Annotated in this window: 55 protein-coding genes (2 of these 55 only partly in view); 24 read left to right on the top strand and 31 right to left on the bottom strand. The window is 65.2% G+C overall.

Annotated features, from left to right (window positions below):
- The 3 genes from hrpB to L610_RS20015 all read left to right on the top strand — a co-directional run.
- Positions 1-1,654: the 3' portion of an ATP-dependent helicase HrpB gene (gene hrpB / locus L610_RS20025; protein ID WP_144707070.1), read on the top strand. 1,007 nt of this gene lie to the left of the window's left edge; 1,654 of the gene's 2,661 nt are visible here — the last part of the coding sequence; the start codon falls outside the window, past its left edge; its stop codon occupies positions 1,652-1,654.
- Positions 1,655-1,701: 47 nt separating this feature from the next.
- Positions 1,702-3,018: an ActS/PrrB/RegB family redox-sensitive histidine kinase gene (locus L610_RS20020; RefSeq protein ID WP_024846424.1), complete on the top strand. Its 1,317-nt coding sequence runs from the start codon at positions 1,702-1,704 to the stop codon at positions 3,016-3,018.
- 63 nt (positions 3,019-3,081) lie between these two features.
- The gene (locus L610_RS20015) at positions 3,082-3,648 is read left to right on the top strand and encodes an ActR/PrrA/RegA family redox response regulator transcription factor (RefSeq protein WP_024846425.1); all 567 of its coding nucleotides are present in this window, start codon (positions 3,082-3,084) and stop codon (positions 3,646-3,648) included.
- Between the two features lie 3 nt (positions 3,649-3,651).
- Here the strand turns inward: L610_RS20015 and L610_RS20010 are convergent, their stop codons facing one another.
- Complete coding sequence (locus tag L610_RS20010; RefSeq protein ID WP_024846426.1) at positions 3,652-4,149, bottom strand: MmcB family DNA repair protein; 498 nt, start codon at positions 4,147-4,149, stop codon at positions 3,652-3,654.
- Between the two features lie 290 nt (positions 4,150-4,439).
- On the opposite strand from L610_RS20010, the gene L610_RS20005 reads away from it, so the two are divergent.
- Entirely contained in the window at positions 4,440-5,057 is a 618-nt protein-coding gene (locus L610_RS20005) for a L,D-transpeptidase (RefSeq protein ID WP_024846427.1), read from the top strand.
- Between the two features lie 534 nt (positions 5,058-5,591).
- Positions 5,592-5,906 (top strand): hypothetical protein, encoded by a 315-nt coding sequence (locus tag L610_RS20000; protein ID WP_144707068.1) that lies wholly within the window; start codon positions 5,592-5,594, stop codon positions 5,904-5,906.
- A 38-nt stretch (positions 5,907-5,944) separates the two neighbouring features.
- On the opposite strand, the gene L610_RS19995 is transcribed toward L610_RS20000, so the two are convergent.
- The 4 genes from L610_RS19995 to L610_RS19980 form a co-directional block, all read right to left on the bottom strand.
- Positions 5,945-6,388 (bottom strand): DUF2214 family protein, encoded by a 444-nt coding sequence (locus L610_RS19995; protein ID WP_034329075.1) that lies wholly within the window; start codon positions 6,386-6,388, stop codon positions 5,945-5,947.
- A gap of 74 nt (positions 6,389-6,462) precedes the next feature.
- Entirely contained in the window at positions 6,463-6,885 is a 423-nt protein-coding gene (locus L610_RS19990) for a VOC family protein (RefSeq protein ID WP_024846430.1), read from the bottom strand.
- A 166-nt stretch (positions 6,886-7,051) separates the two neighbouring features.
- Positions 7,052-7,774 carry a sulfate transporter family protein gene (locus tag L610_RS19985; protein WP_024846431.1) on the bottom strand — a complete coding sequence of 241 codons (723 nt, stop codon included), beginning with the start codon at positions 7,772-7,774 and terminating at the stop codon, positions 7,052-7,054.
- 65 nt (positions 7,775-7,839) lie between these two features.
- Positions 7,840-8,325 carry a hypothetical protein gene (locus tag L610_RS19980; RefSeq protein WP_024846432.1) on the bottom strand — a complete coding sequence of 162 codons (486 nt, stop codon included), beginning with the start codon at positions 8,323-8,325 and terminating at the stop codon, positions 7,840-7,842.
- 583 nt (positions 8,326-8,908) lie between these two features.
- Between L610_RS19980 and L610_RS19975 the strand changes: the two genes are divergently transcribed.
- Positions 8,909-9,901: an adenosine kinase gene (locus tag L610_RS19975; RefSeq protein ID WP_024846434.1), complete on the top strand. Its 993-nt coding sequence runs from the start codon at positions 8,909-8,911 to the stop codon at positions 9,899-9,901.
- A gap of 654 nt (positions 9,902-10,555) precedes the next feature.
- Here the strand turns inward: L610_RS19975 and L610_RS19970 are convergent.
- Together L610_RS19970 and grpE are read right to left on the bottom strand one after the other, a co-directional pair.
- A complete protein-coding gene (locus L610_RS19970; protein WP_024846435.1) occupies positions 10,556-11,188 on the bottom strand; it encodes a trimeric intracellular cation channel family protein in 633 nt (210 codons plus the stop codon).
- A 48-nt stretch (positions 11,189-11,236) separates the two neighbouring features.
- Positions 11,237-11,920 carry a nucleotide exchange factor GrpE gene (gene grpE / locus L610_RS19965; RefSeq protein ID WP_024846436.1) on the bottom strand — a complete coding sequence of 228 codons (684 nt, stop codon included), beginning with the start codon at positions 11,918-11,920 and terminating at the stop codon, positions 11,237-11,239.
- A gap of 179 nt (positions 11,921-12,099) precedes the next feature.
- Between grpE and L610_RS20700 the strand changes: the two genes are divergently transcribed.
- Positions 12,100-12,675, top strand: a complete 576-nt coding sequence (locus tag L610_RS20700; RefSeq protein ID WP_024846437.1) for a thermonuclease family protein — start codon at positions 12,100-12,102, stop codon at positions 12,673-12,675.
- Between the two features lie 214 nt (positions 12,676-12,889).
- Here L610_RS20700 and L610_RS19955 read toward each other — a convergent pair whose 3' ends face one another.
- The 3 genes from L610_RS19955 to L610_RS19945 all read right to left on the bottom strand — a co-directional run bounded on the left by L610_RS19955 (position 12,890) and on the right by L610_RS19945 (position 15,277).
- Positions 12,890-13,783, bottom strand: a complete 894-nt coding sequence (locus L610_RS19955) for a ribokinase (RefSeq protein ID WP_024846438.1) — start codon at positions 13,781-13,783, stop codon at positions 12,890-12,892.
- Between the two features lie 52 nt (positions 13,784-13,835).
- Complete coding sequence (locus L610_RS19950) at positions 13,836-14,723, bottom strand: bifunctional helix-turn-helix domain-containing protein/methylated-DNA--[protein]-cysteine S-methyltransferase (RefSeq protein WP_144707066.1); 888 nt, start codon at positions 14,721-14,723, stop codon at positions 13,836-13,838.
- A gap of 71 nt (positions 14,724-14,794) precedes the next feature.
- Complete coding sequence (locus L610_RS19945) at positions 14,795-15,277, bottom strand: DUF2244 domain-containing protein (RefSeq protein WP_024846440.1); 483 nt, start codon at positions 15,275-15,277, stop codon at positions 14,795-14,797.
- Between the two features lie 21 nt (positions 15,278-15,298).
- Here L610_RS19945 and nth point away from each other — a divergent pair, with 21 nt between their 5' ends.
- Complete coding sequence (gene nth / locus L610_RS19940) at positions 15,299-16,099, top strand: endonuclease III (protein ID WP_024846441.1); 801 nt, start codon at positions 15,299-15,301, stop codon at positions 16,097-16,099.
- Between the two features lie 270 nt (positions 16,100-16,369).
- On the opposite strand, the gene L610_RS19935 is transcribed toward nth, so the two are convergent.
- From L610_RS19935 to rph, 12 genes are all read right to left on the bottom strand, one after another.
- Entirely contained in the window at positions 16,370-16,951 is a 582-nt protein-coding gene (locus L610_RS19935; RefSeq protein ID WP_024846442.1) for a NifU family protein, read from the bottom strand.
- Between the two features lie 145 nt (positions 16,952-17,096).
- Positions 17,097-17,588, bottom strand: a complete 492-nt coding sequence (locus L610_RS19930; protein WP_024846443.1) for a universal stress protein — start codon at positions 17,586-17,588, stop codon at positions 17,097-17,099.
- 96 nt (positions 17,589-17,684) lie between these two features.
- Positions 17,685-18,752, bottom strand: a complete 1,068-nt coding sequence (gene trpS / locus L610_RS19925; RefSeq protein ID WP_024846444.1) for a tryptophan--tRNA ligase — start codon at positions 18,750-18,752, stop codon at positions 17,685-17,687.
- 75 nt (positions 18,753-18,827) lie between these two features.
- The gene (gene murJ / locus L610_RS19920; protein ID WP_024846445.1) at positions 18,828-20,432 is read right to left on the bottom strand and encodes a murein biosynthesis integral membrane protein MurJ; all 1,605 of its coding nucleotides are present in this window, start codon (positions 20,430-20,432) and stop codon (positions 18,828-18,830) included.
- Positions 20,433-20,465: 33 nt separating this feature from the next.
- Positions 20,466-23,264, bottom strand: coding sequence for a [protein-PII] uridylyltransferase (locus tag L610_RS19915; protein WP_144707064.1), 2,799 nt, complete (start codon positions 23,262-23,264; stop codon positions 20,466-20,468).
- 128 nt (positions 23,265-23,392) lie between these two features.
- The gene (locus L610_RS19910) at positions 23,393-24,220 is read right to left on the bottom strand and encodes a cyclase family protein (protein WP_024846447.1); all 828 of its coding nucleotides are present in this window, start codon (positions 24,218-24,220) and stop codon (positions 23,393-23,395) included.
- A gap of 91 nt (positions 24,221-24,311) precedes the next feature.
- Positions 24,312-24,686: a YraN family protein gene (locus tag L610_RS19905; RefSeq protein ID WP_024846448.1), complete on the bottom strand. Its 375-nt coding sequence runs from the start codon at positions 24,684-24,686 to the stop codon at positions 24,312-24,314.
- Positions 24,676-25,572: a 16S rRNA (cytidine(1402)-2'-O)-methyltransferase gene (rsmI, locus tag L610_RS19900; RefSeq protein WP_024846449.1), complete on the bottom strand. Its 897-nt coding sequence runs from the start codon at positions 25,570-25,572 to the stop codon at positions 24,676-24,678. Before rsmI ends, L610_RS19905 begins: the two co-directional genes overlap by 11 nt.
- 3 nt (positions 25,573-25,575) lie before the next feature.
- Positions 25,576-26,724: a radical SAM family heme chaperone HemW gene (gene hemW, locus L610_RS19895; protein ID WP_024846450.1), complete on the bottom strand. Its 1,149-nt coding sequence runs from the start codon at positions 26,722-26,724 to the stop codon at positions 25,576-25,578.
- A 446-nt stretch (positions 26,725-27,170) separates the two neighbouring features.
- Complete coding sequence (locus L610_RS19890; protein WP_024846451.1) at positions 27,171-27,818, bottom strand: non-canonical purine NTP pyrophosphatase; 648 nt, start codon at positions 27,816-27,818, stop codon at positions 27,171-27,173.
- Complete coding sequence (locus L610_RS19885) at positions 27,818-28,228, bottom strand: VOC family protein (protein WP_024846452.1); 411 nt, start codon at positions 28,226-28,228, stop codon at positions 27,818-27,820. The genes L610_RS19890 and L610_RS19885 overlap by 1 nt, the downstream gene beginning before the upstream one ends.
- Before the next feature lie 2 nt (positions 28,229-28,230).
- A complete protein-coding gene (gene rph / locus L610_RS19880; RefSeq protein ID WP_024846453.1) occupies positions 28,231-28,947 on the bottom strand; it encodes a ribonuclease PH in 717 nt (238 codons plus the stop codon).
- 134 nt (positions 28,948-29,081) lie between these two features.
- Between rph and hrcA the strand changes: the two genes are divergently transcribed.
- A complete protein-coding gene (gene hrcA / locus L610_RS19875) occupies positions 29,082-30,152 on the top strand; it encodes a heat-inducible transcriptional repressor HrcA (RefSeq protein WP_024846454.1) in 1,071 nt (356 codons plus the stop codon).
- Between the two features lie 592 nt (positions 30,153-30,744).
- Here the strand turns inward: hrcA and L610_RS19870 are convergent.
- Entirely contained in the window at positions 30,745-31,686 is a 942-nt protein-coding gene (locus L610_RS19870) for a nucleoside hydrolase (protein WP_024846455.1), read from the bottom strand.
- A 112-nt stretch (positions 31,687-31,798) separates the two neighbouring features.
- Here L610_RS19870 and L610_RS19865 point away from each other — a divergent pair, with 112 nt between their 5' ends.
- Positions 31,799-32,224 (top strand): Hsp20 family protein, encoded by a 426-nt coding sequence (locus tag L610_RS19865; RefSeq protein WP_024846456.1) that lies wholly within the window; start codon positions 31,799-31,801, stop codon positions 32,222-32,224.
- A gap of 75 nt (positions 32,225-32,299) precedes the next feature.
- A complete protein-coding gene (locus tag L610_RS19860; RefSeq protein WP_024846457.1) occupies positions 32,300-32,554 on the top strand; it encodes a DUF1150 family protein in 255 nt (84 codons plus the stop codon).
- A 64-nt stretch (positions 32,555-32,618) separates the two neighbouring features.
- Here the strand turns inward: L610_RS19860 and ptsN are convergent, their stop codons facing one another.
- The 6 genes from ptsN to lptC form a co-directional block, all read right to left on the bottom strand.
- Entirely contained in the window at positions 32,619-33,083 is a 465-nt protein-coding gene (gene ptsN / locus L610_RS19855; RefSeq protein WP_024846458.1) for a PTS IIA-like nitrogen regulatory protein PtsN, read from the bottom strand.
- A gap of 81 nt (positions 33,084-33,164) precedes the next feature.
- Complete coding sequence (hpf, locus tag L610_RS19850; protein WP_024846459.1) at positions 33,165-33,749, bottom strand: ribosome hibernation-promoting factor, HPF/YfiA family; 585 nt, start codon at positions 33,747-33,749, stop codon at positions 33,165-33,167.
- 226 nt (positions 33,750-33,975) lie between these two features.
- Positions 33,976-35,487, bottom strand: a complete 1,512-nt coding sequence (rpoN, locus tag L610_RS19845) for an RNA polymerase factor sigma-54 (RefSeq protein WP_144707062.1) — start codon at positions 35,485-35,487, stop codon at positions 33,976-33,978.
- A gap of 141 nt (positions 35,488-35,628) precedes the next feature.
- Positions 35,629-36,432, bottom strand: coding sequence for an LPS export ABC transporter ATP-binding protein (gene lptB, locus L610_RS19840; RefSeq protein ID WP_024846461.1), 804 nt, complete (start codon positions 36,430-36,432; stop codon positions 35,629-35,631).
- Positions 36,433-36,435: 3 nt separating this feature from the next.
- Entirely contained in the window at positions 36,436-36,984 is a 549-nt protein-coding gene (locus tag L610_RS19835; protein ID WP_024846462.1) for an LptA/OstA family protein, read from the bottom strand.
- Positions 36,974-37,705: an LPS export ABC transporter periplasmic protein LptC gene (gene lptC, locus L610_RS19830; protein WP_144707060.1), complete on the bottom strand. Its 732-nt coding sequence runs from the start codon at positions 37,703-37,705 to the stop codon at positions 36,974-36,976. The genes L610_RS19835 and lptC overlap by 11 nt, the downstream gene beginning before the upstream one ends.
- Before the next feature lie 246 nt (positions 37,706-37,951).
- Here lptC and sppA point away from each other — a divergent pair, with 246 nt between their 5' ends.
- The 10 genes from sppA to L610_RS19780 all read left to right on the top strand — a co-directional run bounded on the left by sppA (position 37,952) and on the right by L610_RS19780 (position 47,958).
- Positions 37,952-38,920 carry a signal peptide peptidase SppA gene (sppA, locus tag L610_RS19825; protein ID WP_144707058.1) on the top strand — a complete coding sequence of 323 codons (969 nt, stop codon included), beginning with the start codon at positions 37,952-37,954 and terminating at the stop codon, positions 38,918-38,920.
- A 58-nt stretch (positions 38,921-38,978) separates the two neighbouring features.
- On the top strand, positions 38,979-39,272 hold the full coding sequence (locus tag L610_RS19820; RefSeq protein ID WP_144707056.1) for an integration host factor subunit beta: 294 nt from the start codon (positions 38,979-38,981) through the stop codon (positions 39,270-39,272).
- A 30-nt stretch (positions 39,273-39,302) separates the two neighbouring features.
- Positions 39,303-39,635 carry a LapA family protein gene (locus L610_RS19815; RefSeq protein WP_144707054.1) on the top strand — a complete coding sequence of 111 codons (333 nt, stop codon included), beginning with the start codon at positions 39,303-39,305 and terminating at the stop codon, positions 39,633-39,635.
- A gap of 9 nt (positions 39,636-39,644) precedes the next feature.
- Positions 39,645-40,607 carry an ornithine cyclodeaminase family protein gene (locus L610_RS19810; protein ID WP_144707052.1) on the top strand — a complete coding sequence of 321 codons (963 nt, stop codon included), beginning with the start codon at positions 39,645-39,647 and terminating at the stop codon, positions 40,605-40,607.
- 63 nt (positions 40,608-40,670) lie between these two features.
- Entirely contained in the window at positions 40,671-41,645 is a 975-nt protein-coding gene (locus L610_RS19805; RefSeq protein WP_246659065.1) for a class I SAM-dependent rRNA methyltransferase, read from the top strand.
- A 523-nt stretch (positions 41,646-42,168) separates the two neighbouring features.
- Entirely contained in the window at positions 42,169-43,014 is an 846-nt protein-coding gene (locus L610_RS19800; protein ID WP_144707048.1) for an RNA methyltransferase, read from the top strand.
- A gap of 7 nt (positions 43,015-43,021) precedes the next feature.
- The gene (gene lspA / locus L610_RS19795; protein WP_024846470.1) at positions 43,022-43,510 is read left to right on the top strand and encodes a signal peptidase II; all 489 of its coding nucleotides are present in this window, start codon (positions 43,022-43,024) and stop codon (positions 43,508-43,510) included.
- A gap of 54 nt (positions 43,511-43,564) precedes the next feature.
- On the top strand, positions 43,565-44,560 hold the full coding sequence (locus tag L610_RS19790; protein WP_144707046.1) for an MDR family oxidoreductase: 996 nt from the start codon (positions 43,565-43,567) through the stop codon (positions 44,558-44,560).
- Between the two features lie 69 nt (positions 44,561-44,629).
- A complete protein-coding gene (locus L610_RS19785) occupies positions 44,630-46,918 on the top strand; it encodes a PAS domain-containing hybrid sensor histidine kinase/response regulator (RefSeq protein WP_144707044.1) in 2,289 nt (762 codons plus the stop codon).
- Between the two features lie 158 nt (positions 46,919-47,076).
- On the top strand, positions 47,077-47,958 hold the full coding sequence (locus L610_RS19780) for a GNAT family N-acetyltransferase (RefSeq protein ID WP_024846473.1): 882 nt from the start codon (positions 47,077-47,079) through the stop codon (positions 47,956-47,958).
- 57 nt (positions 47,959-48,015) lie between these two features.
- Here the strand turns inward: L610_RS19780 and L610_RS19775 are convergent, their stop codons facing one another.
- A complete protein-coding gene (locus L610_RS19775) occupies positions 48,016-50,301 on the bottom strand; it encodes an NADP-dependent malic enzyme (RefSeq protein WP_024846474.1) in 2,286 nt (761 codons plus the stop codon).
- Between the two features lie 194 nt (positions 50,302-50,495).
- Here L610_RS19775 and mutS point away from each other — a divergent pair, with 194 nt between their 5' ends.
- Positions 50,496-53,147 (top strand): DNA mismatch repair protein MutS, encoded by a 2,652-nt coding sequence (gene mutS / locus L610_RS19770; protein ID WP_144707082.1) that lies wholly within the window; start codon positions 50,496-50,498, stop codon positions 53,145-53,147.
- Between the two features lie 583 nt (positions 53,148-53,730).
- Here the strand turns inward: mutS and L610_RS19765 are convergent.
- Positions 53,731-55,101 (bottom strand): cytochrome P450, encoded by a 1,371-nt coding sequence (locus L610_RS19765; protein WP_024846476.1) that lies wholly within the window; start codon positions 55,099-55,101, stop codon positions 53,731-53,733.
- Between the two features lie 354 nt (positions 55,102-55,455).
- Between L610_RS19765 and L610_RS19760 the strand changes: the two genes are divergently transcribed.
- Both L610_RS19760 and L610_RS19755 read left to right on the top strand, forming a co-directional pair.
- Complete coding sequence (locus L610_RS19760; protein WP_024846477.1) at positions 55,456-56,211, top strand: ABC transporter ATP-binding protein; 756 nt, start codon at positions 55,456-55,458, stop codon at positions 56,209-56,211.
- Positions 56,204-56,486: the 5' portion of an ABC transporter ATP-binding protein gene (locus L610_RS19755; protein WP_024846478.1), read on the top strand. The gene runs 464 nt beyond the window's last position; only the first 283 of its 747 coding nucleotides appear in the window; it begins with the start codon at positions 56,204-56,206; its stop codon lies beyond the right edge, outside the window. Before L610_RS19760 ends, L610_RS19755 begins: the two co-directional genes overlap by 8 nt.

Raw genomic sequence — 56,486 nt, 5'->3', positions numbered from 1 at the left:
GGCGCTCAGGCTCTGGCGTGCGGAGCAGACGGCCGCACTGCCTGCCTTCAGCCCGCCGGAGATTCTCGAGGCTGATCTGTCGGGGCTGGTGCTGGACGCGGCAGCGTTCGGCGTCAGCGATCCGGCGACGCTTTCCTTCCTCGACAAGCCGCCGGCGCCGGCTCTTGCCGAAGCGCGCAGCCTGCTTGGCGAACTCGGCGCGCTCGACGAAAACGGGCGCATCACGCCGACCGGCGAAGCAATGCGCAAGCTCGCCCTGCCCGCCCGTCTCGCGCACATGGTGACGGAAGCGCCCGACGGGAGGCTTGCGGCGCAGCTCGCGGTGTTGCTGACCGAGCGTGGCCTTGGCGGCAATTCGGTTGATCTCGCACGGCGGCTTTCCTCGTTCCGCAACGACCGCAGTCCGCGCGCACAGGCCGCGAAGGGCATGGCGGAGAAGCTGGCGCGAGGCGCGGAGGCGTCGGCGCGGGGAAATACCCCCACCCCTAGCCCCTCCCCACAAGGGGGAGGGGAACGTTGGCAATCGTCACCGCAAGGTGCGGACGGAGAGAACTTATCAGGTGGGCCCGCCGAAACGGGTAACGTAACGGGTTCAGGTGGTACCTCAAAATCCCCCTCCCCCTTGTGGGGAGGGGCTAGGGGTGGGGGTACCAGGGACGCTGCTGCCCGCAACAGCGCCAGCCAGGAAACCTCTGCCGGCGCGGTCCTGCTCCTCGCCTATCCCGATCGCGTCGCGAAGGCGCGGGGCGAATATGGCCGCTTCGTGCTGGCGAACGGGCGCGGGGCGATGCTCGACCCGACGGAGCCGCTGGCGCGCGAGGAGTTTCTCGTCGTCGCCGACCTGCAGGGCAAGGCGCAGAATGCACGCATCGCCGCCGCCTGCGCCGTGACCGAAGACGAGGTGCGGCGGGTGCTGGCCGACCGATTGGAAACCGTGACCGAAAGCGTGTTCGACCCGGAGCGCCGCTCGGTGCGCGTACGCGAGACGACGCGTCTTGGCGCGATCCGGCTCGCCGAAAGGCAGCTGCCCCCGCCAAAGGGCCCGGAGGCGGACAAGGCGGTGGTGGAGGCGGTGCGAACCCACGGGCTCGCCATCCTCGAATGGGGCAAGGGCGCGGAGACGCTGCGCCGGCGCCTCGCCTGGCTGCACAAGGGCCTGGGCGACCCATGGCCTGACATGAGCGACGCGGCGCTGATCGAAAAGCTCGACGACTGGCTGCTGCCGTTCCTGTCCGGCGAAGCGTCGCTTGCCCGGATCGACCAGCAGGTGCTGACCAACGGGCTGATGTCGCTGGTGCCCTACGAGCTGCAGCGCAAGGTCGGCGAGCTCGCACCGACGCACTTCACCGCACCCACCGGCAACTCGCTGCCGATCCGCTACGACGAGGAGCGGCCGGTGCTGGCGATCCGCGTGCAGGAGCTGTTCGGCCTCGACAAGCATCCTTCGATCGCCAACGGGACCGTGCCGCTGACGCTGGAGCTGCTGTCGCCGGCGCACCGGCCGATCCAGACGACCCAGGACCTGCCTGGCTTCTGGCGCGGCTCGTGGGCCGACGTGCGCGCGGACATGCGCGGGCGCTATCCGAAGCATGTGTGGCCGGAAAATCCGCTGGAGGCAGCCCCGACAGCGCGGGCAAAACCGCGCGGCCAGTAACGTTTCCGCACTTGGCGTGGCCGAGGCGCACGCGTATACCCTTGGACATGCTGACGAATATGGGCAAGCCAGACCCCCAGCAGATACACCATCTGCGCCTCAACACGCTGATCCGGCTGCGGTGGCTTGCGATCGTCGGCCAGAGCGCCGCGGTCCTCCTCGTCGCCTACCTGCTCGAATTCCCGCTGCCGGTGAGTCTTTGCTTCGCGCTGATCGCGCTGTCGGCGTGGCTCAACCTGTTCCTCGCCTTCCGCTATCCGGCGACGCATCGCCTGCCTCCGGAAGCTGCGCTCGCGATCATGCTATTCGACGCGCTGCAGCTGGCGGGCCTCCTCTACATGACCGGCGGCCTCACCAACCCGTTCTCGCTGCTGATGACGGTGCCGGTGGTGATTTCGGCGACGTCGCTGCCGGCGCGCTGGACGATGCTGCTGGGCCTCCTCGTCGTCGGCATGGCGACGATCCTGATGTTCTTCCACCTGCCGCTGCCGTGGACGCCGGGCGAAACGCTCAAGATGCCGTTCATCTACATCTTCGGCATGTGGGTGGCGGTGGTGTCGTCGATCGCGTTCACCGCCGTCTATGCCTACCGGGTGGCGGAGGAAGCGCGCCTGCTGGCAAACGCGCTCGCCGCGACCGAACTCATCCTGCAACGCGAGCAGCACCTGTCGGCGCTCGACGGCCTTGCCGCCGCCGCCGCGCACGAGCTCGGCACGCCGCTCGCCACCATCGCGCTGGTCGCCAAGGAAATGGAGCGCGCGCTCGGCGACGATAACCGTTTCCGCGAGGACGTGACCTTGCTGCGCAGCCAATCGGAACGCTGCCGCGACATCCTCAAGCGCCTCACCAGCCTGTCGAGCGAGGGCGAGGTGCACATGGCGCGCCTGCCGCTGACCTCGCTGATCGAGGAGGTGATTGCGCCGCACCGCGAATTCGGCATCGAGATCGTGCTGCAGCCGGGCAACTGCCAGGGTTCCGAGCCGGTCGGACGGCGCAATCCCGGCGTGATCTACGGCCTCGGCAACCTCGTCGAGAACGCGGTCGACTTTGCCCGCGAGAAGGTGGAACTCAGCTGGCAGTGGAACGAGCGGCGCGTCGAGCTCAAGCTGGTCGACGACGGGCCGGGCTACCCAGCCGAGATTGTCGACCGCATCGGCGAACCCTACATGTCAAGACGGTCGCCCGCCGAGGGCGGACGCGGGCTCGGCCTCGGCCTGTTCATCGCCAAGACGCTGCTGGAGCGCTCGGGCGCGAGCGTCAGCTTCGGCAATTCGAGCGAACCCGGAAAAGGCGCGGTGGTCAGGGTTACCTGGCCGCGCGAAGCGTTCCTGTCGCGCACCCCCGCGGCCGAAGCGAGCTATTGAGTTGGACGAAAGCATGAAGAGGCGCTAGATCGCCTAAAGAACAGGAAGATCGGAGCGGCAGGCATGACTGAGGAAGTATCCCCCGACGTGACGCAGATCCTGGGCGAGGACCGGACCTTGCTCATCGTCGAAGATGACAGGCCGTTCCTGACGCGACTGGCACGGGCCATGGAAGGCCGCGGCTTCATCGTCGACACCGCAGAGTCGGTCGAAGACGCGATCGCCAAGGTTAAGGCCGCCCCGCCGGCCTATGCCGTGGTCGACATGCGGCTTGGCGACGGCAACGGCCTCGACGTGGTGGCGGCACTTCGCGAAAAGCGTGAGGATGCCCGCGCGATCATCCTGACCGGCTATGGCAACATCGCCACGGCCGTCACCGCCGTAAAGCTCGGCGCCATCGACTACCTGTCGAAGCCGGCCGACGCCGACGACGTCTACGCGGCGCTCACCCGCACCGGAGCGGAAAAGGTTGCTCCGCCGGAAAACCCGATGTCAGCCGACCGCGTGCGCTGGGAGCACATCCAGCGCGTCTACGAGATGTGCGACCGCAATGTCTCGGAAACGGCGCGCCGGCTCAACATGCACCGCCGCACGCTGCAGCGCATCCTTGCCAAGCGCGCGCCGCGCTAGAGCTCAATCCTCATCGTCCAGGGCCGGGATCGACACCCCGGCCATTTCGGCTGCCGTGAGCCGCGCCGCACCGGCGCGGGCTATGCGCAGCATCAGTGACTTGCGCGTTGCCGGCGGCAGGCGATGTTCCGGCGCCTCGCGAAGCATCTCGGCGCCATAGCCGTCGGAGAGGATGAAGCCGCACTCTTCCGGAAAAATCTCCGCCGGAACCTGCGGGTGCGTGGCAAAGAAGAAGCGGTCGCAATAGTCGCGGTATTCCGGCCACTTCCGGTCGACGCGAAAATCTTCGACCGACGATTTAATTTCGATGATCCAGATCTCGCCCTTTCTCGTCATGGCGAGGAGGTCGGAGCGGCGGCCGTTAGGCAGACAAAGCTCCGGCAGCGAGGTGATGCTCATCTCGAGCAGCAGGCGCTGCACGCCCCGGCGCACCAGCATCGCGCGCTCGGACTGGCGTCCGTCGAGAAGCGGATTGACGGGAACAGGTGAAATGATCGGCATGGCCCGAACATGCCACTGGCGGGCCTTCGTTGCAAAGCCGGGCTGAGGTGAAAAACTGCCACTTCCCGTCAGGGGCGAACAATGACGCAGCGTCAGGAAATACTTTCCGCGAGAGCCCCTTACCGCACGCAATAGTTGCTATTTTGCAATAGCGCGAAAGAAACAATACGTCACGGAGCGTGACCGACGCAGCTGTCACTTGGCAATTTCTGGCGCCCGCAATATGGAAACCATGACAGGAATGTGGCTCGAATCGGGCCGCAAATTGGCCCTACGCATTCAGGCGACACATGCAGTCGAGACGGACATTTCTTTTGGGAGCGCTGAGCGCGACTGCTGCACTGGCAGGTTGCACCGCTGGCGAACTCAGCATCTTTACCGCAGAATACGGTGCAAAGCGCGATGCCGGCTACCAGCTGCCGTCGATCCCGATTCACCAGGTGCCGCGCCAGTACCATCGCCAGGTGGTCCGCTACAGGACGGACGAGAAGCCGGGCACGGTGATCGTCGACACCAAGGACAAGTTCCTCTACCTCGTCATGGCCGACGGCAAGGCGATGCGCTACGGCATCGGCGTCGGCCGCGAAGGTTTCGAGTGGAGCGGCACCACGCGCGTCGCGATGAAGCGCGAGTGGCCGACCTGGACGCCGCCCGCCGAGATGATCAAGCGCCAGCCGGAACTCGCCAAGTGGCGCAACGGCCAGCCGGGCGGCCTCAGCAACCCGCTTGGCGCCCGCGCGCTCTACCTCTTCAACAAGCGCGGCGACACCGGCTACCGCCTGCACGGCACGCCGGAATGGAACTCGATCGGCCGCAACGTCTCCTCCGGCTGCGTGCGCCTGATGAACCAGGACATCATCGACCTCTACAACCGCGTCGAGATCGGCGCGAAGGTGGTCGTCATCTGACAGGAATCTACCGCGAACCGTCTAGGCAACACATTGACGTCGCAACAAGAAGCCGGGCAGCAATGCCCGGTTTCTTGGTTTTGGGCGGTGTTTAGGAGGCGACGAGACGAGGTTTCGTTGAGTGCGTAGTCCTGCGCCGCCGGTTCCGTTTCACCGTTCAGGCATGGATCCCCTGCTCGCGCCCGCTCCGCGGGCCTGGCGGGGATGACGAAGCTGAAGCGTTAAGCAAAGCAGCAGCCGCGCGGGCGGGACGTCAATGTCCGTTCGAGACCTCTCAAGGTCGTCATGCCACGGCTCGACCGTGGCATCCAYKCCTGAACACCTCCGTAACACGGCGGTGCAAGCAGTGCCCGCCGCACCAGGCTTCAACGTTCAGGCATGGATCCCCTGCTCGCGCCCGCTTCGCGGGCTTAGCGGAGATGACGAAGTTGAAGCGTGAGAGCGAAGCGGTGGCGCGGGCGGGACGCCAATGTCCGTTCGAGACCTCTCAAGGTCGTCATGCCACGGCTCGACCGTGGCATCCATGCGTGAACGTTGCAGCCGCAGGGCGATGCAAAAGCGGATATCGACCACGCGATCCCCGGCGGGATCGTTGGTGACAAAGCCCGCGCTCGTATTGAAACGAACAGCAATCCGAGGGCGGTGCTCGCGCGGCAGCGGATCGTCGGAGATTTGCTCGGCCGGGCGGTGCTCGGCGATGCCCTCGTCGTGGATGCGGCGTGCCCATCAGCCCTCTCCACCATGATTCGCATGGTCCCCCTCCCCCATAAATGGGGGAGGATCCCGGGGCTGCGGCCGTCTTCGGCGGAAGTGCTTGCTGGGAAAACAGGAGGTACCTTCTCGCCCTAAAAGCCCCTAAGCCCCTACTCCACTACGCCCCTATCCACCTAATAACCCACCCCGCGCGCCATCATCGCCGCGAAGACGAGGATTGCCAGCAGGGCGGCGCCTTCGGCGCGAAGCCAGGGACGGACAAGGGCGATTTGGGAAGAAGAAACAGGCTGATTTGCCTTTCGCCACTTCTGGAAACGCAGGGTCGGCTTGATCGAAAACAGCCCGACGAGGACGAACGAGGCGACCTTGGCCCAGAAAACCCAATAGCCGCCGTAATAGTCCCAGCCCTTGAGGCCGAGGAAGACGCGGGCAAAGCCGACGACGAGCGCGAGCATCGCGAGCCCGCCATAGGCGGCATCGAACTTCGCCAGCCGCGCAGTGCCCTCGCCGTCGAGGCCGGGACGAACGAAGGCCACGCGGACTGCGTAAACCGCGAAGATCGAAAAGACGACGACATGATGCAGGATTGCAAGGCCAAGGTCCGTCAGCACGGCCATTCCTCCCGTCCGTTGCGCGGACGGGAGGTTCCCGCAGTTCTTCCCCTGCGTCAACTCAGGCGGGCAGATGCGCCCTAGACGCCAAAGGTGACGAACCCTTCCGGGCTGATCCGCCATGCCGGGTTGTAGGCAACCTCCCAGGCGTGGCCGTCGGGGTCGGCGACATAGCCGCGAAAGCCGCCGTGCGGCGGCGCGTCGGCCGCGCGCAGCAGCGTCCCGCCGGCGTCCAGCAGGCGCCGCATCACCGCCTCCACCTCGTTGCGGGTGGCGACATTGTGAGCGAGCGCAAAGGCGCCACGGGTGGAGAGCCGGTCCCGGTTCATGTCCTCTTCGAGCGAGGCGATCAGGAAGGTGCCGAGGACAAAGCCGTTCATCTGGTAGAAGATGATGTCCTCGTTTTCGAACACCGGCTGCCAGCCAAAACCTTCGGTGTAGAAGCGGCGCGAGCGCGCGAGTTCGGCAATGCCGAGGGTGATGACAGAAATTTGCTGCTGCATGGCCATAACCTCCATTCGCCGCCGCGGAATTGCGGCTGCGTCCAGGGTCATGGGGCTCGCCCGATCAGGCTGCCAGGACCCACAGGTTCCGCCTGTGGGGGCTGGGCCAACCGCACCAGCCTCTCCTTTTCTGACTCCATGAGGCTAGCAACGAAAGCCCGGCCGTTCAACCGCCGGGCCTGACCTCGCGCGCCTCACGCGCCGAAACGGCCTTGTGGAGATGCACCATCATCGCCGCCGCAAACAGCGGGCCGATCAGGTTGACGACCGGCACCGACAGAACGCCAGCAATGATGAGACCGGCGAGGAACACGGTGCCTGCGTTGCGGCGGCGCAGTGCCTTTGCCTCCGCCTCGCTGCGGAAGCGCATGGCGGCGAACTCGAAGAATTCGCGGCCGATCAGGTAGCCGTTGACGACGAAGAAGGCGATGAAGTTGATGCCGGGAATGAGGAGAAGCAGCAGCGCAAACAGGTTGCCGGCGACGACCAGCAACAGGAACTTCGTCGAGACCAGGATCGAGGTTGCGAGGGGGAGCGCGCGGCCTGGTCCGTCCTGCGGATAATCCTCCTTCTCGATGATCTCGGCGACATCATCGAGGAAGAGGCCCGCGACCAGGGCCGTTACCGGCGCAATCAACAGGCCGAGCCCGAGCGCCAGCGCAATGCCGGCGAGGATCGCCGCGATCCAGCCGAACCAGCTCGTCCAGTCGGGCAGATCCGGCAGCAGGCTCTGCAGCGAAGGCAGCGCGAAGGCCTCGAACACGCCGGTGATGACGAACCACAGGCCAATCAGCGCCAGGATCGTCAGGCCGAGCGACTTCCAGAGGACGGCGCGGAACTCGCGGGTGAAGAGTCGGGCGGCGGCGGCGCTCGCGGCTTCAACGATCATGGGCTCTCCTTTGTCGGAAAGGAGATAGGCGGCCCGCCCCCTCCCGGCAAGGTTGCAGTGCCTGTCTAGAACCCCGCGAGATCGCGCATGCGCTGCTCGTAGGGTTTCACCGCCTCGGCATAGGCCGCGCCTTCCGCCCGGACGCCAGCGAGCCGTTCGGCAGCCTGCTTCATCTCGGCAACGATCTCCGCGCGCTGGCTGTCGCTAAGGCCGCCAATGCGCCCGATCTTTTCGGTGAGGCCCCTGCTGATTTCCTCGAACTCGTCCTCGGGGACGAGCGCGATCAGGCCCTTCAGCGTCCGCTCATACGCCTCGCGCCAGCTTGGCCGAGAAAAGCCGGCCGCCGGGATGAGCCCGCTTTCCTCGCTGTCGAACTCGTACCAGTCGTCGGCGGCTTCCTCATCGTAATAGACGCTTTCGCCGCGCGCTCTCGCGAGTTCTTCGAGCACCTCGACAACGAGGCCGGCCTCGCGGCTCGAAAAGGCGAGTGCTGGCGAAGAGTGCAGTAGAGCCAGCGCCACCATGGCGGCGATCGGGATCAGCCAGCGCATGCTAGTAGCCCTGATAGGAGAGGTTGCAGTCGCGCATGACGGCAGCTTCCGCCTGCCGCGCCTGCGCATTGGCGATCATGCCGCCGGCGCTGGAGGCAACGCTTGCGGCTCTCATTGCGGCCTCCGCTGTTTCAGGCGCAGCAGGCGAAGCGGCCGGACAAGGCTGATGATTAAGGCTTTCATCTTGATCCCTTGAGATGGGGTGGATCGGGACTGGTCGCACTTGGCCGGCAGGCTTGCGGGATCCCGGTGCCGGCCGGCCCGCGCTCAGGCTCGTTGCGGGCAGGCCAAGCGGGCGCCGCAGAGGTTCACAGCGCCCTTGGGGAGATCGCGGCTGCGGCTTGACCTTGGGAGGATGCGTGCCGGCCGTCGTGCTTGGGTGCCCGGATAAGGGCAGCAAGCCTCCTTCCTCAACGGAAGAGCCGCGCCGCATAGTCTTTGCGCGTTGCGCATAACCATGCGGAATGACGCGCCCCGGAACCTTTCAGGTGCAGGAACCTTGCAATTGCGGGATCACGGTTTAAACCCGCTCAGGTAATTCATGCCCTCAAACGGCCGTTTGCGGGAATTCCCGGAGAGCTACATGAGCCAGTACGACGTGCTTTGCATCGGCAACGCCATTGTCGACATCATCGCCCGCTGCGATGAAGCCTTTCTCGCAGACAACGGCATCATCAAGGGTGCCATGAACCTGATCGATGCCGAGCGCGCCGAACTGCTTTATAGCCGCATGGGCCCGGCGATCGAGACGTCCGGCGGCAGCGCCGGCAACACGGCGGCGGGCGTTGCCAGCTTCGGCGGCCGCGCCGCCTATTTCGGGAAGGTCAGCAGCGACCATCTCGGCACCATCTTCACCCACGACATTCGCGCGCAAGGCGTTGCCTTCGACACGAAGCCGCTGACGGCCGAGCCGCCCACGGCGCGCTCGATGATCTTCGTCACGCCCGACGGCGAGCGCTCGATGAACACCTATCTTGGCGCCTGCGTCGAGCTTGGTCCGGACGATGTTGAGGAAGAAAAGGCCAAGGGCGCGCTCGTCACCTATTTCGAAGGCTATCTGTGGGATCCGCCGCGCGCCAAGGATGCCATTCGCCTCACCGCCACCCACGCGCATGCCGCCGGCCGCGAGGTGGCGATGACGCTGTCCGACCCGTTCTGCGTCGACCGCTACCGCGACGAGTTTCTGGACCTGATGCGCGCAGGCATCGTCGACATCGTCTTTGCCAATGAGAGCGAGCTGAAGTCGCTCTACCAGACCGAATCCTTCGAAGCCGCGCTCGATGCGATCCGCAAGGATTGCAAGCTTGCCGCTGTCACGCGCTCCGAAAAGGGCTCGGTCGTCGTGCGCGGCGACGAGACGGTCGAGGTCAGGGCGCTCGAGATCGACGAGCTGGTCGACACCACCGGCGCCGGCGACCTTTACGCGGCAGGCTTCCTGTTCGGCTACACCACGGGCCGCAGCCTCGCCGACTGCGGCGCGCTGGGCTCGCTGGCCGCCGGCCTCGTCATCCAGCAGGTCGGCCCGCGCCCGATGCAGAATTTGCGCGAGGAAGCACAACAGCGCGGGCTGCTGTAGAAGGGGCCAGACGCTGTGGCGCTTGGCGCTCAACTTGGGTTGCGCTGGTTGCTGCAAGAAGATCCGCAGACCGAATTCGCGATCTTGTACAGGGTGACAATCCCTTCGTCTGGGCACCGGTAATCCCACTGGCACGCCCTGGATCCTCCCCCATTTATGGGAGAGGGGGACCATGCGCAGCATGGTGGAGGGGGCTCACGGAGCGCCAGCTGCTCCCATACGCCTTCCCGACGCAACATGCGCCGCAATGGCACTGACAACATAACCACCTTTGCGCCCCGTCGTGCCCGCCAAGCCTCTGACGCTCCGCCAGCAGCCCCCCCCCCACCACCTCCGGTGGTTCCCCTCCCCCGCGAGCGGGGGAGGATCCGGGCGTGCAGGTGGTGACGGCTCGTTTCTACGGGAAATGTTCAGGCATGGATCCTCGGGTCAGGCCCGAGGATGACGAAGCTTGGATGGTTTCGCGAAATTGCGGACGTCCCGCGAACTGAAACGCTGCGGGCATCGTGACAGCGGTACGGCGCTGTTCCAAAACGCTTATCCCATCGTCACCCTCGGGCTTGACCCGAGGGTCCATGCCGGAACGATTCCACAGGCAGCGCCTCGAAAAAAAGAAGCGGACCAAGGGAGCAAGACGTCACGCCGCGCTCACCCTCACGGAATATCCTCTGGCCTTCTGCCCGGGCGGCTGCGATAGGGCGGGAACGACCAGCCGTACCAGAGTGCGCCGCCGCGGATGGCGAGCGCGACCAAAAATGCCGGCGTCGTCGAGGCCGCGATCGGCAGTCCGACAAGCTCGAGGAAGGTGAACACCACCGAGCCCGCCAGTGCGGCCGTGATGTAGATCTCCGGCCGCATCAGCACGGACGGTTCGCCCGCGATCTGGTCGCGCAGGATACCGCCGAAAGCCGCGGTCAGCATGCCCATGACGATGGCGATCGGCGCCGAGCCGGTGACGACCAGGCCCTTCCAGGCGCCGAACACGCAATAGGCGGCAACGCCGACGGCATCCAGCCACAACAGCAGCTTGTAGCGCGACTCGATCAGGTGGGCGGTGAAGTAGACGATGATGGCGACGACGCCGCAGACGAGCAGATAGTCGGGGTTCTGCACCCAGAATACCGGCACGTCGAGGACAAGATCGCGGATGGTGCCGCCGCCGATGCCGGTCAGCCCGGCAAAGAAAAGGAACCCGATGATGTCGAGTTCCTTGCGCGATGCTGCGAGTGCGCCGGTGGCCGCAAAGACGGCAATGCCGGCGTAATCGAGCAGGGTGATCCAGTCCATCGCGGCCTCCTGCGGTTCTGGTTACCGGAAGCCGCGCGGAAAGGAAAGTTAGGCGTCCTTTTCGGCGTTGCCGTTGACCGGACCCGGCTCGACGCCTGCGGACTGATCGGCTGCCGGAGCCGGCTGCTTCGGGCCGCCCTTGGAGACCCCGACCATGGCCGGGCGCAGAACGCGGTCGCCGATGACGTAGCCCGTCTGGACCACCTGGACGACGGTGTTTGCCGGGATCTCCGGGTTCGGCACCTCGAACATCGCCTGGTGGAAGTTCGGGTCGAAGCGCTCGCCTTCGGGGTTGATGCGCTTGACGCCGTGGCGCTCGAGCGCCGACAGCATGGCGCGGCCGGTCAGCTCCACGCCCTCGATCAGCGCCTTGAAGCCGGCATCGCCGCTTTCCTTCGCCTCGGCGGGAATGGCCGCCAGCGCGCGCTCGAGATTGTCCGACACCTGCAGCATGTCGCGGGCGAAGTTCGAGATCGCGTAGGACTTGGCATCCTGCACGTCGCGCTGGGTGCGGCGGCGCAGGTTTTCCATCTCGGCGGCAATACGCAGCGCGCGGTCCTTGAGCTCCTCGTTCTCCTTCACCAGGCGCACGACCACCTCGTAGTCGGCAGCCTCGCCCTGCCCGGCCTCGCCGGCCTGAAAAGCCTCACCGGTCGCTGCCGTCTCTGCGTACTCGTTCTTCGCCGCAGTGTTTTCCTCGGGCGCGCGTTCGTCTTTTGGCTGTTCGCTCATCGCCTGATCCTGTTCTGGAATGATTTAACAGAGTTGCGCCCGATATCGAGGTTCACAGGTGGAAAATCAAGGGGCGCGGGGAGTTATCGCCTGCCGCACCGGTTGCGCGGAATTTTCATCCTCCGGATAAGCTTTGGGCAACCTCGTGCTGGTACCGCTCTCGTCTCAGGGAGCGATCCATGCGCGCAGGCAAGCAAAATCGCCGGGCGTCCCGGCTGGGCTCGTATCGTTCGCGCCGCCGGTCACGGCTGTGGTCGCGGCTCGTCGGGCTGGCGCTCGGCATCGCGGTGCTGGCGGGCCCCGCGCTGTGGGACCGCTACGCCGGGACGGTGACGGATCTGTCGCTGCAGCCGACGGGCGGCAAGGGTGATGGCGAGCAACAGGTGACGCTGGTCGGTCTGATGCGGCCAATGCCGATCTGCGGCGGCGGCAGGCGCGTGACCTGTGTCGTCGACGGCGACACGTTCTGGATCGATGGCGAGAAGGTGCGCATCGAGAGCATCGACGCGCCGGAGATCAACGGCTCATGCCAGCGCGAGCGCGAGCTCGCCCGCCGCGCGACCGAGCGGCTTTCCGAAATCCTCGGTAGCCGGAATTTCCGGCTCGAGCGCCACGGCAAGGACAAGTACGGCCGCACGCTGGCGCTGGTGAAGACGTCTGCCGGCGAGGCGGGCGAGATCCTCGTGCGCGAGGGCCTTGCCCAGCGCTGGGCCGGCCGCAAGGCGCAATGGTGCGGGCAGGACTTGTCTCACTGACATTGCCAGTGCTGCAGTAACAGGTCTCCTTCGGGATTTTTGAGGGCTTCCGCTCCACCCCGCCAGTTGTCAACTACCGCGCTGTTGATGGAAGGGTCTGCCGGACATCTTCAACGCCGCGCTCCACGAGCCCCCTCCACCACCTTCGGTGGTTCCCCTCCCCGCGGTGCGGGGGAGGATCCGAGCGGCAGCGCTTCTGAAAGTCTCGGCCCCGTCAGGCAGCCGCGTCGACGTCCTTGGCAAACGGAATCGCCGGTTGCGCGCCGGGCTTGAGGCATGCAAGCGAGCCAGCGACCGCCGCGCGGCGCAGCGCATCGGCAAGGTTGAGTCCGCTGGCAAGGCCTGCGGCAAGGTAGCCGCAAAAGGTGTCGCCCGCGCCCACGGTGTCGACCGGATCGATCGTGAGTCCTTCGGCTCGCAGGAAGTCGGTTGGCGTCGCGGCCACCACGCCCTCGGCGCCGAGTGTGACCACCACCGTGCGCCCGGTCGTTTCAGCGAAGTCGCGCATTCGAGCTTCGCGGTCGGCGCCGCCAAGGCAGAGCGCCTCTGCATAGAGATCAAACTCCGTCTCGTTGGCGATCACATAGTCGGCCTTGCCGAGAAGGCCTGCCGCCTCCTTCCGGAACGGTGCCGTGTTAAGGAGCGAGATCGCGCTCGTCTGCCGCGCGGCTGTGAGTGCCGCCTCGACGGTCCCAAGCGGAATTTCGTGCTGCAGCAGCAGATAGTCTCCAGCCGCAAGGCCGGCGGCGGCAACGTCATCCTCGTTCACCTCGCCATTGCCGCCCGGCACCACGGCGATGATGTTTTCGCCGTCGGCCCCAACAAGGATCGAGGCGATGCCGGTTGCCGTCTCCGTCGTGCGCACTTTCGAAAGATCAACGCCGCCATCGCGCAGCAGCGCCAGCGCTTCGCCCGCAAACGCGTCGTTGCCGACGGCGCCGACCATCTTCACCTCCGCGCCCGCCCGCCGTGCGGCAAGCGCCTGGTTGGCGCCCTTGCCGCCGGGTGCGGTGGCGAAGGTCTCGCCGGGCACGGTCTCGCCCGGACGCGGCAGGCGCTCGACGGTGGCGATCAGGTCGAGATTGATGGAACCGATGACGACGATCACGAAGTAGTCTCCCTTGCTGTCCGTGATCGCTTAGCCGATTTCTGCCGCTGCGTCAGGAGGAAGCGCCAAGCAGCCGCCCGGCTTCCCAGCCAAGAATGGCGCGCTTGCGCGTCAGGCCCCAGTGATAGCCGGTAAGCGCGCCGGATTTTCCGAGCGCCCGGTGGCAGGGCACGACGAACGACACCGGGTTTGCGCCGACCGCCGCACCCACCGCGCGGCTCGCCGCCGGATTGCCGATCTCGGCCGCGAGGTCCGAATAGGTTTTTGCCCGATTCATCGGAATGCGCAGCAGCGCCTCCCACACCCGGATCTGAAAATCCGAGCCGATCAGCACCACGCGCAGCGGCTGATCCGGCCGCCAGCGGCGCGGGTCGAAGATGCGGGTCGCATAGGGCAAGGTGGCCGCCATGTCCTCGACATAGGTCGCGTTCACCCAGCGCCGCGTCATGTCCTCATAAGCCGCGCGCTCGCCGCCGGCATCGCAGAAGGCAAGGCCGCACAGGCCCCGGTCCGTCGTCATTACCAGCGCGATGCCGARGGGSGRGRGGTGKTAGCCGTAGCGGATGGTGAGCCCCTTGCCGCGGCTCTTGTAGTCGCCGGGCGACATCGCCTCATGCGCAACGAAGAGGTCGTGCAGCCGGCCGGGCCCCGACATACCGAGCTCAAAGGCGGCGTCGAGCAGCGGCGCGCCCTGGTCGAGCAGCCTTCTTGCATGGTCGAGGGTAACGGCCTGCAAAAAGCCTTTCGGCGTCAGCCCGGCCCAGCGGGTGAACAGCTTTTGCAGCCCCGATGGGGTTTCGCCGACCGCCTCGGCCAGCATGTCCAGCGTCGGCTGCTGGCGGTAGTCGAGGCTGATCAGCTCGATGGCGCGGCGGACGATCTCATAGTCGCTGCCGACCGGCGTGATGTCGCGTTCGAGTGTTGCGGTCTGGACGTTCATGGAACTATCTCCCTGAACGCCAATATCGGACGGCCGGGAGTCATTCGCCACCCGATTCTCGCCAAAGCGGTCTAGCGCTTCGCGGTTGCCAGGGCGCTGCCGAAGGCGGCGGCAAAGCTTTCGCGGTCGTCGGGGTTCAGGAACGAGCCGATCGGCACGCGCCGGCCTTCGCCTTCCACCGCCATGTCGGTGATGCCGATCTCCTCGTGGCGCTGCACGCGGAACTTTGCCCAGAACGGATTGAACGAGAACTGCTGGCGCTTGCCGGAGGGCGCGACCTTCAGGATCTCCAGCGCCGTTCGCGATACGGTCACCTCCTCGCGCGCCCGCGCGGCGCGGTAGTTCACCTTGAAAGCGATGTAGAGAAGAAGCAGATCGAGCCCGAAGAAGCCGAACACCGGCCAGGCGCCGAGCGACATGAAAAACGCCCCGGTGCCGAGCCAGGTGACCGCAAAGATGCTCATGACGATGAGAAAGCCCTTTCGCCCCAGCGAGCGATGGGGCGTCAACAGGGCGCGGAAGATCGGCTCGTCCAAGGCTTTCGTTTCCTGCATGGCGCGCAGTATAGAGGCGGCATGGAAAAGCCCAAGAGCAAAACCGCGTTACCGGCCGCCACCCGTTCCCGCGCTTCTGCGAAGCGTGCGCGCACCCGCTATTCGCAGGCGGAGATTCGCGAGATCTTCCGCCGCTTCTCGATCCAGCGCCCGGAGCCGAAGGGCGAGCTCGAGCACGTCAACGCCTTCACGCTGCTGGTCGCCGTGGTGCTGTCGGCGCAGGCGACCGACGCCGGCGTCAACAAGGCAACGCGCGGCCTGTTTGCCGTCGCCGACACGCCGGAAAAGATGCTGGCGCTGGGCGAGGAAAAGGTCGGCGAATACATCCGCACCATCGGCCTGTGGCGCAACAAGGCCAAGAACGTGATCGCGCTCAGCGAGGCGCTGATCCGCGACTATGGCGGCGAGGTGCCGGCCGACCGCGACGAGCTGGTGAAGCTGCCGGGCGTCGGGCGCAAGACGGCAAACGTGGTGCTCAACATGTCGTTCGGCCAGCCGACCATGGCGGTCGACACGCACATTCTTCGCATCGGCAACCGCATCGGCCTTGCGCCCGGAAAGACGCCGGAGCAGGTCGAGGACATTCTGGTGCGCATCATTCCCGATGAATTCATGCGCCACGCGCACCACTGGCTGATCCTGCACGGCCGCTATGTCTGCAAGGCGAGGAAGCCGGACTGCCCGAAATGCGTCATCGCCGACATCTGCAAGTCGGCCGAGAAGACGACCGACATCCCCGCACCGCTGGTACCGCTCGAAGAGCTGCCCGAGACGGTGTCGGGGGAGGGCCTCCCCTCTCTGACCCGCTTCGGCTCGGTTTAGCGTTCGGGCATGGATCCCCTGCTCGCGCCCGCTTCGCGGGCTTGGCGGGGATGACGAAGTGGAAGCGTGGCAGCAAACTGGCGGGACGGGCACGAGTGGACCGCTGCCCTAAGCATATCCACCTCGTCATGCCACGGCTTGACCGTGGCATCCAGGCCTGAACGCCTCCGACGCACGGCGGTGCAAGCACTGCCCGCCGCAAAACAAAAGCGCCGGAAAATCCGGCGCCTCTGAAGATTAATCAGTTATCCGCGCGTCAGCGCAGAAAGGTCACGCCACCTGTTCGACCTGCTGCACTTCCGGAACGAAGTGGCGAAGCAGGTTCTGGATGCCGTGCTTCAGCGTCGCCGTCGAGGACGGGCAGCCGGCGCAGGCGCCCTTCATGTGCAGGAAGACGGTGCCGTTCTCGTAGCCGCGGAAGGTGATGTCGCCGCCGTCCTGGGCAACGGCCGGGCGCACGCGCGTGTCGAGCAGCTCCTTGATGGTCAGGACGATTTCCTCGTCCTCCTTGTCATAGAACTCCTCGCCGGCGGCGTGGGCATCGTTCTCGGCAATGCGGGTCGCGGACGCCATGACCGGCTGGCCGGACATGAAGTGCTCCATGATCGCGCCGAGGATGGCCGGCTTCAGGTGCTGCCAGTCGTACTCGTCGTTCTTGGTGACGGTGACGAAGTCATAGCCGTAGAAGACGCCGACGACGCCCGGAACATCGAACAGGCGGCCGGCAAGCGGCGACGAATTGCTGGCGGTCTCGGCATCACGGAAATCGGCGGTTCCCTCCGGGAGCACGACCTTGCCAGGCAGGAACTTCAGCGTCGCGGGATTGGGCGTGGATTCGGTCTGGATGAACATGGGCGCTCTCCGCGTCGGAACTTTGGAATTATTCTAAATAATGGTCAACCGGCCGCGCGGCAAGCTGCAATTGGCAGGTCGAGCAATCGTGATCGACCCGAATATGGGGATCAGGGTGCAAATTAGCAATCGCGGAAGGCCGAGCTCAGGTGAAGCTCTCGATTTCCTCGTCGGAGAGGCCCATCGGCACGACCGTGACGGGGATCGGGAAGGCGGCACCCTTGCCGGCGACCGAGGTGACCAAGGGACCCGGGCCTTCCTTGTTGTTGCCGGCGGCGAGCACCAGGATGGCGATGTCCTGGTCTTCCTCGATCAGCTTGTGGATCTCTTCCTTGGTGGTGCCCTCGCGGATGACGAGCTCGGGTTCGATGCCGACCGTCTCGCGCACCTTCACCGCATGCGCATGCAGCGCGTTGCTTGCGGCGGCGTTCGCCTCCTCACGCATGATCTGCTCGACGCCCAGCCAGTGCTGAAAGTCGCCGGGCTCGATGACATGCAAGAGGACGAGCGCGCCGTTGGTCGCCTTGGCACGATAGGCCGCGTAGGCAATCGCGCGCTCCGATTCCGGGGTTCCGTCCGCGATGGCGAGGAACTTTCGCCGGTGACCAGCCTCACGGCTGAGACGTCTTGAAACCATGAATTTTCCCGCTTGGCCGCGCCAATCCGGTGCAATCTGCCATTCGGCAGGTTCCGGGGCAAGCGCGTTGCAACACCCGCCTGCCCCGAAATTTCATCAGTTGTCGAGCAGGCCGACGATCTGCTTGACCGTCTTCATCGTCGCCTCCGCGATCGCGCCGGCGCGCTCGCCGCCGTCACGCAGGACGGAGTCGATGTAAGCGGGATCAGCCTCGAGCTTGCGCATTTCGGTTGCGATCGGCGCGAGCTTGTCGACGGCCAGATCCGCGAGTGCCGGCTTGAAGACCGAGAACTGCTGGCCGCCGAAATCGGCGATCACCTGCTCGCGCGTGGTGCCGGCAAGGGCAGCATAGATGCCGACGAGATTTTCGGCTTCCGGGCGGCCCTTCAGGCCCTCGATGTCGGACGGCAGCGGCTCCGGGTCGGTCTTGGCCTTCTTGATCTTCTTGGAGATCGTGTCGGCATCGTCGGTGAGATTGATGCGCGACAGGTCCGACGGGTCGGACTTCGACATCTTCTTGGTGCCGTCGCGCAGGCTCATGACGCGGGTGATCGGGCCGTCGATCAGCGGCTCGGTCATCGGGAAGAAGCCGTTGACCGTCTCGTCGCCGACCTGCATTTCGACGCCGACGCCCAGCTCGCCGATCTTCTCGGAGAAGTCGTTGTTGAACTTGGCCGCGATGTCGCGGGTAAGTTCCAGGTGCTGCTTCTGGTCGTCGCCGACCGGAACGTGGGTGGCGCGGTAGACGAGAATGTCGGCCGCCATCAGGCTCGGATAGGCGAGCAGGCCAAGCGAAGCGTTCTCGCGGTCCTTGCCGGCCTTGTCCTTGAACTGCGTCATGCGGTTCATCCAGCCGATGCGGGCCACGCAGTTGAAGATCCAGGCAAGCTCGGCGTGCTGCGGCACGCGAGCCTGGTTGAAGACGATGTGCTTCTTCGGGTCGATGCCGGATGCGAGGAATGCCGCGGTGATCGAGCGCGTCTGGGCGCCGAGGTCGCCGTGGACGAGCTGCGCGGTGATCGCGTGCAGGTCAACGACGCAGTAGATGCAGTCGTTGCTTTCCTGCAGGTCGACGAACTTGCGGATCGCGCCTAGATAGTTGCCGAGGTGGAGATTGCCGGTCGGCTGGACGCCGGAGAAGACGAGAGGCTTGAAGCTTGTCATGAACGTGGTCCGGGGCTGGTGGAGGGCCTCGTTGAGCGAGGAGTTGAACGGGTTTGGCTTATGGCGGATGCGATGTCACTGTTCAAGTGGCGCCACCTCCGCCTTCCTGGCTGCCTTTGCGTTGCGCCGGCGCCGCAGCGCGCCCATCAGCTCGTCGCGGTCGATGGCGCCGGTCAGGATGACGATGATGAAGTAGACGATGGCGGCGACGCCGATGATGCCAAACACCGTCAGCGCACGCACGCCAAGCGACGGGTTGCGCAGGAGGGAGCTGAGGGCGGCATCGAGACCAAGCACGACCGCGCCCATGACAACGCTGGCAAGAACGATCATGGCCACGCGGCGTAGCGTCGTCGGCGACGGGCGGAAGTCGCCGCGATGCCACAGGACGACGGCGAGCAGACCGAAATTGACCCAGGAGGCAATGGAAGTGGCGGCGGCGATGCCGACATGGCCGAAGAACGGGAACAGGATGATGCTGGCGACGATGTTGACGACGACGGCGATCATCGAGAACCACATCGGGCTCTTCATGTCGAGGCGGGCGAAATAGGCCGGCGAGAACACTTTGATGAGCACGTAGGCCGGTAGACCCGTCGCGAAGGCTGCGAGCGCCGACGCAGTCAGGGCAGTCGTTTCCGGCGTGAAGGCGCCGCGTTCGTAGACGATGTTGACGAGGGGGCCGGCAAACAGGATGAAGCCAACGGCGGCGGGCAGCGTCAGGCCGAGTGCGAATTCGAGCGAGCGGTTCTGCAGGTGCTGCGCGTCGTCATGGTCGCCGGCCTTCAGCGCGCGCGACAGCTCCGGCAACAGCACGACGCCGACGGCAATGCCGATGATGCCGAGCGGCAGCTGGTTGATGCGGTCGGCGTAGTTCAGGAGCGCGATCGCGCCTTCCTGCGACGAGGCGATGATCTGGCCGACGAGCACGTTGATCTGCATCGCGCCGCCGGTGAGCATCGCCGGGCCCATCAGGATCAGCAGCTTCTTGACGTCCGGCGTCAGGCTCGGCCGGCGAATCCGCATCGGAAAACCTTCGCGGCGTACCGCCCAGTAGAGCCAGCCAAGCTGGGCAAAGCCCGACAGGATCACGCCCCACGACAGCAGCAGGCCGGTCTGGCGCTCGTCCATGCCCATGGTGAGGCTGATGGCGAGGGCGCCGATCATGCCCGCGTTGAGCAGGATCGGCACGAAGGCGGCAAGGAAGTAGCGCCGCATGGAATTCAGCATGCCCGACAGCATCGCCACCAGCGACATGCACAGCAGATACGGGAACATGATCTGCGTCATCAGCACGGTCATGTTCAGCTTGTCGGGATCGTCGGCAAAGCCGGGCGCGATGATCCAGCGCGTGAGCAGCGGCATCAGGATGATGGCAACGCCCGAGAGCAAGAGCAGCCAGGCGGTCAGCACCGACAGCACCTGCTCGGAGAACTTCTTCGCCGCCTCGTGGCCGCCGCCTTCCAGCTCCTTGGCGAAGAGCGGGATGAAGGCCGAGTTGAACGCGCCTTCCGCAAACAGGCGACGGAAGAGGTTCGGGAAGCGGAACGCCGCGTAGAAGGCGTCCGCCATCGGCCCCGCGCCAAGGGCTGCGCCGATCAGCGCCTCGCGCACGAAGCCGACGATCCGGCTGATGGTCGTTGCGCCGCCGACAGTGGCGAATTTCTGGACGAGGCTCATCGAGTCGCTCTGGATCGAGGGTTCAACACGGGCTTATGCCGCCACGGTCGGGGAAGCCGAGGCGCGCCGGCTCTCGCCCGCCAGGACCGCGATCAGGCTCTGCCTGATCTTGTCCTGCCGGGTCGGATTGTCGATTTTCTGGCCGGTGAGGTCGGTGACGTAGAATGTGTCGATCACCTTCTCGCCGAAGGTGGTGATGTGGGCCGACGCAATGTCGAGCGACAGGTCGGAGATCGCGCGGGTGATCTCGGACAAGAGGCCCGGACGGTCGAGACCCTCCACCTCGATCACCGAAAAGCGGTTGGACAGCGTGTTACCGATGTCGACGCGCGGCTCGATCTGGAACGCCTTCGAGCCCCGCTTCGGCTTGGTGCGCTTCTCGATCATCTCCGGCAGCCAGGTCTTGCCTGACAAAACGTCCTCGATCAGCTTGCCGACGCGCTGGCCGCGGCGCGTCTCGTCCTCATCCATGTCGAACTCGCGGCTGATGAGGATGGTGTCGAGCGCGCGGCCGTCTGAAGTCGTGAAGATCTGCGCGTCGACGATGTTGCCGCCCGCTGCCGCGCAGGCACCCGCGATGATCGACAGAAGGCGCGGATGGTCGGGCGCGAGCACCGTGATCTCGGTGACGCCCTCGAACTGCAGCGTGCGCACGGCGGTCGCGAGCCTGCGGCCGGCCTTGTCCGCGTCGCGGATGAACTCGACGTGGCGGATCTGGTCGGGCAGGTCCACCGTCAGCATGTAGTTGTCATAGAACAGGCGGGTGTAGCGCTTGCGCTCTTCCTCGTCCCAGTTGGCGAGGGCCGCATCGAGCTCCTCGCGGGCGATCTGCGCGCGCTTGGAACGCGACATTTCGGAGAAGCCGCCGGTGAGCTGCAGCTCGGTCTCGAAATAGAGGGTGCGCAGCAGCTGGCCCTTCCAGCCGTTCCAGACGCCGGGGCCGACGCCGCGGATGTCGCAGACGGTGAGCACCAGCAGCAGCTTCAGCCGCTCGACCGACTGCACGACGTCGGCAAAATCCTGGATCGTCTTGCGGTCGTTGAGGTCGCGGGTCTGCGCCGTCATCGACATGACGAGGTGGTTCTCGATCAGCCAGGCGATCGTCTCGGTGTCGGCGGCGGAGAAGCCCATGTGCGGGCAGAGCCGGCGCGCGATCTTCGCGCCTGCTTCGGAGTGGTCCTCCGGGCGGCCCTTGGCGATGTCGTGGAACAGGACCGCGACGTAGAGCAGCTTGCGGTGGGCCTTGAGGCTCGGGACCAGGCCATGTGTCAGCGGATGAATGTCCTCCGCCTCGCCCTTCTCGATCTGCGACAGAACCCCGACGCAACGCAACAGATGCTCGTCCACCGTGTAGTGGTGGTACATATTGAACTGCATCATCGCGACGATCTTGTTGAAGTCGGGGATGAGCTTGCCGAGCAATCCCGCCTCGTTCATCCGGCGCATGTTGAGCTCCGGGTCGCGATCGGACGTGAGCACGTCCATGAACAGCTGGTTGGCTTCCTTGTTGCGGCGCAGGTTACGGTCGACGAGCTTGAGCGAGCGGGTAAGCAGCTTGAGCGCGTCGGGGTGGAACTCGAGGCCGTGCTTGTCGGCAAACCAGAACAGCCGCAGCATGTTGACCGGGTCGCGCTTGAACACCTCCTCGTCGGCCACGTTGATGCGGTGGTTGTCGACGATGAAGTCGGAGGTGCCGGCGAGCTTGCGCTTGCGGCGCGAGAAGTTGAGGAAGATGCGGTCGAAGCCCGGCACGTGCTTGGCCTGCTCTTCCTCGAGCGCGGCGCAGAAGATGCGGGTGAGGTCGCCCACCGTTTTCGCGATCAGGAAGTAGTGCTTCATGAAGCGCTCGACGGCGGAAAGGCCGGGATGGCGGGTGTAGCCGAGGCGCTGGGCGATCTCGCGCTGGATGTCGAAGTGCAGGCGCTCTTCTGCGCGGCCGGTGAGGAAGTGCATGTGGCAGCGCACCGCCCAGAGGAAATCCTCGCACTTGCGGAATTGGTTGAACTCGGCGCGGGTGAACACCCCCTTGCCAACCAGCTCCTCGGCGGTGGGGACGCGGTAAAAGTATTTGCCGATCCAGAACAGCGTCTGCAGGTCGCGCAGGCCGCCCTTGCCTTCCTTGACGTTCGGCTCGACGAGATAGCGGCTCTCGCCGCCGCGCGCGTGGCGCTCGTCGCGCTCGGCGAGCTTGGCCTGGACGAAGGCCGGGCCGGTATCCTTGACCACTTCCTCATCGAAGCGGGTGATCAGCTCGTTGAACAGCTTATCGTCGCCGACGATGAAGCGGGCCTCGAGGATCGAGGTGCGGATGGTGACGTCCGTTAGCGACAGGCGCACGCAGTCGTCGAGGTTGCGCGTCGCATGGCCGACCTTCAGGCCGAGATCCCAGAGGAGATAAAGGATGTATTCGGCGACCTGCTCCCCCCACGGCGTCTGCTTGTAGGGCAGCACGAACAGGAGGTCGATGTCTGAGCCCGGCGCCAGCGTGCCGCGGCCATAGCCGCCCACGGCAACGACGCTCATGCGCTCGGCGGTCGAATGATTGTTCGAGCAGTACACGTGCTCGCTGGCGAAGTGATAGAGCGAGGTGATGACCTCGTCCATCAGATGCGAGAGGCGCTCGGCGCAGGCGGTACCGCTGCCGTCCTTCGTCAGCATCGCTTCGGCTGCGGCGCGGCCGCGCGCGAGGTGCTCCTTCAGGAGCGCGACGGCGGCCTTGCGGACCTCAAGCGAGGCGCCGCTGCCGCCATGCGCGGCCGTGAGTTCGGAGAGTTCTCGCCGCAGTGCCTGACCATCGACGATCTGTTCAAGATTAAGGGGGATCTTTGCCATGCGTTCCCGCGTCCGGGTGGATGCGGCTCTATACCGCGATTTGTGCGCCTGGAACAGAGCCCCGCACCCGGGCACGATCACAAAGGGGCGCGGCCCGAAACGAACCGCGCCCCTTGGTTTAACACGCCTCAGTAGAAGGCGAATACGCGCGCCGGGCCACCGGTGGCCTGGCGTATTTTCGGCGCGCCGATAACGATGGTCGCGCCCGCAGCCGGCAGCTGGTCTAGGTTGGCGACGCACTCGATGCCGAAGCGGCCGGCCGGCAGCCACGAGTAGTGGACCGCGAAGTCCGGCGACGGGCCGAAGTCGAGCGACAGCGTGTCGACCGCGATTGCAGCGGCGCGGTTTTCCTCGAGCAGCTTGTTGGTCGCCTCGACGTGGAAGGCCGGGAAATGCATCACGCCCTTGTCGTCGGCGTTGCGGAATTCCTTGCTGTTGACCTTCTCGGACCAGCCCGACAGCATCGCGACGCACGCGCCCTGCGGGATGTCGCCATTCTTCGACACCCATACGTCGATGTCTTCCGGGGTCACCTGGGCATCCGGATTCTGGGAGGCTTTCTCGCGGATGTCGATGATGACCAGCGGGGCCACGAGCTCGCCGACTTCGAGTTCGGCGACCGAACGCCCGTCCTTCGAGAAGTGCAGCGGCGCATCCATGTGGGTGCCGCAGTGCTCCTCGAGCTTCCAGTAGTTCAGGTTGTAGCCGTCTCCGTCGATCTTGTACTTCGGCTCGAGCCAGATGTTCGGCTCCCCGCTGAAGGTCGGGAAGTCCTGGTGCAGTTCGTGGGTGAGATCCACCCACTTGGAGGCGGTCGCAGGCTGGGCTTCAGCCCGCGGCGGCGCGGATACGGAGGCAAGGGCGGCAGCCCCTGCAGCGGCGGCACTGCCGCGGAAAAGGTCCCGGCGGCTGAGCATCCGCGACTTGACCGTCTCCATAACGCAATGGTGGCACATTTCTTATGAACCCTCCGGTTTGTCTAACGACAAACAGGAGAATGTCGCGAGGAACTGAGCCGCGCAAGAAAATGCTTTCCGTTGCGGAAGGTTAGTTGCCGTAAAATACATTCTCGACATGCACCGGCCAGCGCCAGGGCAGCACGGCCACCATGTCGAAGCGCAAAGACAGGCGCGCATGATCCGGCTGGCGGGAGAGCCAGAGGTCGGCAGCGGCCTCGATCCGGCGCTCGCTTGCGCGGCCGATCGCTTCCATCGCCTCGATGAGCGTTGGCCGCACCTTGACCTCAACAATGGCGACGAGGTCACCGCGCCGCGCAATAATGTCGATCTCGCCGAGCTTCGTGCGGTAGCGGCGCTCGAGGATGCGAAAGCCCTTCAGCATCAGAGCAAGACAGGCGATCCATTCGCCGCGATGGCCGCGACGCTCGTGCAGCTGCCGGCTGGTGCGCCCGTCAGCCGGCATCGCCTTTCAGTTCCATGAGGCGGCGGTAGAGATCGGATTTTCTCGCGCCCGTCATCTTCGCGGCTTCCGCAGCCGCCTTCGACGCGCCCATCTCTTCGGCGAGCGAAAGGAGCAGTGAGTCGATGTCCTCGACCTCGTCCTGCGCCTCTCCGGGCGGAGCGACGCAGACGACGATCTCGCCCTTCGGCGTGTCTTCGTCCGCATAGGCCGCGGCGAGCGAGGCAAGCGAGCCGCGGCGGAATTCCTCGAAGGCCTTGGTCAGCTCGCGGCAGACGGCTGCTGGCCGGTCGCCCAGCACCTCGGCCATGGCGGCGAGGCTTTCGGCGACGCGGCGCGGCGATTCATAGAAGACCAGCGTGCCCGGCACGTTCTTCAGCTCTTCCAGCCGCGTGCGGCGCTGGCCGGCCTTCGACGGCAAGAAGCCCGCAAAGAAAAAGGCGTCGGACGGCAGCCCCGCAGCGGAAATCGCCGGCAGCAGCGCCGACGGGCCCGGGATCGGGATGACGCGGCCGCCAGCAGCGATGACTTCAGAAGCCAGGCGGTAGCCCGGATCAGAGACGAGCGGCGTGCCGGCGTCGGAAACCAGTGCCACGCTCTGGCCCGAAATGACGGCCCCGACCAGGCGCGGGCCGGCTTCTGCCGCGTTGTGCTCGTGATAGGGCGTCGAGCGGCGGCGGATGCCATAGCGGTCGAGCAGCTTGCGCGTGACGCGCGTGTCCTCGCACGCCAGCACGTCGGCAGCCGCCAGCGTCTCCAGCGCGCGGATGGTGATGTCGGCCATGTTGCCGATCGGCGTTGCAACCAGATACAGCGCCGGCTCCAACGGGCGGGCGGTGAAGTTGCTCTGGCCGATGACGTAGCTGCGGGGCTTCTCTTCGTCGCTCATGGCCTATCGTGCCAGATCGGCGACCACCGCGTCGAGCACGATCATGCCCGCAGGGGTTGCACGCAAACGCGAATTGCCGACCGGGGCGACGACGCCTTCGTCCTGCAGGGTGGAGATGCGCCGCGAAGACAGCGGGCGTCCCGCCAGCGCCTCGTAGCGAGCAAGGTCGATGCCTTCGGTGAGGCGCAGGCCCATCAAAAGATACTCGTCGGCTTCTTCCGAGCGGGTCAGCACCTCGCCGCCGATGACACCGTGGCCCTTGAGTTCGACGAGGTCGAGCCAGCGCTCCGGCAGGCGCTCGGTGAAGGTGACGGTGCGGCGGCCATGCTCGATGAAGCGGCCATGCGCGCCGGGGCCGATGCCGACATATTCGCCATAGCGCCAGTAGACGAGGTTGTGGCGGCTTTCCGCGCCGGGCTTCGCATGATTGGAAATTTCATAGGCCGGAAGGCCGTGCGCGGCCGTCACCTCCTGCGTCAGGCGATAGAGGTCCGCCGAGAGCTCCGGCTCCGGCATCACGAATTTTCCCGCCTGATGCAGGGTGAAGAAGCGCGTGCCTTCCTCAATGGTGAGCTGGTAGAGCGACAGGTGGTCGACGGCGTAGCTGATCGCCTGCTCAAGCTCCGCCTGCCACGCGTCGAGCGTCTGGCCGGGCCGCGCATAGATCAGGTCGAAGGAAAGCCGCGGAAACGTTTCTCGCGCAAGGCGGATTGCGCCCAGTGCCTGCTCGACGTCGTGCAGGCGGCCAAGGAAGCGCAGGTCCGCGTCATTCAGCGCCTGCACGCCCAGCGAGACGCGGTTGACGCCGGCGGCCCGGTAGCCGCGGAAACGCTCAGCCTCGACGGAGGACGGATTGGCTTCCAGCGTGACTTCGATGCCGTCCGGCACGTCCCAGTATTTCGCCACGCTGTCGAGGACAGCGGCCACGGTTTCCGGCTTCATCAGCGACGGTGTGCCGCCGCCAAGGAAGATCGACGTCACGGTGCGCGGGCCGCTGCGCTCGCGCATCGTTGCCATCTCGCGGTCGAACGCGGCCGCAAAGCGCTCCTGATCGACCGGCCGGTGCCGGACGTGGCTGTTGAAGTCGCAATACGGGCACTTGGCCGCACAAAACGGCCAGTGGATGTAGACGCCGAAACCGGGATCGCTCATCGCGGCTCCCCTGAGGAAAAGAGTGCTGATGGCCGGAAAGAAACGCCGGCCCTTAGTCTCAAGGCCGCAGCCGCCGGCGCGAGGTTACCCCCACCCCTTACCCCTCCCCACAAGGGGGAGGGGAATTGGGAAGGGTTCCGCAACTCGAGCCCGACATTCGTCGTGAACCTCACCGTTTTCGCAGTCAGCGTCACCGCCGATGCAAAGCCGCTGGCGGGGCGAAGAGGCTCCAGAAAATGGTCCCTGTTCAGAAAGCGCCTCCCGTTCAGGAGGCGGCTCTTCCAAGCGACGGAAGGACGTGTGCGCGAAAAAGACGGGATCGACCCTGCCGGCATGACAGGCACACCAGAATTCCCCTCCCCCTTGTGGGGAGGGGTCAGGGGTGGGGGTGCCAACATTTCTGCGCCATCCAACGCCACACGTCCTGGCACTGCGGTTTTGCTCACCTATTCCGCTCCAAGCATCGCCTTGGCGAATTTCGCGAAGGCGCGGGCACGGTGGGAAAGGCCAAGGTCGCCGCGACCTGCTTCCCACGAATGTTTCTTCGAGGCCGGCATCTCGCCAAAGGTTTCGTCATAGCCATCGGGCATGAACACCGGATCGTAGCCAAATCCGCGCTCGCCGCGCGGCGGCCAGACCAGCGTGCCCTCGACCTCGCCACGAAAATACTCGGCATGGCCGTCCGGCCAGGCGAGGCACAACACGGCAACGAAACGGCCGGTGCGCTTGTCGGGCGTCGTGGCGCCTTCCTGCTGCAGAAGGTGCTCGACCTTGCGCATCGCCATGTCGAAGTCGCGGCCGTTGCCGGTCTCCGCCCAGTCGGCGGTGTAGACGCCCGGCGCGCCGCCGAGCGCATCGACCACCAGACCGCTGTCGTCCGACAGCGCCGGCAGGCCGGTCGCCGAGGCGGCCGCGAAGGCCTTGATGTAAGCATTCTGCTCGAAGGTGGTGCCGGTTTCCTCAGGCTCGGGCAGGTTGAAGTCGGCGGCCGACTTGGCCTCGATGCCGAAGGGGCCAATCAGCTCGGCGATTTCCGCGATCTTGCCCTTGTTGTGGCTCGCGACCACCAGCTTGCCACCTTCGAATTTGCGCATCAAAATCCCCATATCCTTGGTTCGGCCATCTCCAGCGAATTGCCCGCCGGATCGCGGAAGTAGATGGAGCGCCCGCCATTGGGCCATTCGAGCTCCGCTTCGACTTCGACGCCCTGCGATTCCAGATGCGCCTTCATCTTCACCAGGTCTTCCGCGGTGCCACGGAAGCACATGTGGCCGGGACCGCGCGCCCCGTGCGGCGGAACCGGAAGCCGGGCATCCACCGCAAACGGCTTTTCGGTCTCTGCCGGATTGAAAAGCAGCAGCACGCCGTCCCCGCAGCGGAAGAAGGCGTGGCGATTTTCCAGGCGGCCCAGCAACTGCAGGCCAAGGACGCCACCGTAAAATTCGACGGCCTTGTCGAGGTCGTCGACGTAGAGAGCAGTTTCGAGGATGCCTGTTGGAATCATGTCTATGCTATCGCCATCTTCTGCAGGTTGACCAGACGCGCGATGCCGTTCTTTGCCAGAGCCAGCAGCGCGGCGAATTCTTCTTCCGAGAACGGCTCGCCTTCGGCCGTGCCCTGAACCTCAACGATACCGCCCTTTCCGGTCATCACGAAGTTGGCGTCGGTCTGGGCCGACGAATCCTCGGCGTAGTCGAGATCGATCACCGGTACGCCGTCATAGATGCCGCAGGAGATCGCGGCGACGTGATCCTTGAGCACGCGCTGGACGCTGATCATCTGCCGTGCCTCCATCCACTTGAGGCAGTCGTGCAGGGCAATGAAACCGCCGGTGATCGCCGCGGTGCGGGTGCCGCCATCGGCCTGGATCACGTCGCAGTCGACGGTGATCTGCACCTCGCCCAGCGCCTGCAGGTCGACGACGGCGCGCAGCGAGCGGCCGATCAGGCGCTGGATTTCCAGCGTGCGGCCGCCTTGCTTGCCGGACGATGCCTCGCGGCGCATGCGCTCGCCCGTCGAGCGCGGCAGCATGCCGTATTCGGCGGTCACCCAGCCCTTGCCGGAATTGCGCAGCCAGGACGGAACGCGCTCCTCGAGGCTCGCCGTGCACAGCACGTGGGTGTCGCCGAAGCGCACGAGGCAGGAGCCTTCGGCATGCTTGGAGACATTGCATTCGAAGGAGATCGCCCGCATCTCGTCGGGCTGGCGCTTGGATGGCCGCATGGTAAAGATCCTGTTTGATGTGTCCCGGCTTGTAACCGCGCCTCGCTCCGGGCGCAATGCGCGAGCATCGACGTTGCTTTGCGTTGCGCCGCCGCGCCATTATATCAACGGTTTGAAGGAACCAGAGAAACGCGATGACAAAACCGTTGGTCGATCAGCAATTGCAGTCGCTCGACGCACGCTCGCGCGAGATCTTCCGGATGATCGTCGAGTCCTATCTGCGTGACGGCGAACCGATGGGCTCGCGCCACCTGTCGCGTCTCCTGCCGCAGTCGCTGTCGCCGGCGACGATCCGCAACGTGATGAGTGACCTCGAGCATCTCGGACTGGTCTACGCGCCGCACGTGTCGGCTGGCCGCCTGCCGACCCAGGCTGGTCTGCGCTTCTTCGTCGATGCCTTCCTCGAAATCGGCGACCTTGCCGACCAGGAGCGGCGCATGATCGAGGCGCAGGTGCGCGCCTCCGGCAAAGGGTCTTCGCTCGAGCACATGCTCACCGAGGCGACCCAGATGCTGTCCGGCATGTCGCGCGGCGCGGGCCTCGTCGTCACCGCCAAGGCGGAAGTGCCGCTCAAGCACATCGAGTTCATCCAGCTGGAAAGCACCAAGGCGCTGGCGGTGCTGGTGTCGCAGAACGGCGACGTGGAAAACCGCGTCATCGAGCTGCCGGCCGGCATCACCGCCTCGCAGCTCAACGAGGCGTCGAATTTCCTCAACGCGCATCTGCGCGGCCGCACGCTCGCCGAGGTGAAAACCGAGATCGCAAGGCTTAAGGAAGAGACGAAGGCCGCGCTCGACGCGCTGTCGCAGGATCTCGTCGAGCGCGGGCTGGCCGTCTGGGCCGGCACCGAGGGCGAGCTTCCGGCACGCCTCATCGTGCGCGGGCATGCGAACCTCCTTGAAAATATCTCGGCGCAGGCCGAGCTTGACCTCGTGCGCCACCTGTTCGACGACCTCGAAACCAAGGAAGGGCTGCTGCAGCTGCTCGGGCTCGCCGAGGAGGGCGAGGGCGTTCGCATCTTTATCGGCTCGGAGAACAAGCTGTTCTCGCTGTCCGGCTCCTCGCTCATCGTCGCGCCTTACCGCGACAAGGACTCGCGCGTCATCGGCGCCCTCGGCGTCATCGGCCCGACCCGGCTCAACTACGCCCGCATCGTGCCGATGGTGGATTATACCGCGCAGATGATCAGCCGGATGCTGCGGTAGCGGGCGGCGCGTGGGAGGGGCGGGCACTCGGCACGGCCTATTGACAGTTGCTGGTCCGACCGCCGCCGCCTTCGGGCTTGGACCGCTTCCCGACGACGTCTATGGACGATATTTCTCGGCCATGGACAGGTTCGGCGCCGGATAAGCGAGGTTGGCCCGTCCGAGGGCGGGCGTTGACCTCCGTGGTTAGCGCCGAACCCGGTAGCCCCCTCCACCATGCTTCGCATGGTCCCCCTCCCCATAAATGGGGGGAGGATCCGTGGCGTGCAGGTGGCTGCCGCGTGCTCTACCAGAGACGTTCAGGCATGGATCCTCGGCTCAAGCCGAGGATGACGATGGAGAGCGATTTTGAAGAAATTCGAGATGTCATTGAGTGCCAGTACCGTTGCCGCACCAAGGCACAGGCATGCGTTTGTCGATGTGCGCCACCCTCTCCGCCTCGTCATGCCACGTCTCGACCGCGGTATCCATTCCGGAACGTCTCATCCTCCGGAGCAGGCAAATCTGGCTTCTTGAGCTGCGAGGCGGCGGGGTGAGCCGCCCGGTGTCAGAGCTGCGCCAGCCACCCAGAAGTTGGTCGGTGGCGGAGGCCCTACAGCCGCGCCAACCTCTCCGTCAGCAGCGTGAAGAAGCCATCGGCGTCGATGTCGCGCATGACGAGTGCGTTCTTCGGGCGGTCGGTGACGCCCCACCAGTCGACGACGGTGGCGCCCATGGTAAGTTCCGACGACGTCTCGATCTCGACGTTGCAGTGGCGGCCGGAGAAGAGTTCCGGCTTCAGCAGGTAAGCGATCACGCACGGGTCGTGCAGCGGGCCGCCATCGGTGCCGTATTTCTGTTCGTCATAGCGGTCGAAGAAGTCGAGGAGCTGCGCGGTCGCAAGGCCGACCGGCGTGCCAAGGTCGCGGATGGCGGCAACGCGCGCATTGGTGGTCAGCGCCTTGTGAGTGACATCGAGCGGCATCATCACGATCGGCACGCCGGACTTGAACACGACCTCGGCTGCCTGCGGGTCGACATAGATGTTGAACTCGGCAGACGGCGTGACGTTGCCCTGCTCGAAATAGCCGCCGCCCATCAGCACGATCTCGCGGATGCGCGAAACGATCGCCGGCTCGCGGATCATCGCGAGCGCGATGTTGGTGAGGGGGCCGAGAACGCAGAGGGTGACGGCGCCGTCGGGCTCGCCCATCAGCGTCTCGACGATGAAGTCGACGGCGTACTTGTCCTGCAGCTTCATGGCGGGTTCCGGCAGGTCCGGACCGTCGAGGCCGGTGCGGCCGTGGACATGCTCGGCGGTGACCAGCCGGCGGGTGAGCGGGCGCACGGCACCGGCGAAGACCGGCACATCCGTGCGACCGGCGAGCTCGCAGATCTTGCGCGCGTTCTTCTCGGTCAGCGCCAGCGGAACGTTGCCGGCAACCGCAGTAATTCCAAGCACTTCGAGTTCGGGACTTGCCAGCGCCAACAGGATTGCCACGGCGTCGTCCTGCCCCGGATCGGTGTCGATGATGATCTTGCGCGGCTCGCTCATGTTGCCCCCATACCTGTCTTGAACTCGAATTGGAGTCAGACCATATCAGTGGCACGGGTGGAAATGCCATCTGGGTTTTCACCCTCCAACGTCGCTCACTGAGGACACGTAAATGACCCGTATGACGCCATTCTCGAGCCCGCTTCTGCTCGGGTTCGATACGATCGAGAAGACGCTGGAACGCGTCGCCAAGAGTGGCGACGGATATCCGCCCTACAACATCGAGCGGCTGCGCGGCACAAACGGCTCCGGCGACCGTCTGCGTATCACCCTTGCGGTTGCAGGATTTTCCGAATCCGACCTGGAAGTGACTGTCGAGGATAATGAGCTCGTGGTCCGCGGCCGCCAGAACGACGATACCGAGCGGGAATTCCTGCATCGCGGCATCGCGGCGCGCCAGTTCCAGCGGATTTTCGTCCTGGCGGACGGCATGAAGGTGGCGGGCGCGGAGCTCAGGAACGGCCTGCTCGCGATCGATCTCGACCGGCCGGAACCAGAAAGGCTCGTACGGAAAATAAACATTTCAGTGGCAGACTGACTCCGGTCTCTACCGGAACCAACGGCTCTTATGCGGGTTGGTCATGATGACACTCCGCAGGATCAGGAGGCTGACATGAATGAAATTGACAAGAACGTCCTGTCAGACGCGGAACTGGCTGGTCTGGGCGAGGGCTCGGTCGCCTATCTGCGTGAGATGAACAGCGAGGACCTGGTCGGCAAGTTCCCTGGCATGCCAAAAATGGCACCCGGCATCCGCCTCTGGGCCGTCTTTGCCGCCAATGGCACGCCTATCATGCTCACCGACGCACGTGATGCAGCCATTGCCGGGGCAAGGCAGAACGACCTCATCCCCGTGAGCATCCACTAAGCTCAAATGACAGCGACGGCCCCGGCGTTAGCCCGGGCCGCCGTCATATCTTTCTGTAAATCTCTCAGGCTGCGTGCGAAGCCGGAGCCTGCGACAGGAACGTGTGGATCGCCTGCGCGTCCTTGGTTCCCCTGATCTTCGTGACCGTGTCCTGATCACGCAGCACGCGCGCGATGCGCGACAGCGCCTTCAGGTGATCCGCGCCGGCACCCTCCGGCGCGAGCAGCAGGAACACCAGGTCGACCGGCTGGTCATCCAGCGCCTCGAAGTCCACCGGCGTTTCCAGCCGGGCGAAGATGCCGGTGATCCGGTCGATCCCCGGCAGCTTGCCGTGCGGAATGGCGATGCCGTTGCCGACACCGGTCGAGCCAAGGCGCTCGCGCTGCAGGATCGTGTCGAACACTTCCCGCTCCGGCAGGCCGGTCACCGCCGCTGCTTTTTCAGCCAGCAATTGCAGAAGCTGCTTCTTGGAATTGGCCTTCAAGGCCGGCATCACTGCCGAAACCCCGATCAGGTCGCTGAGATCCATTGTGCTGTCCTTTGCTCTGCCATTGTGCCGCGGTGCAAGCCCCCGCCTGCGGTCGGGCCGAGTCGTAATGCTATCAGATTTCTATGCCTTTGCTGATGCGGCCGAAGTATCGATCCACCCGATATTGCCGTCTGCCCTGCGGTAAACGACATTCACGTGATCATTGCCTGCATTGCGGAACACGAAGACCGGGCTGTCCTTCGTGTCAAGCTCGATGACTGCCGAAGCGACCGACATCGTCTTCAGCGCCATCGTCGATTCAGCCACGATGGCCGGTGCATAGTCTTCCGGGACTTCCTCGTCCTCGTCCGCAACGGGGGCAAACACCCGGTAGTCTACGTCGATTACGTCGGCGCCACCGGCCCCATTGGGAGCGTAGGACTTCAGGCGGCGCTTGTAGCGCCGCAAACGCTTCTCAATACGCTCGGCCGCAGCATCGAATGCCACTTGCGGATCCTGAGCCTGACCCGTCGCCTGAAGGGAGATTCCCGTATCAAGCCGCACCATGCAGTCTGCGGTGAAACGCGAACCCGACTTTTCCACCGTCACGTGGCCGGAGAAGCCGCCATCGAAGTACTTGTCGACGGCATCACCGATACGGCCCTCGATCTTCGTGCGGAACGAGTCGCCGATTTCCATGTGCTTACCCGAGATACGCAGGTTCATGAGAAAGTCACCTTCTTGCGGGTTATCGATACTGAAGAGTTTATACCGGAAGGAGACGCAAACAAGGTTCTTGCGCCCGACATTCCGGTTTTGAGGCTACTACCCGACCTCTCAATCCCGCTCGTTTCAGGTGGCTTGCTACCGTCGTGTCGCTGGCCGCCTTAGTGCGGCGGGCTTCTAGTCACTTCCCGTGACGTTGTCAATTAACCCCTTGTTAGGAGTTTTCTCAGGCAGCCGAGGCTCTGGCTCTCTTCTCGCGCCGGCGCTGGACAGAAGAAGGGATGTTCATCGCTTCGCGATACTTGGCGACGGTGCGGCGGGCGATGTCGATACCTTCCTTCTTCAGGACGTCGACGATGGCGTCATCGGACAGCACGTCCGTCGGGGACTCCGCCTCGATCAGGGCGCGGATGCGGTCGCGCACGGCCTCCGACGAATAGGCATCGCCGCCCTCGGCGGAGGCGATCGCGACCGAGAAGAAGTAGCGCAGTTCGAACAGGCCGCGCGGCGTCATCATGTACTTGTTGGCGGTGACGCGGCTCACGGTCGACTCGTGCATGCCGATCGCGTCGGCAACCATGCGCAGGTTCAGCGGGCGCAAATGGCGGATGCCGTGAAGGAGGAAGGCGTCCTGCTGGCGGACGATCTCCGAAGCAACCTTGAGGATGGTCTTAGCCCGCTGGTCGAGGCTGCGGGTCAGCCAGTTGGCCGTCTGCATGCATTCGGCCAGGAATTCCTTCTCCGCAGGGCTCGCCGCCTGCTTCGAAACGCTGGCGAAGTAGGTCTGATTGACGAGGACGCGCGGCAGCGTGTCCGCATTGAGCTCGACTGACCAGCTGCCGTCGGCGGCCGGCTTGACGATGACGTCCGGAACGATGGTGTCGGCCGTGCCGTAGGTAAAGGCAAGGCCGGGGCGTGGGTCGAGACCGCGGATCTCGGCCAGCATGTCGATGAGGTCGTCGTCGTCGACCTTGCAGATGCGGCGCAGCTGCGCGAAGTCGCGGCGGGCCAGCAGTTCGAGGTTGGCGACCATTGCCTGCATGGCCGGATCAAACCGGTCGCGAGCGCGTAGCTGCAGCGCGAGGCATTCAGCAAGGTCGCGGGCAAACAGGCCGGGCGGGTCGAAGGTCTGGCAGACTTCGAGCACTGCGAGTACGTCCTCGACCTCGGTGCCGAGCCGTTCGGCGATTTCCTCGACGGATCCGCGCATGTAGCCCGCCTCGTCGAGCGCGTCGGCGAGCTCGCGGGCGATCATGCGGTCGCCGGGATGGCGGAAGGCAAAGGCGATCTGCTCGGCGACATGGTCGGCCAGCGACACCTCGGCGCTGGCCATCTCCTCGATGGCGAAGGCTTCGCCGCAGCCACCAGCCATGCCGACGGCGTTGAGCGGACCCTCATAAGCGCCAGTCTCGGAGACGGGATCGTCCGGAAAGACGTTCTCCATCGACGTATCGAGGTGCTCAGCGAGCGTGTCGACGCTGGTCTCGGCCGCCTCGAACATCTGGTCGATGGTGGCGTCCGCCGCCTCCGCCACGTCCAGCGAACTGCGAACGTCCGTCTCCGGCTCCTCGGACTGCGCCTCGGGCCGCTCAAGCAGCGGATTTTTCTCGATTTCCTCGTCGATGAAGCGTTCAAGTTCGAGATGCGTGAACTGCAGCAGCCGGATCGACTGCATGAGCTGGGGCGTCATCACCAGCGACTGCGACTGGCGCAATTGCAGTTTGGCGCTTAGACCCATTTACCCCACTATCCCGGTTGGACGCTCCTGTGCCTGAAGCGTTCTCGACGAAGGCCGTACCAAACTGGCCCGGCTTTTGCTTGTCAAGGGAAAGTGCCAGAGAAGGCTTATCTTGTGATTAACGTTTAGGCATGCGGGTGCCTAAAGCGTGAACCCTTCACCAAGGTAGAGGCGGCGAACGTCCGGGTTGCGGACGATCTCGTCCGGCACGCCATGGGTCAGCACCTGGCCGGCGTGGATGATATAGGCGCGCTCGACGAGGCCGAGCGTTTCGCGGACATTGTGATCGGTGATGAGCACGCCGATGCCGCGCGCGGTCAGATGCCGCACGAGCTGCTGAATGTCGGACACCGCAATCGGGTCGACGCCGGCAAACGGCTCGTCGAGCAGCATGAAGTTCGGGTTGCTGGCGAGTGCGCGTGCGATCTCGAGGCGGCGGCGCTCACCGCCCGACAGCGCCATCGACGGCGACTTGCGCAGGTGCGAGATGTGGAACTCCTCGAGGAGTTCGTCGAGGCGCTTTTCGCGCTGCTTGCGGCTCTTCTCCACCACTTCGAGGATGGCGCGGATGTTGGCCTCGACCGAGAGGCCGCGGAAGATCGACGCTTCCTGCGGCAGATAGCCGATGCCAAGGCGCGCGCGGCGATACATCGGCAGCGCGGTGACGTCGTAGCCGTCGATCTCGATGGTGCCCTGATCGACCGGGACGAGGCCCGTGACCATGTAGAAGCAGGTGGTCTTGCCGGCGCCGTTGGGGCCCAGCAGCCCGACCGCCTCGCCGGCACGCACGCCGAAGGAGACGCCGCTGACGACCTGCCGGCCCTTGTAGCTCTTGGTCAGCCCGCGGGCGATCATCGTGCCGCGGAAGCGGTCGCGGTCAGCAGCGCTTGGCGCGGCCGCCGGGGCGGCTGCCCCGGATCGACGAAGAAAGGCGGGAAACTTCAAGGATCAGCGCCTTTGCGAACCCGGGTTCAGGAGCATCTTGACCCGGCCGCCCGTCTGCTTGCCGCCGCAGCCGTCGAGCTGTGCCTGGCCGGTCGCCATCTGCACGGTGAGCTTGCAGCCGACGATGACGTTATCGCCCTCGGTCAGCACGACTTCCTTGCCGGTCAGCACCAGCACCTCGGTGCGCATGTCGAAGCTGCCCTCGTCGCCGGTGGCGACCTGGTTCTCCGACTTCACATAGACCTTGCCCGAAACCTCGAGGCGGTCGATGTCGGCCTGGCCGGTCGTCGCCGAGCCGCCGCCCTTGTTGTTGTAGTAGACCGTCATCTGGCCGGCGCGCAGCTGGGTCGGGCCCTGCACGACCGAGACGTTGCCGGTAAACAGCGCCAGGCCGTCGGCCTCGCGCACCTCGAGCCTGTCGCTCTCGATCTGGATCGGTTTGCCGCCATCGAGCTTGATGCCCGTCATCCGGCCTTCCTGCGCAAACGAAATGCCACCAAGTGGCAGGAGCATCGCAGCAGCCAGCAAGACCCCGCGGGTATCAATTCTCATTGGCTCCTCCCTCTCCGGATTTCGCCGTCTGCAGCCGTTGCGGCTCGATTTCCATACGCACCCGCTTGTCGAAGATCATGACCGCGCCGCGGTCACGCACCTGGAAGGAATCCGCTTCGATGCGAGCGCCAGACAGAGTTATGTCGACCGGGGTATCCGAGTCCAGATTGCCGCCGCGAAAATCTACCTTTGCCGACTGCAGGACGGCGGTGATACCGGTGTCAGTGGACAGCTCGATCTTGTCGTTGAGGTTGAGCGTATTCGCCGTGCGGTCGAGCGTGCCGCTCTTTGCGGCAATGTTCACCCAGTTGGCATCGTCGAAGGGAAGCTTCGCCTCGATGCCCTCAAGGTCGATGATGTTGGTGTTGCCGAGGTCCTGCATGGCGCGCGATGCCGCCATCGAATACGGGCGGTCATTGCCGGTAAAGCCATCGAGCCGCGGATCGGACATGACGATGCGGCCGTCCTCGATCGCCGTGGCGCCAAGGTCAAACGACACGCCCAGCGGCGTCGCCAGCCACGACGTCGCAAAGAAGCCGACCGTCGCCATGACCGCCAGCGTCGGCAGGACGATCTTGAGGACGCGCACGCGGCGCGAATGGCGCTGCGCGTGGCTGAAGGCGGCTTCAACGCGGCTGGCCTGGGTGTGCGCGCGGGCGCCATGAGTGGGCGTCGTCTGCAGTCGCGCGTCGGGCGACCGTACCGTAGCCGTATGGGTCATGTTGTATCCGTTCTCCGAGCCTGCGCTCGCTGCGACAGCACAATAGCCGCCCTGCTCAGCGTCCCCTGGCGCGATCACACTCCAATATGGTGTTTTTTGGATGAGTTTGCGAGATGGCAATAGAGATACAGACCCGGTTTGGAAAGCGTTAACTTCCCAAACGGCACCCGCAAACACTTCCCGCGTCTATCAGCATCGACTAAAAGCTCCTCTCTGAAAGATGGGGCCGAACCAAAGAGGCGCATCATGGCTAACCGCGCAGACGACATCATCGACCGCAGGAGATTGCGGCGAAAGCTTACTTTCTGGCGGCTTTTCGGCCTGCTGGCACTGATTGTTGCTGTGGGTGCCTTTGCCTCCTGGGCAATGCGAGACCGCATGGGCACCGGCATCGCCCATATCGCCAAGGTCAGGATCGAAGGCACGATCACCGAAGATGACGAATTGTTGAAGCGTCTCGACCGAATCCGGCAGGACGAGCAGGTCAAGGGCGTTATCGTCTGGATCAATTCGCCGGGGGGCACCACCGCCGGTGGCGAGGCGCTCTACGAGGCGATCCGCAAGCTCGCGGCGGAGAAGCCGGTGGTGGCGCAGGTGGGAACGCTGGCAGCTTCCGCCGGCTACATGATCGCCAGCGCCGCGGACCAGATCGTCGCGCGCCAGTCGTCGATCGTGGGCTCCATTGGCGTGCTGGTGCAGTATCCGGACGTCACCGGCCTGATGGAGAACGTCGGCGTCAAGCTCGAGGGTGTCAAATCGTCGCCGCTCAAGGCCGAGCCGTCACCGTTCAGCCCGACCACGGAAGAAGAGCGCGCGATGATCCGCGCGCTGGTCATGGACAGCTATGAATGGTTCATCGGCCTCGTCGGCGAGCGTCGCGGCATGTCGCGCACAGAAGTGCTGCAGGTCGCGGACGGTTCTATCTTCACCGGCAGGCAGGCGCTGGAGCGCCGGCTGGTCGATGCGCTCGGCGGAGAGGAAAAGGCGATCGAGTGGCTCGCAGGCAAGGGCGTCAATGCGGAGCTCGCCGTCGTCGAGTGGAAGTCGACCGAGCGTCAAGGCCTGTTCTCGCCGCTGTCGCTGGCCGGGACCCTGGGCGCATTGCTCGGCCTCGATAAGCTGGGAGCCGATCTTGCCGCACGCACCGGCGCCGACCGCATGTTCCTTGACGGGCTGTTGTCCGTCTGGCAACCTGCCCCGGGGCTGGGCGACTAAAAGGCAAGTAAAATCACTTGGATAGTTGGACCATGGCATTTGGCGGGAGCTGCCTACGATGATCAAGTCTGAACTGGTACAAACCATCGCCAATCGCAATCCGCACCTGTTCCTTCGCGACGTCGAGAACATCGTCAATGCGATTTTCGAGGAGATCACCGAGGCGCTGGCTAAGGGCAACCGCGTGGAACTGCGCGGATTCGGGGCATTTTCGGTGAAGAATCGCCCGGCACGCGTCGGCCGCAATCCGCGCACCGGCGAATCCGTCGAGGTCGAGGAGAAGTGGGTTCCGTTCTTCAAGACCGGCAAGGAGCTGCGCGAGCGGCTGAACGCCACCGACGAAGACGAATAGGACGACGGGCGACGACGCCAGGAAATGCACATGCTCAACCGCTTCATCACCGTCGTCGTCCTGATTCCGCTCGCGGTCATCCTGATCGCCCTGGCCGTGGCCAACCGGGCGCCGACAAGTTTCACGATCGATCCGTTCAACCCCGGCAATCCGGGGCTGACGATCACGCTTCCGCTGTTCGTGCTTCTTTTCATCGCGCTGGCGATCGGCCTCATCATCGGCTCGCTCGCGACCTGGCTGCGCCAGGGCCGCTACCGCAAGCTCGCGCGCAAGCGCGACGCAGAGCTCGCCGCTGTGCAGAAGGCAACGCCGGCGCCGGCTGCACCCGCCGATGCGCGGGCACTTCCTCGTCCCAACGCCTGAGCAGGCTTCATGCTGAACATTTCTGCTTCTGATGTCGATCGCAGCCTGACCTATGCCGGGCTCGTCGAAACCCTCCGCAATGCGTTCCGCGAAGGCGCGATCCAGCCGGTGCGGCATCATCACACTGTCGAGCATCCGCAGGGCGCCGACTCCACGCTCTTGCTGATGCCGGCCTGGACCGACTTTGCCAACAGCGCCTCGGGCGACGGGCATATCGGCGTCAAGATCGTTACCGTCTCGCCGGACAACAACGCGATCGGCAAGCCGGCGGTGATGGGCGTCTATCTCCTCCTCGACGGCAAGACCGGCGAGCCGCTGACGCTGATCGACGGGCAGCGGCTGACCACCTGGCGCACCGCCTGCGCCTCAGCACTGGCCGCGACTTATCTCGCGCGCGAAGACGCCTCGAAGCTGCTCGTGATCGGCGCCGGAGCGCTGTCGCCGTTCCTGGCCCGTGCGCATTCGGCCGTGCGTCCGATCAAGGAAATCCGCATCTGGAACCGCACCAGAAGCCGCGCCGAAGCGGTTGCCGAGAGCCTGAAGGCCGAGGGGCTGAACGTGTCGGTTGCCGATGATCTCGATGAGTCGGTCGGCTGGGCCGACATCGTCTCATCGGCGACGATTTCCGATGCGCCGCTGGTGAAGGGCGAATTTTTGAAGCCCGGCACCCACGTCGACCTCGTCGGCGCCTTCACCCCGACTCTTCGCGAAAGCGATGACGCGGCCGTCGCCAGCGCGCGGGTCTATGTCGACACCCGCGCGGGCGCCACCAAGGAGGCCGGCGACATCGTCCAGGCGATTGCTTCGGGGACGCTTACGGCCGAAGGAATCGTCGGCGACCTGTTGGAGCTGACGCGCGGGAAGGCGCAGGGCCGCCAGAGTGCTGACGAAATTACCCTGTTCAAGTCGGTTGGTGCGGCGCTGGAAGATCTCGCCGCAGGAATCGCCGTCTACCGGGCGATGAAGGGCTGACGCGTTGCGGCCCGGCTGGCGCTGTGGCAGAAGCGCGAACAGCCAGACATCCGGAGCAGACGCTTGAAAGCCCCGCGCGACAAACGCAATGACAGTCAGAACGCCGCCCCGCGCCGCGAGATCGTGCGCCGCCAGGGCGCGCTGCCGGCCGAAACGCTGCCGCTGATCCTGACCGTTGAACCCAATGCCGACTATGCGCTGCTCGACTCGGGCGACGGCCGCAAGCTCGAGCAGTACGGCCCCTACCGCATCGACCGGCCCGAGGGCCAGGCGATCTGGAAACGCGCGCTGCCCGAAAGGGAATGGGCCAAGGCCGACGCGATCTTTACCGGCGACACCGACGAGGAAGGCATGGGCCGCTGGCGCTTCCCCAAGGCGCCGCTCGGCGAGACCTGGCCGATGCGCTTCGACGGCACCGACTATCTCGGGCGCTTCACCTCGTTCCGCCATGTCGGTGTCTTCCCCGAGCAGGCGACGCACTGGCACTTCATGGAAGAGCTGATCCGCAAGGCCAAGCGCCCGGTCAGGGTGCTGAACCTCTTCGGCTATACCGGCCTTGCCTCGCTGGTCGCGGCCCGGGCGGGCGCAGAGGTCACGCATGTCGACGCGTCCAAGAAGGCGATCGGCTGGGCGCGCGAGAACCAGGAGCTTGCCCGCCTCACCGACAAGCCGATCCGCTGGATCTGCGACGACGCGATGAAGTTCGTCGAGCGCGAGGAGCGCCGCGGCAGCCGCTACGACATCATCCTGTTCGACCCGCCTGCCTATGGCCGCGGACCGAAGGGCGAGGTCTGGCAGCTGTTCGACCACCTGCCGGCGATGGCGGATGTGTGCCGCGAGATTTTGACGCCGAAGCCGCTCGCCGTCGTGCTGACCGCCTATTCGATCCGCGCCTCGTTCTTTGCGATCCACACGCTGATGCGCGACACCTTTGCCGGCATGGGCGGGCGCGTCGAATCGGGTGAGCTGGTCATCCGCGAAAAATCCGCCGGCCGCGTGCTGTCGACCTCGCTGTTCTCGCGCTGGGTCGCGGAATGAGGTTCGGTGCGGTGGGACGGGAGCCGACCGGACGGTCGCCGCGCAGAGCGCTGGCAACCGGTGCCAGTTGTACCCCCACCCCTAACCCCTCCCCACAAGGGGGAGGGGAACGTTGGCAGGTTTCCCCGGTCTCGCGGTGGCGAGGTTTCTGGGTGGGGCGGTGGGCTTTGGTCGTGAGGGCCCACTATCCGTCCAACCCACGGGTTGATGAGCGACATCTCCGATCCCCCTCCCCCTCGTGGGGAGGGGTTAGGGGTGGGGGTAGGGGTGGGGGTATCGTTCCCACACCCCGTCAGCAAATGTTGATGAGGAAGCCTGTCTGCCCGGGGACACGACTGGCCATAAGTGACGTGACAAGATCCCCGAAGGCGTTGTGGCGCATTGACGACCCAGCTCGTTCGGCGCAGCAAGGTCCCGTGCAGCGGGCGCAGCAGAGTTTGAAAGACGAGGACAGACCTCTCCGATCCCCCTCCCCCTTGTGGGGAGGGGCTAGGGGKGGGGGTCCATTCGAGGAAATCCATCCATGAGCGGTGAAGAGCAAAGACGCGTCGGGCAGGTGAAGGAGGTCASGAGCCTCTCCAACCCCATCGTCAAGGACATCCGCGCGCTGGCGATGAAGAAGTTTCGCGATGCCCAGGACGCCTTCATGGCCGAAGGGCTGAAGCTGGTCATCGACGCGATGGAGCTGGGCTGGACGATCCGCACGCTGGTGTTCGCCAAGAACCAGCGTGGCAACGCCGCCGTCGAGAAGATCGCGGCCAAGACCTTTGCCGCCGGCGGGCTGGTGCTGGAAGTGTCGGAAAAGGTGCTCGGCGCCATCACTCGCAAGGACAACCCGCAGATGGTGCTGGGCGTGTTCAAGCAGCGCTGGCTGCCGCTAAAGGACATTCGCCCCGAAGGCAACGACGTCTACGTCGCGCTCGACCGGGTGCGCGATCCCGGCAATCTCGGCACCATCATCCGCACCGCCGACGCGGTCGGCGCAAAGGGCGTCATCCTGATCGGCGACACGACCGACCCGTTTTCGCTCGAGACCGTACGCGCGACGATGGGCTCGATCTTCGCGGTGCCGGTGACCAAGACCAGTGTCGAAAACTTCCTTGCCTGGCGCAAGGCGAGCGGCGCGCGCCTGTTCGGCACGCATCTGAAAGGCTCCGTCGACTACCGCCAGCCGAAATATGATGGCGGGCCGGTGATCCTGATGATGGGCAACGAGCAGCAGGGCCTGCCCGACCAGCTCGCCGCGGCCTGCGACCAGCTGATCCGCATTCCGCAGACCGGCCGCGCCGACTCGTTGAACCTGGCGGTTGCCACCGGCGTTGCTCTCTACGAAATCCGGCGGCATGCGCTGCCATCAGGCGGCGTATAGGCTCTTCATGAAGGCACTCCTTTTCCCCTACGGGCTCATCGCGATCCTCTCTGTGATCGTCGACCAGGCGATCAAGTTCGCCGTCGAGGCGTATCTGCCGATGCATGAAGGAGTGCCGGTGCTGCCGTTCCTCGCGCTCTATCGCACGCACAATACCGGCATCGCCTTCTCGATGATGTCGGACTTCGGTTCGCTCGGCCTCGTCGTCATCACGCTGGCGGTGACCGCCTTCGTCATCTGGATCGCGGCGCGCACCGACGAGAAGCAGGTGCTGGCGCGGCTGGGCTTTGCGCTGATCGTCGGCGGCGCGATCGGCAATTTGATCGACCGCGTCTGGCTCGGTTACGTGGTCGACTACGTGCTTTTCCACCTGCCGACCTGGTCGTTTGCGGTGTTCAACCTCGCCGACGCCTTCATTTCGGTCGGCGCTGCACTGGTGGTGCTGGATGAGTTCATCGTCTGGCGCAGAAGCAAGAGCGCACAGCGAAACGGTTGACCCTGCGACAGGCGGCGGCCAAACTCGCGGGCAAATGCCTCACGAGGAAGCCTCATGTCCGATCGTTTCACCGCGTTGCTCGTTTCGCAGGACGAAGCAAAGAACCAGACCAACGCCTTTGTCGAACTGACCGACGCGGATCTGATAGAGGGCGACGTCACCGTCGCCGTCGAAGCCACCACGGTCAACTACAAGGACGGGCTTGCGATCACCGGCAAGGCGCCGGTGATCCGGCGGTGGCCGTTGATCCCCGGCATCGACTTTGCCGGCACGGTCATCTCCTCCGAGAACCCGAACTGGAAGCCCGGCGACAAGGTCGTCCTCAACGGCTGGGGCGTCGGCGAGACGCATCACGGCGCCTATGCAAAGCGGGCCCGCGTCAAAGGCGAGTGGTTGGTGCCGCTGCCGGCCAGCATGTCACCGATCGACGCGATGATCGTGGGCACCGCCGGCTACACCGCCATGCTGTGCGTGATGGCGCTGGAGCGGCACGGCATCGTGCCGGAGCGCGGGCCGGTGATCGTCACCGGTGCCGCCGGCGGCGTCGGCTCGGTCGCGATCTCGATCCTGTCGAAGCTCGGCTATCACGTCATCGCCTCGACGGGCCGTCCGTCGGAGCACGAATACCTGAAGCAGCTGGGTGCGGTTGAGGTGATCGAGCGCGCGGAACTGACCAACCCGGCGCGGCCGCTCGGCAAGGAGCGCTGGGCAGGCGGCGTCGACACGGTTGGCAGCCATACGCTCGCCAACGTCCTGTCGATGACCAAATATGGCGGCGCGGTCGCGGCCTGCGGCCTTGCCGGCGGCATGGACCTGCCATCAAGCGTTGCCCCGTTCATCCTGCGCGGCGTTTCGCTGCTTGGCGTCGATTCGGTGATGGCGCCGCGCGAGCTGCGGCTGGAAGCCTGGCAGCGGATCGAGAAGGATCTCGACCGCGAGCACCTGCGCGCGATCTCCACGCTAATGCCGTTCGACGCGATCGAAAACGCGGCGCATGACATCATCGAAGGCAAGGTTCGCGGCCGTCTCGTCATCGACATGACGGCGTAAAGGCGAAATCGCTAAAATTGTAGCGGCGGGCCACAACCTTCCCTAAGCGTTATGCCGTAGGGTCATGGCATGTTGGATAAGCGTGCCACGAACCGACCCGAACGCGACACCCAAAACTCCGACGCGCAGGGGCGCGTGCGGATGCGCATCACCCCGCCGCCGCTGGCCCACGAGCCCGAGGCGAGCCCGGCGCGCTCGTTGCTGCGGCCGGCGCTGGTGCTGGCGCTGCTGACGCTTGCAGCCGTCACCTATTTCACCCACTCCTCGCTGACCGTCGCGGCTGGGCTCGTCTTCATCAGCCTCGTCACGATCTACCTGATGGTCGCGGAGCTGCGCGACAAGGGACGGCTTGCCTCGCTGATCGACGAGACTGCGAACCGCAACCGCTTCGAGATCGAGCACCTCGCCGACCGCATGTGGGAGATGCAGGAGAGCGAGGAGCGCTTCCACGAGCTGATCGATGCACTGGGCGACATCATCGTCCACCGCGACCGGGACGGGCGCATCGTCTATGCCAACCGGGTGCTTTCGGACCTGCTCGGCTGCCGGCCGGAGCAGCTGGTCGGCAAGAAACTGCGCGACGTCGGCGTCGAGATCGGCGTCGTGCCCGACAGCGCCTTCTCGAACGGCGAGTATCTGTCCTCAACCGACGTCGTCATCCGCGCAAAGGACGGCGAGCGCTGGTTCTCATGGATCGAGCTGTCGGCGCGCGACAAGGTGAACAACGCCGTCTCGCACCGGGCGATCGCCCGCGACATCACCGCGCTGAAGCGCGCCGAAGAGGCGGCGAACATTGCCCGCGAGCGGGCGGAATCGGCCAACCAGGCGAAGTCGCGCTTCCTTGCCACCGTCAGCCACGAGATCCGCACACCGATGAACGGCATCATGGGCATGGCGAAGCTGCTTGCCGACACGCGCCTGTCGCCGGAGCAGAAGACCTACGTCAATGCCGTTTCAACCTCGGCCTCGGCGCTCCTTGCGCTGATCGAGGATTTGCTCGACTACTCCAAGATCGAGTTCTGCCGCTTTGAACTCGAAGCGCAGGAAGTCTCGCCGCGCGAGCTGGCCGAGAACGTCGTCGAGCTGCTTGCCCCGCGCGCCTACGCGAAATCGATTGGCCTTGGCTGCCACATCGACCCGCAGGTGCCGGACACGATCAGAGCCGATCCCGGCCGGCTGCGGCAAGTGATGCTCAACGTGATCGGCAATGCGGTGAAGTTCACCGAAGCCGGCGGCGTGCTGGTGGAGCTGAAGCTCGAGGGCGACATGCTGCGCATCGATGTGACCGACACCGGTCCCGGCCTCGACGAGGCGGACATCGGCCGGCTGTTCGAGGAGTTCGAGCAGGGCGACGGCACCTCGACCCGCAAGCATGGCGGCGCAGGCCTCGGGCTCGCCATCTCGCGGCGCATCGTCGAGGCGATGGGCGGCGAAATCACCGCCACCGGGGAGCGCGGCAAGGGCTCGCGCTTCACCATCTCGCTTCCCGCGCAGAAGGGGCGCCGCAAGCCGCAGATCGTGCGCACGCTGAACGGCCGCTCCTGCCTGATCGTGTCGAAGAACGGCATGGAAGCAGAGGCAATCGCACGGACGATTACCGCCCATGGCGGAAAACCCGAGATCGTGCCGTGCATCGAGCATCTCGTCGCTGCACCGGGCCGCGCCGCCTATGACGTCGTCTTCATGGACGCGGAGATGGAAAATGTCGACGCGCGGCTGCTCAAGCGGCTGCGCGGCGCCGGCATTCGCCCGTCGCAAGCGATCATCCTGATTTCGCCGACCGATCGCGGCAAGCTGCCGCGCTACCGCGCGGCAGGCTACGATGCGTTCCTGGCACGGCCCGTGCGCGGCGAAACGCTGATGCGGGTGCTGACCGCGGCACCTGTGGCGGCAAACGCGGCGCCCGCCGGCGACGGCGAGCGCCGTATCGAAACCACCGCCAGCGGCGCGACGTCTTTCTCCGTGCTGATCGCCGAGGACAATGACATCAACGCGCTGCTGGCGCGCTCTGCGCTTACCAAAAGCGGTCATCAGGTGAAGGTCGTCGGCAACGGCCGCGCGGCGGTCGACGCGGTGCAGGAGCGCGACTTCGATGTCGTGCTGATGGACCTGCACATGCCGGTGATGGACGGGCTCGACGCGATTGCCCACATCCGCAAGTTCGAGGAAGCCAAGGGCAAGCCGCCCGTGCCGATCCTTGTCTTGTCCGCCGACGGGCAGGAGGCGACACGCAAGGGCGTGATTTCCCACGGTGCCACCGGGTTCCTCACCAAGCCGCTCGACCCGCAGGCGCTGGTCGCCGCGGTGGAGCGCCATGGCAAGCGGCTGGAAACGGAACAACACGCCGCACGGTCATAGTTCCGTTGCAGAAAACGCCTATATCGTTGGTCGACCGGCGTTGCGGCGGTGGTCAGGGGCGGGTCCGGCAAGCATAATTGGCCTTGCCGTCCGCAAAGGCCTTCGCCCTTCCCGACAGATGGCTTAGGACTGCTGACGGCAGCCGAGGAGAATCGACCATGCAAGACCTGCTGGACCCATCGCGCGGGCTTTCCGGTTTCGTCACCTCGCGTGGCAACGAATTGCAGCCCGGAACCGTGCTTGGACGGATCGCGACACTGGAAGTGCGGCTGGCCGGCGGCACGCATGACATTTCGGTCGCGCAGAAGCTGCGCTATCGGGTCTTTCACGAGGAGCTGGGCGCAAAGGGAGCAACCCTTGCGAGCGCTGCCGACCAGGTCGATGCCGACCGCTTCGACGACGTCTGCGACCACCTGCTCGTCATCGACCGCGGAACAGATGGCACGAAGAATGAGGTCGTCGGTACCTACCGGCTGCTGCGCCAGGACGTGGCGATGGCGACCGGCGGCTTCTATTCGAGCGCCGAATTCGAGATCGACCGGCTGGTTGCGCGCCACCCCGACATCCGCTTCCTGGAACTCGGGCGTTCCTGCGTCCTGCCCGAATACCGCTCGCGCCGTACCATCGAACTCTTGTGGCAGGGCATCTGGGCCTATGTGCGCCACTACGGCATCGGCGCAATGACGGGATGCGCCTCGTTTCACGGCACGGTGCCGGCTGCACACGCGCAGGCGCTATCGTTCCTGGCGCAGAACTGCCGCGCCGGCGGCGACTGGCGCGTCTCGGCAGTGCCGTCGCGCTACCACGAGATGGACCTGATGCCGGCCGAGGCGATCGACGCGCGCGCGGCCCTCAACGAGATGCCGCCGCTGATCAAGGGTTATCTGAGGCTGGGCGCGAAGATTGGGGACGGTTGCGTCGTCGACCACGAATTCGGCACGACCGACGTCTTCATCGTGCTGCCGGTCGAGAGCATCTCGTCGCGCTACATCAACTATTACGGCGCGGACGCCGACCGCTTCGCCCCGCGCGTTTCGTAAGAACCAACTTACGCAGAGTCACCCGGCGCCGCAGGGGCGCCGGGTGCAGCATTTGCATCAGCCGTTGGAGGTGTAGGCAGCGATTGCGGCCATGTTGACGATGTCGCTGTCCTTGGCGTTCAGCGGCACGATCTGCACCGGCTTGTTAAGGCCGACGAGCAGCGGGCCGATCACCGTCGAGCCGCCGAGCTGCTGCAGCATCTTGGTCGCAATCGAAGCCGAGTGATAAGCCGGCATCACAAGCACATTGGCCGGGCCCGACAGGCGGCAGAACGGATACTGGCGCATCAGCTCGGGGTTGAGCGCGACATCCGCCGCCATCTCGCCGTCATACTCGAAGTCGACGCGGCGCTTGTCGAGGATGCGCACCGCTTCCGCGACGCGGGCCGAGCGTTCGCCCTGCGGGTGGCCGAAGGTCGAGTAGGCCAGCAGCGCCACGCGCGGCTCATGGCCCATGCGGCGGGCAAAGCCCGCTGCCTCCTCGGCAATGTCGGCGATCTCGGTCTCATTCGGCATGTCGTGGACGGCCGTGTCGGCGACGATCACGGTGCGGCCGCGGGAAATGACGATCGAGACGCCAATGACGCGGTGGCCGGGGCGGGCGTCAATGACGTGGCGAACATCGTCAAGCGCGATCGAGTAGTTGCGGGTCACGCCCGTCACCATCGCGTCCGCATCACCGAGCGCCACCATGCAGGCGGCAAAATGGTTGCGGTCGTTGTTGATCAGGCGCTGGCAGTCGCGGACCAGGTAGCCCTTGCGCTGCAGGCGCTCGTACAGGAACTCGGTATAGATCGAGTTCTTGCGCGACAGGCGCGCGTTGATGATCTCGATGCCTGGACGGTCGAGGTCGATGCCGGCCTGGCGGGCATTTTCCTTGATGACGTCGTCACGGCCGATCAGGATCGCGCTGCCGAGCTGCTGGTTCACGTAGGAAACCGCGGCGCGCATGACCTGCTCCTCCTCGCCCTCGGCGAAGACGACGCGCTTGGGCTGACGGCGCACGCGCTCGTAGATGCGCTGCAGGGTCGACGCCATCGGGTCGCGGCGGGCAAGCAGCTCCTGCCGGTACTTTTCAAGGTCGAGGATCGGCCGGCTGGCAACGCCCGAATCCATCGCGGCCTTGGCGACCGCAAGCGGGATCGCCGAGATCAGACGCGGATCGAACGGAACCGGGATGATGTAGTTCGGGCCGAACTTCGGGCGGTTGCCGCGATAGGCGGCAGCAACGTCGTCCGGCACGTCCTCGCGGGCAAGCTCGGCGAGCGCTCGGGCAGCCGCGATCTTCATCTCGTCGTTGATGGTGGTCGCGCGAACGTCGAGTGCGCCGCGGAAGATGTAGGGGAAGCCGAGGACGTTGTTGACCTGGTTCGGGTAGTCGGAGCGGCCGGTCGCGACGATCGCGTCGGTGCGGATCTCGGCGACCTCTTCCGGCAGGATCTCCGGATCCGGGTTCGCCATCGCGAAGATGATCGGGTTCTTCGCCATCGAGGCGATCATCTTGTCGGTGAAGGCGCCCTTGGCGGAGAGACCGAACACGACGTCCGCGCCTTCCATGGCGTCGGCCAGTGTGCGCTTGTCGGTCTCGACCGCATGCGCCGACTTCCACTGGTTCATGCCCTCGGTGCGGCCCTTGTAGACCACGCCCTTGGTGTCGCAGAGGATCACGTTCTCCGGGGCAAAGCCCATCGCCTTGACGAGCTCGATGCACGCGATGCCAGCAGAGCCCGCGCCATTGCAGACGAGCTTGGTCGTCTTCATGTCGCGGCCGGTGATTTCCAGCGCGTTGATGAGGCCGGCAGCGGCAATGATCGCGGTGCCGTGCTGGTCGTCATGGAACACCGGAATGTCCATGATCTCGCGCAGGCGCTGCTCGATGATGAAGCAGTCGGGCGCCTTGATGTCCTCGAGGTTGATGCCGCCGAAGGACGGGCCGAGATAGCGCACGCAGTTGATGAACTCATCGACGTCCTGAGTGTCGACCTCGAGGTCGATCGCGTCGACGTCGGCGAAGCGCTTGAACAGAACCGCCTTGCCTTCCATCACCGGCTTAGAAGCCAGCGCGCCGAGATTGCCGAGGCCAAGGATCGCCGTGCCGTTGGAAATCACGGCCACCATGTTGCCGCGCGACGTGTAATCGAAGGCGCGGGTCGGATCCTCCGCGATCGCCTTCACCGGGACCGCGACGCCGGGCGAATAGGCCAGCGACAGGTCACGCTGGGTGGCCATCGGCTTGGTCGGCGTGACCTCGAGCTTGCCCGGGCGGCCGATCGCATGAAAATCGAGGGCTTCTTGCGGAGTGACCGACGGTCCCCCTTCGGCGGTCGTGTCGTTCAGTGGCATCTGGCGCTTGTTTCCTTCCTGGGCAGGCTCGTTTCTGTGGAGTTTTGCCGACCTATATCGATTGAGGCTACACTTGCCAGCGTTAAATCGCCAAGCAGGACATCGGCTTTCAGCGAAGGCAAGTTCCCTTGAATCAGCAGACGCCAATCAACCCCGCTTCCACGCTCCAGCTGTCCGCCGAAGGCGCGACGCCGATGATGGAGCAGTACATCGAGATCAAGCTCGCGAATCCTGATTCGCTCTTGTTCTACCGGATGGGCGATTTCTACGAGCTGTTCTTCCAGGACGCGGAAATCGCCAGCCGGGCACTGGGCATCGCGCTCACCAAGCGCGGCAAGCATCAGGGCGAGGACATCGCCATGTGCGGCGTGCCGGTGCACTCGGCAGACGACTATCTCGAAAAGCTGATCGCGCAGGGCTACCGCGTCGCCGTCTGCGAGCAGATGGAAGATCCGGCGGAAGCGAAAAAGCGCGGCTACAAAGCGGTGGTGAAGCGCGACGTGGTGCGCCTCGTCACGCCCGGCACTATCACCGAGGAAAAGCTGCTTGCGCCCGGCGAGGCAAACTACCTGATGGCGATTGGCCGCGTGCGCGGCACGACCGAACACGCTTACGCGCTCGCCTGGATCGACATCTCGACCGGCGCCTTCAAGGTGGCGGAATCGGCCGCCGACCGGCTGCTCGCCGATATTTTGCGCGTCGACCCGCGCGAGGTGGTCGTCGCCGAGCCCGTGTTCCATGATCCGGAGCTGAAGCCGGTGTTCGACGTGCTCGGGCGGGTCGCCAGCCCGCACCCGGCGGTGCTGTTCGATTCGGCGGCGGCCACCAGCCGCATCGCCCGTTTCTACAATGTCGCGACGCCGGAGAGTTTCGGCCAGTTCAGCCGCGCCGAGCTATCGGCGATTTCGGCGGCGATCGCCTATGTCGAGAAGACGCAGATCTCCGAGCGTCCGCCGCTGGCGCGGCCCGAACGTGAGGAGAACGCCGCGACCTTGTTCATCGACGCGGCGACGCGCGCGAACCTGGAACTCGTACGCACACTGTCGGGCAACCGCGACGGCTCGCTTCTGAAGGCGATCGACCGCACGGTCACCGGCGGCGGCGCGCGGCTCTTAGCCGAGCGGCTCACCGCCCCGCTCACCAACCCGGCCGAGATCGAGGCGCGGCTCGACTGCGTCTCATTCCTGCAGTCGGAGACGCGGCTGTGCGAGGGTCTGCGCGCACTGCTAAAGGGCGCGCCGGACATGCCGCGCGCGCTGTCGCGCCTTGCGCTCAACCGCGGCGGGCCGCGCGACCTCGGCGCGCTGCGCACCGGCATCGACGCGGCGCGGCAGGTGGCAGAGCTGCTCTCCTCGGCCATGCTGCCGGAGCGGCTGACGAAATGCTGCGAGGAGCTGCGGGCGCTGCCGGAAAGCCTGCGCGACCACCTCAACCGCGCCCTTGCCGAGGAAATGCCGCTCCTGAAGCGCGACGGCGGCTTCGTGCGCGAGGGCTATCATGACGAGCTCGACGAGATGCGGGCGCTGCGTGACCAGTCGCGCCGCGTCATCGCTGAGATGGAGCGCGAGCTGATCGAGGAGACCGGCATCCGGTCGCTGAAGATCCGCCACAACAACGTGCTCGGCTACTATATCGAGGTGACGGCCAACAATGCCGAAGCCCTGACGGGCACGGATGCCGCCAAGGCGCGCTTCATCCATCGCCAGACCATGGCGAATGCGATGCGCTTCACCACGACGGAGCTGGCGGGTCTTGAGACGAAGATCGCCAACGCCGCCGACCGGGCGCTGCAGATCGAGCTTTCAGTGTTCGACACGCTGCTCGCCGAAGTCGTCTCGCATGCCGAGGCGATCCGCGCGGGCGCGGCGGCGCTGGCGGAACTGGACGTCTCGGCCGCGCTCGCTGTGCTGGCGACCAGCGAGAACTATTGCCGACCGCGCGTCGATGACAGCCTTGCCTTCCGCATCGAGGGCGGTCGCCATCCGGTGGTCGAGCAGGCGCTGCGGCGCCAGCTGGACGACCCGTTCGTGGCCAATGACAGCAATCTTTCGCCCGAGGACGGCGGCAAATACGGTGCCATCTGGCTGCTGACCGGCCCGAACATGGGCGGTAAGTCGACCTTCCTGCGCCAGAACGCACTGATCGCGATTCTCGCGCAGATGGGCTCGTTCGTGCCGGCGACCAGCGCCCATATCGGCGTTGTCGACCGGCTGTTCTCGCGCGTCGGCGCCTCGGACGACCTTGCACGCGGCCGCTCGACCTTCATGGTCGAGATGGTCGAGACGGCGGCGATCCTCAACCAGGCGGGCGAGCGCTCGCTGGTGATCCTCGACGAGATCGGCCGCGGAACCTCGACCTTCGACGGCCTGTCGATCGCCTGGGCGGCGGTGGAATACCTTCACGAAAAGAACCGCTGCCGCGCGATCTTCGCCACCCACTTCCATGAGATCACCGCGCTCGCCGGCAAGCTGCCGCGCCTGCACAATGTGACGATGCGGGTGAAGGAGTGGGAAGGCGACGTCGTCTTCCTGCACGAGGTCGGCATGGGCGCGGCCGACCGATCCTATGGCGTGCAGGTGGCACGGCTGGCGGGCCTGCCCGAGGCGGTGGTCGAACGCGCGCGCGAGGTGCTGCACCAGCTTGAGGAAGGTGAGACGTCCGGCAAAGCCGACCGGCTGGTTGACGACCTGCCGCTGTTCTCGGTTGCCGCCAAACGCGAAGCCGCCGCGCCAAAAGCGAACGATGCGCTGACGGAAGCCGTCGCCGGGCTGCAGCCGGACGACATGACGCCGCGCGAGGCGCTGGAAGCGCTGTACCGGCTGAAGGAACTGGCGGCGAAGAAGTGAGGTTTTGGGCGCCGGAGCGGGTTCTGAAACCTCGCGCTGCCCCTCACCTGCCTGCCGGCATCCTCTCCCCGTGAACGGGGAGAGGAGCGAGGTGAGACCATTCTGCATCACCATCCCCACCCTTGTTCATAACTAAAGATGGACGCGGACTGAGGCGCTCGTTCCCCAGCCGTGGAAGCACTCTGCAAAAGCGCCTTCCTCCCTTCTCCCCGCTTGCGGGGAGAAGGTGCCCGGAGGGCGGATGAGGGGCAGCACGCCCCCTTCCGGAAGCCGGCGCTGCCCTCACCTGCCTGCCGGCGAAGTCGCGCTGAACTTGAACCGACGGCCTTGCCCCTCACCTGCCTGCCGGCATCCTCTCCCCGCAACGGGGAGAGGAGCGATAGCCATCTAGGCCATTGGTTGCTCATAACTTTCTGCTTCCTGATCCCCGCATCAACGATTGGCGAAAGCCGTGGAACAGCGGCCTTTTCCCCCTTTACGCTGAGAAGTGCCCGGGTGGGCGATGAGGGGCAAATCTGCCTAACTACTAGCTATCTAGCTACCTACCTCCCCTAAGTCCCTACTCCCCTAAGCCCCTACCCCCTCACCTCCGCGTCACCCGCATTGGCAGGCCGCCTTGCGGCTGGGTGGTGAGTTTTTGCACCGGCCAGGGCTTCGTCTGCGGCGTGGTGTCGAAGCGGAAGCGGGACATGAGGACGCCAAGCGCAATGATGGCCTCCTGCATCGCGAACGCCGCTCCGATGCAGATGCGCGGGCCGGCGCCGAACGGGAGATACTGGTATCGGTCGATCTTCTCGCGGTTGCCGGGATGGAAGCGCTCGGGCAGGAACGCCTCGGGATTATCCCAGAGCTTGCGGTGGCGGTGGATCGTCCACGGCATGATCTGGATCTGCGCGCCGGCGATGATGTCGAGGTCGCGCCAGCGCTCGGGCTGAATGACCTCGCGGCTGATGGAAGCCGCCGGTGGGTAGAGCCGCATCGCTTCCTCAAAGGCAGCGCGAGTATAGGGCATCTTGCCGAGCCACTCATACGGGTCCGGCGTCGAGGCGATGACCTCGTCGATCTCGGCCTCGACACGGTCACGCTCCCACGGCGCCTCGGCAAGGCAATAGAGCGTCCAGCCGAGCGCACGCGCGGTGGTCTCGTGGCCGGCGCCGATGAAGGTGATGATGTTGTCCTCGATCTCGCTGGCCTTCAAGCCGTCCGGACCCTCGGCCTTGAGGAGCAGGGTCAGGAAGTCGTTCGGCGAGCCATCGGGGTCGCGGGCAAGCTTGTCCTTGCGCATCTGCATGGTGTCGGCGACCAGCTTGCGGAAGAACGCCATGGTCTTGCGGCCGCGAATACGGGTGATGCGAGGGATCCAGTCCGGCGCGCCGATGAGGTCGAGCGGGTCGACGCGGCCCATCGTCTCGAAGAGATGGTCGACCTGGTGGGCAAAATCGTCGGGGTTGCCGGAAACCTCGCCGGAAAACAGCGTCTCGGCGAGGATGTCATAGGTCAGCATGGTCATGTCGCGGGCGACATCGGTGACCATGCCGTCGTGGTAGCGCCCGGCGAATTTTTCGGCGATGCGCAGCATCGGCCCGGCGAAGCCCTCGATGTGGCGCGGGGTGAAAACCGGCGCCATCGCCTTGCGCGAGCGGCGCCAGACCTCGCCTTCGGCGGTGAGCAGGCCGTCATGCAGGATCGGGCGCAGGATCTTCTGGCGCACGCGCGCCATGCGGTAGTTCTTCGCGTTGTCGACGAGGATGTGGCGGATCAGCGCCGGATCGTTGGCGATCAGCAGCGGGCCGCCGACGCCGGTTCCGATCGAGATCCACGGTTCGTTGTAAGAAGGCTCGCCCCACAGCTCGAGCGGGTTGCGGTAGACGATCCGCATCAGCTCCAGCGTCGTCGGCGGACGGGTTCGCGGCTTGGGCGCGGGCGGGACGAACGGTGTCGGCTTGATGTCCATCTTTCCTACCTAGGCAAGGGCTCGAGCGGGTTCAATCGGACAGCGGGAAACGGCTACGGAGTCCGTGTCAAATAACTCGCGAGAACTCTCGAAGTTCGGTCAGAAGTGCTGACATAAATTCCGAATTTAATTAACGCGTGTATTTTTGCGAAGCTCCTGATTTTCGCTTCCGGCGCGGAAGAAACGATTTTGAGTAACTGTTTTCTTGCTTTGCGTTTTCCTTTGTGCATTTTCAAAGATGGAACGCGTGACAGCAGATCGCGCGGCCAGGGGGAATGACCAAAAGCCTCTGGGAGGAGGCACACGGCAACAATTGCGACGCGCTGCGCGCGATCGCCCGGGTGTGAGGTACGCATGCAGGACGGCGTCATTCTGGCCGCGGAAGACCTGACCAAGGAATTCAAGGGTTTCTACGCCGTCGAGGGCGTCAGCCTGAACGTAAGAAAGGGGCAGATCCACGCCCTGATCGGCCCGAACGGGGCTGGCAAAACCACCTGCTTCAACCTGCTCACCAAGTTCCTGTCGCCGACGCGCGGGCGCATCACCTACAAGGGCCAGGACATCACCGCGATGTCGCCGGCAGACATCGCCCGGCTCGGCCTCGTCCGCTCGTTCCAGATCTCCGCCGTCTTCCCGCACCTCACCGCGCTCGAGAACGTGCGCATCGCGCTGCAGCGCCAGCGCGGCGACTCCTTCGACTTCTGGCGCTCGCAAAAGGTGCTGTCGCAGTTCGACGACCGGGCGCGGGAGCTGCTCGCCGACGTCGGCCTCGCCCAGTTCGAGACGACGCTTGCCGGCGACCTGCCCTATGGACGCAAGCGCGCGCTGGAAATTGCAACCACGCTGGCGCTCGACCCGGAAATGCTTCTGCTCGACGAGCCGATGGCCGGCATGGGCCATGAAGATGTCGACCGCATCGCCGCGCTCATCAAGCGCATCTCCGCCGACCGCACCATCCTGATGGTCGAGCACAATCTTTCGGTCGTCGCCTCGCTTTCCGACACCATCACGGTGCTGGCGCGCGGCAAGGTGCTCGCCGAGGGCGACTACGCAACTGTCTCGAAGGATCCACGCGTCGTCGAGGCCTACATTGGAGCTGGCCATGGCTGAGGCTGCCACCGCACCCCGCGCGCAAACCAGTCCCGCGCGCGATCCGCTGCTGTCCGTCCGCAACCTCGAAGCCTGGTACGGCGAAAGCCACGTGCTGCATGGCGTCAGTTTTGACGTCTATCCGGGCGAGGTGGTGACGCTGCTTGGTCGCAACGGCGCGGGCAAGACGACGACGCTGAAGTCCGTCATGGGCATCCTGCCCAAACGCAAGGGCTCGGTCGTCTTCCAGGGCAAGGAGCTGATGCATGTGCCGGCGCGCTATGTGGCGCGCGAGG

The organism is Aminobacter sp. J44 (assembly GCF_007829415.1).
Lineage (GTDB): Bacteria > Pseudomonadota > Alphaproteobacteria > Rhizobiales > Rhizobiaceae > Aerobium.
Note: the sequence above shows the minus strand (reverse complement) of the source record. Positions and strands in the feature narration are given on the sequence as shown.

Coding starts and splice junctions, on each gene's coding strand:
- L610_RS19775 (WP_024846474.1), bottom strand. CDS start 50,301: ATGCCACTGAACGACACGACCGCCGAAGGGGGACCGTCGGTCACTCCG.
- L610_RS20020 (WP_024846424.1), top strand. CDS start 1,702: ATGCTGACGAATATGGGCAAGCCAGACCCCCAGCAGATACACCATCTG.
- lptC (WP_144707060.1), bottom strand. CDS start 37,705: ATGACCCATACGGCTACGGTACGGTCGCCCGACGCGCGACTGCAGACG.
- L610_RS19990 (WP_024846430.1), bottom strand. CDS start 6,885: ATGCAGCAGCAAATTTCTGTCATCACCCTCGGCATTGCCGAACTCGCG.
- L610_RS19930 (WP_024846443.1), bottom strand. CDS start 17,588: ATGGTTTCAAGACGTCTCAGCCGTGAGGCTGGTCACCGGCGAAAGTTC.
- L610_RS19765 (WP_024846476.1), bottom strand. CDS start 55,101: ATGGACATCAAGCCGACACCGTTCGTCCCGCCCGCGCCCAAGCCGCGA.
- L610_RS19820 (WP_144707056.1), top strand. CDS start 38,979: ATGATCAAGTCTGAACTGGTACAAACCATCGCCAATCGCAATCCGCAC.
- L610_RS19910 (WP_024846447.1), bottom strand. CDS start 24,220: ATGTGCCACCATTGCGTTATGGAGACGGTCAAGTCGCGGATGCTCAGC.
- L610_RS20010 (WP_024846426.1), bottom strand. CDS start 4,149: ATGCCGATCATTTCACCTGTTCCCGTCAATCCGCTTCTCGACGGACGC.
- hpf (WP_024846459.1), bottom strand. CDS start 33,749: ATGAACCTGCGTATCTCGGGTAAGCACATGGAAATCGGCGACTCGTTC.
- L610_RS19870 (WP_024846455.1), bottom strand. CDS start 31,686: ATGAGCGAGCCGCGCAAGATCATCATCGACACCGATCCGGGGCAGGAC.
- L610_RS19780 (WP_024846473.1), top strand. CDS start 47,077: ATGCAAGACCTGCTGGACCCATCGCGCGGGCTTTCCGGTTTCGTCACC.
- L610_RS19865 (WP_024846456.1), top strand. CDS start 31,799: ATGACCCGTATGACGCCATTCTCGAGCCCGCTTCTGCTCGGGTTCGAT.
- L610_RS19860 (WP_024846457.1), top strand. CDS start 32,300: ATGAATGAAATTGACAAGAACGTCCTGTCAGACGCGGAACTGGCTGGT.
- L610_RS19785 (WP_144707044.1), top strand. CDS start 44,630: ATGTTGGATAAGCGTGCCACGAACCGACCCGAACGCGACACCCAAAAC.
- hrcA (WP_024846454.1), top strand. CDS start 29,082: ATGACAAAACCGTTGGTCGATCAGCAATTGCAGTCGCTCGACGCACGC.
- L610_RS19980 (WP_024846432.1), bottom strand. CDS start 8,325: ATGCGCTGGCTGATCCCGATCGCCGCCATGGTGGCGCTGGCTCTACTG.
- L610_RS20005 (WP_024846427.1), top strand. CDS start 4,440: ATGCAGTCGAGACGGACATTTCTTTTGGGAGCGCTGAGCGCGACTGCT.
- L610_RS19970 (WP_024846435.1), bottom strand. CDS start 11,188: ATGGACTGGATCACCCTGCTCGATTACGCCGGCATTGCCGTCTTTGCG.
- trpS (WP_024846444.1), bottom strand. CDS start 18,752: ATGACAAGCTTCAAGCCTCTCGTCTTCTCCGGCGTCCAGCCGACCGGC.
- L610_RS19985 (WP_024846431.1), bottom strand. CDS start 7,774: ATGATCGTTGAAGCCGCGAGCGCCGCCGCCGCCCGACTCTTCACCCGC.
- L610_RS19890 (WP_024846451.1), bottom strand. CDS start 27,818: ATGCGCAAATTCGAAGGTGGCAAGCTGGTGGTCGCGAGCCACAACAAG.
- L610_RS19810 (WP_144707052.1), top strand. CDS start 39,645: ATGCTGAACATTTCTGCTTCTGATGTCGATCGCAGCCTGACCTATGCC.
- L610_RS19915 (WP_144707064.1), bottom strand. CDS start 23,264: ATGGCAAAGATCCCCCTTAATCTTGAACAGATCGTCGATGGTCAGGCA.
- lspA (WP_024846470.1), top strand. CDS start 43,022: ATGAAGGCACTCCTTTTCCCCTACGGGCTCATCGCGATCCTCTCTGTG.
- L610_RS19760 (WP_024846477.1), top strand. CDS start 55,456: ATGCAGGACGGCGTCATTCTGGCCGCGGAAGACCTGACCAAGGAATTC.
- grpE (WP_024846436.1), bottom strand. CDS start 11,920: ATGAGCGAACAGCCAAAAGACGAACGCGCGCCCGAGGAAAACACTGCG.
- hemW (WP_024846450.1), bottom strand. CDS start 26,724: ATGAGCGATCCCGGTTTCGGCGTCTACATCCACTGGCCGTTTTGTGCG.
- sppA (WP_144707058.1), top strand. CDS start 37,952: ATGGCTAACCGCGCAGACGACATCATCGACCGCAGGAGATTGCGGCGA.
- L610_RS19885 (WP_024846452.1), bottom strand. CDS start 28,228: ATGATTCCAACAGGCATCCTCGAAACTGCTCTCTACGTCGACGACCTC.
- L610_RS20015 (WP_024846425.1), top strand. CDS start 3,082: ATGACTGAGGAAGTATCCCCCGACGTGACGCAGATCCTGGGCGAGGAC.
- ptsN (WP_024846458.1), bottom strand. CDS start 33,083: ATGGATCTCAGCGACCTGATCGGGGTTTCGGCAGTGATGCCGGCCTTG.
- L610_RS19905 (WP_024846448.1), bottom strand. CDS start 24,686: ATGCCGGCTGACGGGCGCACCAGCCGGCAGCTGCACGAGCGTCGCGGC.
- L610_RS20700 (WP_024846437.1), top strand. CDS start 12,100: ATGCGCGCAGGCAAGCAAAATCGCCGGGCGTCCCGGCTGGGCTCGTAT.
- L610_RS19945 (WP_024846440.1), bottom strand. CDS start 15,277: ATGCAGGAAACGAAAGCCTTGGACGAGCCGATCTTCCGCGCCCTGTTG.
- L610_RS19995 (WP_034329075.1), bottom strand. CDS start 6,388: ATGGCCGTGCTGACGGACCTTGGCCTTGCAATCCTGCATCATGTCGTC.
- nth (WP_024846441.1), top strand. CDS start 15,299: ATGGAAAAGCCCAAGAGCAAAACCGCGTTACCGGCCGCCACCCGTTCC.
- rpoN (WP_144707062.1), bottom strand. CDS start 35,487: ATGGGTCTAAGCGCCAAACTGCAATTGCGCCAGTCGCAGTCGCTGGTG.
- L610_RS19835 (WP_024846462.1), bottom strand. CDS start 36,984: ATGAGAATTGATACCCGCGGGGTCTTGCTGGCTGCTGCGATGCTCCTG.
- L610_RS19935 (WP_024846442.1), bottom strand. CDS start 16,951: ATGTTCATCCAGACCGAATCCACGCCCAATCCCGCGACGCTGAAGTTC.
- L610_RS19790 (WP_144707046.1), top strand. CDS start 43,565: ATGTCCGATCGTTTCACCGCGTTGCTCGTTTCGCAGGACGAAGCAAAG.
- rsmI (WP_024846449.1), bottom strand. CDS start 25,572: ATGAGCGACGAAGAGAAGCCCCGCAGCTACGTCATCGGCCAGAGCAAC.
- L610_RS19815 (WP_144707054.1), top strand. CDS start 39,303: ATGCTCAACCGCTTCATCACCGTCGTCGTCCTGATTCCGCTCGCGGTC.
- rph (WP_024846453.1), bottom strand. CDS start 28,947: ATGCGGCCATCCAAGCGCCAGCCCGACGAGATGCGGGCGATCTCCTTC.
- L610_RS19975 (WP_024846434.1), top strand. CDS start 8,909: ATGAGCCAGTACGACGTGCTTTGCATCGGCAACGCCATTGTCGACATC.
- mutS (WP_144707082.1), top strand. CDS start 50,496: ATGATGGAGCAGTACATCGAGATCAAGCTCGCGAATCCTGATTCGCTC.
- murJ (WP_024846445.1), bottom strand. CDS start 20,432: ATGAGCCTCGTCCAGAAATTCGCCACTGTCGGCGGCGCAACGACCATC.